We start from the raw sequence: 56,479 nt of genomic DNA on the forward strand, positions 1-56,479 counted from the left end.
CGGCTGCCACATTGCCATTTTCGTCGCGGCTGCCGCTCTTCCAGACGGAATCCCAGCTGCCGAGATCGGACCACTTGAAGGGCGAGGGGACGACGGCGGCGTTGCTCGTCTTTTCCATGATGGCATAATCGATCGAGATGTTCGGGCTGGTTGCGAACGCTGCCTTGTCGAGGCGGATGAAGTCGAGATCTCTGACACCTTTTGCAATGGCGTCGGCCGCAGCTTTGAGGACCGGCGCGGCATAGCTTCGCATCTCGGCAAGCACGCCTGAGACCGAGAACATGAACATCCCGGAGTTCCAGTAAAAACCTCCAGTCGCGACCATGTCTTCGGCCTTGGCAAGCGGCGGTTTCTCAATGAAGCGCGCGACCGTTCGTGCGCCCGTCGGGAGTGTCTTCCCACCTTCGATGTAGCCGTAGCCGGTTGCTGGCTCGGTAGGCTGGATGCCGAAGGTTACCAGCTTACCCTGGGCGGCGGTGGCGGCAGCGATGCGAACGCACTCAAAATAGGTGTCGTCAGCGACGATCTCGTAGTCGGAGCCGAGCACATGCATGACCGTGTCTTCATCAAAGCGATCACGCACGAGCGTTGCGGCCGCCGCAACTGCCGCCGCGGTGTTTCGAGCAACCGGTTCGAGCAGGATTGCCGCAAGGCCGATGTCCAACTCACGCGCCTGCTCGGCAACGAGGAAGCGAAACTCCTCGTTGGTCAGGATGACGGGTGCTTCGTAAAGCGCGGGATCGGACACGCGCAGCAGCGTTTCCTGGAACAATGTCTTGTCGCCGATAAAGCGGATGAACTGCTTAGGCGCTGCGGCGCGTGACAGCGGCCAGAGACGAGTGCCCTTGCCGCCAGCCATTATCACGGGAACGATCTTCTGTGTCATATGGAGTGTCCTCGAATATCTGTCTTGCTTCGCCGATCAACCCACCTGCGCCCACCAGCGGATTCGCTCCAGACCAGTGTGCAGCAACGTCGCGGCGGCTTCTTCGGTTTCCGCCTCGGCGTAGCAGCGCATTTCGGGGGCATTGCCGGACGGGCGGAAATGGATGATGCGGCGATCCGCCAGCGTAACACGAAGGCCGTCAATATCGCTGGCGCTGCCAACCTCGCCGATCGGCTGCAGGAACGCCGCGAGATTGGTGGGTGCGGCGCGAAGATAGGCCATCAACCGGGCACTGGTCTCAACCGGAAAATTCTCAAGCCGGTCGGCCGCGGCAAATGGCAGATTGAAGGACGCGGCGACCACCGAAAGAGGCTGCCGTTTGGAGGCAGCAAGGGAAAGCGCCGCCAGGATGGGGACGAAGCAGTCGCGTGTCGGCAGGGCCTTCAGCGTGTGACCGTTGACCTCGAATTCACTCGCGGTGAGCAGGCCGCCGTTCGCTTCGAAGCCTGCCACGCGAGTCCGGCCAGCCGCGAGTGCTTCTTGCATCCCTGATATGACGAACGGAGAGCCAACACGCGTGCGAATGACGCTGAAGCGACCGGCGGCTTCGATGCCGGAATTCGATGTCACGGGTGTCACAACCGATGTCGCACCGAGAAAGTTCGCGGCGATCAGGCCGAGCAAATCGCCACGCAGCGGCGTCCCGGTTTCGTCCGCCACCAACGGGCGATCGCCATCACCATCCGCAGAGACCATGGCGTCGAGGCCATGCTGTCTTGCGACCTGCTTGAGGTTGGCGATCGTCTCCTCCGAAACCGCCTCGGTGTCGACCGGAACGAATGTTTCCGAGCGGCCAAACGGCACGACCGTTGCGCCGTAATGTTCCAAAAGTTCCACGAGCAGGTCACGGGCGACCGTGCTGTGCTGGTAGACGCCGACTTTCAAGCTTGAGAGCGCTTCCGTGGGAAGAATATTGGCATTCCGTTCGCGGAAGAGCGCCAGGCATTCGACGGATTGGCTTTGCATCCCGGCACTGCGGGGGACAAACGTAAAGCCGGCACGATCGAGTTCTGTCGCGACAGTCGTGATCGCTGCTTCGTCCGTTTTGTCGATTTCTCCGTCCGACCGATAGAACTTGATGCCATTGCGATCGGCGGGGATGTGCGAGCCTGTCACCATGAGACCCGCAGCTTTTTTCTGAAGTCCGTAAAGCGCCAGCGCCGGTGTTGGCACCGTGCCGCAGTCGCGGACCTTGAATCCAAGGCGATCAAGTGCATCGGCACAGTTTGCAACGATCTCCGGGCTGGAATCCCTGAAGTCATGACCGATCAGGATAGTGTCACCGGGGCGGGTCATTCCACGGTCGAGCAGATAGCGGCCAAAGGCTGTGGCATAAAGCGCCGAAGCCCGGCCCTTAAGGTCGACAGACAGGCCGCGAAGCCCACTGGTTCCGAATTTCATTCTGAATAAGCCCCGGATGCGCTTGAATTCGCCAGCGATTCGACCTCAATCTACTAGGTGTTCGTAGATAGTGAACTCCGGTGAACAATAAAATGTTTGCCAATTCCCGGCTCGAGACAAGCCGAAGGCGCCCACGCGCCGATGAGGATCGTCGATGAATGAACAATCAATCGCACTGGAGGAGGGCTGGAGGGACGCTCTCGCCGGCGAATTTTCCAGCCCCTATATGCAGCAGCTCAAGGCGTTCCTCGTCGCACAGAAGCAGGGAGGCAAACGGATATTTCCCAAGGGATCGGAATATTTCCGTGCGCTCGATCTGACGCCGCTGGCAAACGTCAAGGTCGTGATTCTGGGCCAGGATCCCTATCACGGGCTAGGGCAGGCGCACGGCCTGTGTTTCAGTGTTCGACCAGGCGTTCGCATTCCGCCTTCACTCGTCAACATCTACAAGGAGATGCAGAGCGATCTGGGGATTACACCGGCGCGACACGGATTTCTGGAGCATTGGGCACGGCAGGGCGTCCTGTTGCTGAACAGCGTGCTCACTGTGGAGGAGGCCCAGGCCGCGTCGCACCAGGGCAAGGGCTGGGAGCGATTCACCGACGCCGTCATTGGCAAGGTCAACAATGAATGCGATGCCGTCGTCTTCATGCTCTGGGGCTCCTATGCCCAGCGCAAGGCAGCCTTCGTGGATATAAGGCGTCACCTCGTGCTGAAGGCGCCACACCCCTCTCCGCTCTCTGCTCATAACGGCTTTTTCGGTTGCGGCCATTTCTCCAAGGCCAATGCGTTTTTGCAGACGCACGGTCGAGGGCCAATCGACTGGCAATTGCCGACGAACCCCGGCGACGCCCAACTCTTCTGAACGATTGTCTTCTGTCGTTCACTAAAAAGAGACAATGCGTTCCGGTCCTCGGGGCTATTCCAATTGGTCCGGAGCGATCATCTATACCCCATACGAAGCCCGCGAGGCGGGCAAGAAAGGGGTCTTAAATGCTCGATCAAATCAAGGGTCTGCACCACGTCACGTCCATGGCGGAGGATGCCCGCACAAACAACCAATTCTTCACTAACGCCCTCGGTCTGCGTCGCGTCAAGAAGACCGTGAATTTCGACGCGCCCGACGTTTATCACCTCTATTATGGTGACGAAACCGGTGCACCCGGCACGATCATGACGTACTTCCCATTTCCGAAGATGGCGCAAGGTCGTCCGGGAACCGGTGAAGTTGGAACCACCGTTTTCTCGGTCCCGCAGGGCTCGATCGGCTTCTGGAGCGATCGCTTGAACAAGTTGAATGTCACCGGCCTGAAGACTGAGGAGACATTCGGCGAGAAGCGTCTGAATTTTGCCGGTCCCGATGGTGATGGCTTTGCCCTTGTCGAAGTCAAGGATGACAGCCGCCAGCCTTGGACACACGGTGGTATCAGCGAGGATAACGCGATTCGTGGCTTCCATTCGGTGGCCATGCGTTTGCGTGACGATGGCGCCACGTCAGAACTGCTCAAGTTCATGGGCTACGAAGTCCAGGAAGAGCGTGATGGTGTCAAGCGCCTGACTATTCCGGGTGGGAATGGCGCGCATCTCGTCGATCTGGAAACCATGCCGAACGTTTCACGCGCTTTGCCAGGTGCAGGGTCCGTGCATCACGTGGCCTTTGCCGTAGAAAATCGTGCGAAACAGCTTGAGGTCCGCAAGGCGCTGATGGATACCGGCTACCAGGTCACGCCCGTCATCGACCGTGACTATTTCTGGGCGATCTACTTCCGGACCCCGGGCGGCATCCTGTTCGAGATTGCGACCAACGAGCCCGGCTTCAACCGGGACGAAGACACTGCGCATCTTGGCGAGGCACTGAAGCTGCCACAGCAGCACCAGCACTTGCGCGCTCTCATCGAGCAGCACTTGCAGCCGCTTGAGGCTTAAAGGGGACGCACAAATGACCGATAACAGCTATGTGCACCGGCTGCAGGCCGGTGCACCCGGAAAGCCCATTCTGTTCGTGCTGCACGGAACGGGCGGGGATGAAAACCAATTCTTTGATTTCGGGCGGCGCCTGCTGCCGGAGGCGACGATTGTCTCTCCGCGTGGGGACGTCTCGGAGTTTGGTGCCGCACGCTTCTTCAAGCGTACCGGCGAGGGCGTCTACGACATGGCGGACCTCGCCCGTGCAACCGAGAAGCTTGCATCCTTTGTCGCGGCGCTGGCGAAGCAACATGAGGCAAGCGACGTGCTCGGCCTGGGTTTCTCAAATGGGGCAAATATCCTCGCCAATGTGTTGATCGAGAAGGGATTGTTCGATGCATCGGTTCTGATGCATCCGTTGATCCCGTTCCAACCGATGGCAAACCCCGCCTTGAGCGGGCGCGAGATACTGATCACGGCAGGCGAACGCGACCCGATCAGCCCTGCGCCCGTGACGAAGGCCCTGGCGGATTACTTCGAGAGCCAACACGCTTCCGTCAAGACGGAATGGCATGCAGGTGGTCACGATATCAGGCAGAATGAAATCGACGCCATCCACAGGCTCTTCGAGCCGTACCGGTAAGCCACTGCTGTCGGATGGTCATCGGCCATCCGACAGGGCTCCTTCGAATGCAGAGGGTGATAATCCAATAGGCTTATTTTTGGTTGTGAAGCCTTTTTGTTGTGATGATTGTTCGCGCGACGAAACCTTAGCGAGTATTTTGCTGTAACGAGTTGAAGGGTTGCATTCGCATGAACGATGTCGCAGACGTTCGAATGCTGATTGGATTGGCCCACCGACAGGCTCGGACAATATTGCTGGTGGGATTGCCGATCTTCCTGCTGAGCCTCGTCATCGTCTTCTCGTTCACACCTCGCTACACCGCCCAATCGTTGGTTCTTGTCGATACAAGTTCGAAGAATCTGCTCGACCCGGACGCTGCCACGAGTAGCGGCCTTACCGATAATTCCCGGGTGGAAGGCGAGGTTCATATCATTCAATCCGATGCGGTGCTGCTGGAGGCAATCAGGAACGGCAATCTTCTCTCCGATCCAGAGTTTGCTCTCAACCGTTTCAACGGCCGATTACTCTCCGCCGCTGGGCTCGCTGCCGACACGCCCTCAGGCGATGCGGCGCCGGGTGAAGTGCTGTCGGCTTTCAAGGATGCCGTTCGGGTTCGCCGCGAAGGCTTGACCTATCTTATCAGTGTGGGCGTGACATCGGATGATGCGGACAAAGCCGCGCGTCTCGCGAATCTTGGAACGACCGTCTACATCAGGAAGCAGGTCGAAGCCAAAGTGGCGAACACCGTTTCAGCCGGGAAGATCCTTGAACATCAGGTGACGGCCGCCAGAGATGTGCTTGCGCAGAATGAACGCAATCTCTACCTTTTCGTCACATCCCATAGTGATCTCCAGGCAGCCGGTTCTCTCTCGCAACTGCGGCTTGCGGATGCGCAGTTTGGCGAGACGACATCCGATGCGCACCAGAGGGGTACGGGCGCGGTCTATCGGCGGAGGTCCTGACAAAATTCTACGCGCTCCAGCAGTCGGCACAGGTCGCGAGGGTGCAATACCAGAACCTTTTGACGCGATTGCAGGACTTTGAAGCCCAAGCCAGCCTCCAGGTGGCTGACGGTCGCGTGGTTTCCGCAGCCCTTGCCCCGATCGAGCCGTCCTATCCGCGGAAAGGTCTGGTGCTCGGCATCATGGCCATCATGGCCATCGTGGCGTTGGGTGCGGGCGTCGGGGGGTGCCCTGCTACGAGAGTTTTCCATCGGCGGCTTCACGAGCGAAGATCAGGTGAGTGCGGTCCTGAATGTCCCGCTGGCCTCGGTCACGCCCGATCAGGCGGGGAGTGAAGTTGAGAAGCCGCACGGTCGCGGTCTCTCCGACACGATCATCTCCGCCCCGCTCTCGGTCTGACGCGCCCGCGCCTGCTGTCAGGCTGTCCCCGAAGGCGACGATAGAACGCCGCTTTGGTATGGCGCGACGCGCTGCTTGCGTTGGATTGACACTGAGACCGAGAAACATAAAAGGCTCCACAGTAATGAATGGGAATGTGATCCTATTTCGGCTGGAGAAAGCGGGGATAATTCCACTCGGCGACCGACTAGTCTGCGGAAATCGACCGGGCGGTTTGTGGCAATCACTGGCTCAAATGGCTTGTTTGGAAGGGCGAAGGGCAGTCGCTCTTCAAGTGCGGCTGTGACCAGTGGAAGAGATGGTATAAGATCGACCGCGGTGGCGACCCATCGCCTATGCGCTGCGAGACCAGAGACCACAAAGCGGAGTTTTGAAATTGAGTGTAGCCTTCGTCAAAGAAGAAAGTGCCGAAGCTGCTTCGGAAACACTTTTGCCGGACCGTCCAATTTCGCCGCATCCGAACCTCGTTACGGAAGCGGGCTTCAAGGCCCTGGAATTGCAGCTGCAGCAAGCGCGCGAGGCCTACGATGCCGCGAACTCCATTGAAGACGTGAACGAACGGCGGCGACAGGCGGCAAATCCGTTGCGGGATCTGCGCTACTTTGCTGCCCGAGTCCGTACGGCGCAGGTCATCCCTGAGCCGATTTCGCTTGATGTCGTCGCCTTTGGAACCAGCGTGACCTTCAGCCGGGACGACGGACGCGTGCAGACCTACCGTATCGTCGGAGAGGATGAAGCCGATCCGAAAACCGGATCGATTTCCTTCGTATCCCCGGTGGCCAGGGCTCTCACCGGCAAGACGGTTGGAGATGTCGTCAGCGTCGGCGGTCAAGAACTCGAGGTCATCGCCATCGGTTAGGCGCTTTTTCCTTAGCTGATGCGAAAGCGATGGCTGTCCGATTTTCGAACAGCTTATGGCTCTTAACCCGTCTTCATGCTCTATTAAGTAATTATCTTGAGATTGTAATCTCCCTGTTCCATGATGATTGCGATGCAAAGAATTTCGGCTCGTACTTCATGACGATCGCTGCAGATCGCTTCAGCCATGAACATGTTTCTTTGCCGTCGGGTGGCTTTACGGCTGTTAGACTTTGATCTTTATTTATCCCGCAGGCTCTCAACTGCGGTCGATCTGATTAGGGACGTTGCATGAATTCGGAGTTTACCGTTCGTCCGATGCGACCCGGTGAGTTGGAGCTAGTGCTCGAGTGGGCACGTCAGGAGGGATGGAATCCCGGCCTCGACGATTCGGTTGCCTTTCACGATGCGGACCCGTCGGGATTTTTCGTGGGCGTGATCGGGGAGGTGCCCGTCGCCTCGATCTCAGTCGTCAAATATGGCGAGGATTTTGCTTTCCTCGGTCTTTTTATCGTCCATCCGGATTTTCGGGGCAGGGGCTACGGCAAGGCCATTTGGAATGCCGGGATGATGTCGGCTGAGGGCCGTAGCATCGGTCTGGATGGTGTGCCCGCACAACAGGACAATTACCGAAAGGCCGGGTTCGAAGAGGCCTATCGGACGGTTCGCTATGGTGGCGTGATCTCTGCCTTGCCGGAATCAACACTGGTTGCCCACGCTGTCTCGGATAGACTCGACGGATTGCTGCGCTATGACGCGATGATCTTTCCGGCGCCGCGGCCAACCTTCGTGGCGTCATGGTGTGCTACTCGCAAGGACAGGCACTCGGCCGTGGTGCGCAAGCGTGGCAAGATTCGCGGCTACGGAACCATCCGCCGTTGCTACGAGGGCTACAAGATCGGCCCGCTGTTTGCAGGCGACAGGGATAGCGCGGCGGCTCTGATTTCGGTTCTGGCGCAGCATGCCAAGGGAGCGAAGGTCTTCATCGATGTTCCCACCAACAATGGCGAGGCCATTGAACTTGCCGAGAGCCTGGGCTTGGCGCCCGTCTTCGAAACGGCGCGGATGTATCGGGGCACAGCGCCGGTCGTTCCGCTCAGGAGCATTTTCGGCGTGACGACCCTGGAACTCGGCTAGCGCCTTTCGGGGTTAAATCGAAGCGTTCTGTTGGCTCAAACGGAGTCGGTCGGTCGATCAGGCGGCCCGTTTCAGCCAGCCCGTGAGGCCGGGCATCGTTCCGCCAGGAACAGCGGCGACCGGCTCGGACGTACCTTGGGGTATGTCCTTCATCAATCGTTCCTGCCCTGTCGAAAACCTGCTCCGGCAGAACGTTTCAATTTTCTGAAAGCTCTAGTCCATAGGCGAGGCGGGGACGGTCGAGACTGCGCGCTGGGGACGGCCTTTTTCGGCGATGGCAATGCCGCCCAAAGCGAGCGCAAGCGCGATCACATGGAACGGCTGAAGATGCTCGCCAAGCAGCGCCACGGACAACAGCGTTCCGAAGACCGGCACGAGGTTGATGAAGAGCCCGGCGCGATTTGCGCCGATCGCCTCGACGCCCTTGATATAGAGGATCTGGGCAAGCAGGGACGCGAAGATGGCAGTGTAGAAGGCAATCAGCCAGCCCTTGTTGTCTGGCAATTGCACAGCACCTTGCGTGCCCTCCCAGATGAGAAGTGGCACTGCTGTCAGCGTCGCGCCGAGGGCGGGGATCGCCATCAGCGTGCGCCAATCAAGGGGCGGTTTCCAGCGTAGAAAAATCGTGTAGACAGAATAGGCGGCTACGGCGATCAGCATGAGGCCGTCGCCACGGTTGAGACCGAGCTGCAGCAGGGTCGTCAGGTCACCATGCGCGGCGGTCAATGCGACGCCGCCGAGCGTCATGGCGAAGCCGACTATCTGTGCTGTAGAAACGCCTGTGCGGAAGAAGACGAAGTTCAGCAGGAAGATCAGCATCGGGATCCCGGCCTGCTCGATCGCAACATTGATCACGGTTGTGTACTGGACGGCCGAGTAAAGCATCGCGTTGAAAAGCGTATAGCCGATGATGCCGTAGAAGAAGAGCAGCGGCAGGTTCTTGCGGACGATCGGCCAGTCGCGCTTCAATTGCGGTACGGAAACGGCGGCAATGAGTGCCGTCGCAAGGCACCAGCGCAGAAACGTCAGCGTCATCGGGCTGACGTGCCCGAGCGCGAGCTTGCCCGCCACCGCGTTTCCGCCCCAGCATAGTGCCGCGACGACGAGAGAAATATAAGCGGCGACCTGCACAGGCGATTCTTCCAGATGACGGCGATGTGGTTCTCAACCTTGGGACATGATCGGCCAATAGCCCGATGATGGCTGATTTGTCACGTAAAAAGCCGATTTCGGCGGCATAACAGGGTCGATTTCCCGGTGACAAAGCTTTATAGATGCGCGGGTTTGAGAAGGGTGCGGTTAAATCCGCCTTTAACAGGAAGACGTGAATGACGAACGTAGTTGTAGTCGGTTCGCAATGGGGTGACGAAGGCAAAGGCAAGATTGTCGATTGGCTTTCGGAACGCGCCGATGTGATCGTGCGCTATCAGGGCGGACACAATGCGGGCCACACGCTGGTCATCGACGGTGTCAGCTACAAGCTTGCCCTTCTGCCATCCGGCCTCGTGCGCGGCAAACTCAGTGTCATCGGCAATGGCGTCGTCGTCGATCCGCATCATTTCGTCGCCGAAGTCGCGAAGCTGCGCGCGCAGGGTGTCAATGTAACGCCCGAGGTGCTGCGCATCGCGGACAACGCACCGCTGATCCTGTCGCTGCACCGCGACCTCGATGGCTTCCGCGAAGACGCGGCTTCCAACAGCGGAACCAAGATCGGTACCACTCGCCGCGGCATCGGCCCGGCTTATGAAGACAAGGTCGGTCGCCGCGCGATCCGCGCCATCGACCTGGCCGACAAGGAAGCGCTGCCGGCCAAGATCGACCGTCTGCTGACGCACCACAATGCGCTGCGCCGCGGCCTCGGACTGCCGGAGATTTCGGTGGAATCGCTCGAGAAGGAACTGAACGAGGTCGCCGACCAGGTTCTGCCTTATGTCGACCAGGTCTGGCGTATCCTCGACGACCAGCGCAAGGCCGGTGCCCGCATCCTGTTCGAAGGTGCGCAGGGTGCGCTGCTCGACAACGACCACGGCACCTATCCCTTCGTCACCTCGTCGAACACGGTTGCCGGTCAGGCCGCCGCCGGCTCGGGTCTCGGCCCGACGGCAATCGGCTATGTTCTCGGCATCACCAAGGCTTACACGACGCGCGTGGGCGAAGGTCCGTTCCCGTGCGAACTGAACGATGAGATCGGCAAGCATCTTTCGACAGTTGGTCGCGAAGTCGGCGTCAATACCGGTCGTCCGCGCCGCTGCGGCTGGTTCGATTCGGTTCTGGTCCGCCAGACGGTGAAGACATCGGGCATCACGGGCATCGCGCTAACCAAGCTCGACGTTCTCGACGGTCTCGACGAACTGAAGATCTGCGTCGCCTACAAGCTTGACGGCAAAGAGATCGATTATCTTCCGGCTAGCCAGGCTGCCCAGGCCCGCGTAGAGCCGATCTACATCACGCTGGAAGGCTGGAAGGAATCGACTGTCGGTGCACGCAGCTGGGCTGATCTGCCGGCCCAGGCAATCAAGTATGTTCGCCAGGTCGAAGAACTGATCGGGGCGCCCGTCGCTCTCTTGTCTACAAGTCCTGAGCGCGACGACACGATACTTGTGACCGATCCGTTTGAGGACTAAGGTCGCGGGTCATTATTTGTGCGGTTCGCAGGGCGGACCGCACTCTTAGAGAAAGTACGAATGGCGGATTTTATCGCAGTTATCCGGCGGGCGGTTGACGGCCTGTCTGAAAATACTCCCGAGATGCGGGTGAAAGTCTACGAGCGTGCTCGCGGTGCTGTTCAGCGGCAGCTCGAGAATATGAAGCCGCGCCCACCGGAAGCGATGCTGCAACGGCAGCTTGAAAAACTCGAAGCTGCAATCCGCGAAGTCGAAGCCGAACACGCAGAAGCCGTTCTGGTCGACGATGCAGCGCTAGCCGCCGAGCCTGAGGTTGAGGCAAGCGCCGAAGCGGCCAACGAGCCGGAAGCGGCCGTTCCCGAACCGGTTGCCAGCGAAGCTGTGGTCGAGGAGCCGGCGCATGAAACGCCGGTTCACGAAGAGCAGATGGCAGCCGAAGAACCTGCGCCTGCCTACGAAGAGCCGGTCGAAGAGCCTGCGCCCTATCACGAAGAACCTACGCCTCATTATGAGGAGCCTGTCGCTGCCGAACAGGAACACACCGCGCAGCAGGACGCACATTGGGAGCATGAAGAGCCGCGCGCTCCTGTCGGGGAAGCCGAGCCTGTCGAGCATTGGCAGGCCGCTCATGAAGACGACGTCGCTCGCGAGGAGCAGTACGGTCACGAGGAGTATGTTGGCGCAGTCGAGGAGCCTGTTGTCGAGCCGCCCGAGCCGCCCGACGAAGAGCCGGTTCTGCAGCCAATTGCTCGCGACTACGACCTGACCAATCGCCTTGTCGAGCCCGTCTATGGGCTGGATCGTCCGCCGGAAGAATTCGTGGATCGCAGCCAGGAGGAGCCGCTCCAAGCGGATGCCGCTGCGCATTTCGATCCGGTGTGGGCAGAGCCAGTAGAGGAAACGCCTGCACCTCCGGCCAAGGATGCGCAGACGGATTGGGCGCTCGAAGAACTCAGGCAGTTTTCGGAATCTGCGCCGGTTGCTCCGGCCAACGAAGCGGCGCGCGCGTTTGAAGACGTCATCACGGGATTCGACCATACGCCGGGCGGCGTGAAGATGCCCGCCGCGAATGAGGGCTTCTCCTGGGAGGCCGCAGCCTTCGACGATCTGCCACCGATCGAAAACGGCAAGAAAGTTCCGATCAACGCTCATTTCGATGACGGCGATCTCTTCTCCGAAATTCATGGGACGCCGGCAAAAGCTGTACCGGAAACCAATTGGCAGGAGGCAAAGCCGCTTCGCGGATACGACAACCGCGGCGTGGTTGCCGAAGATGATGATGGCATTCCGGCCGCCGATCTCGACAGTGCTGTTGCTGCTAAGTTCCAGGGTAAGAACCTGCGCATGGAGCCGAAGCGCCGTCGCTTCGGCATTGGCTCCATCGTGACGATCCTCATTGCGCTTGGCGTGGTCGGTGGTGGCGGATACGCTGCCTGGATCAATCGGGACGCGCTGTCGTCAATGGTGAAAAACCTCGTCAGCGCTGCTCCCTCGCAGAGCGCGAAGAACGAGCAGACGCCTGCCAAGCCGGATGCGGCGCCCCAGAGGAGCGATGCGAAGCCAGCTGAGGCAAACAAGGAAGTTGCGTCCTTGAATGACGGGGCTTCCGTCAACAACAAGTTCAACCAGCGGCTTCTTGCCGATGGCACCGAAGTCGACAACGGTCCGGCCTCCGTTCCGGGAACGCCTACGGCGGAAGGAAAGTCGGTAGCCGAGCAGAACGTTGCTGCAGCGGATCCGACGCCGCCCGCGACCTCGACGACACCTGCCGTCCCGGCTGCCACCGCACCCGCGACGACGCCGCCGGCGGCTGGAGCCACGCAAGCTGCGCCGGTCGGCTCCTCCGAGAAGATGTTCCTGTACGAAGAGCGGATCGGTCAGAGTTCACCGACCGCCATCCAGGGCTCGGTCGTCTGGAGTCTTCAGCACGAGACAGGCCCGGATGGCAGGCAGGAAGCGACCGTACAGGGGACCGTGACTGTTCCAGAACGCAATCTGTCGGCGCAGCTTACCTTCAAGCGCAATTCCGATGCGTCGCTGCCGGCCAGCCACATCGTCGAGGTGGTTTTCTCGCTGCCGCCGAACTTTGAAGGTGGCGCTATCGAGAGCGTTCAGCGTATCTCGATGAAGCGAACCGAACAGGATCGGGGCGACGCCCTGATTGCCGTTCCGGCAAAGATCACCGACGATTTCCACATGATCGCGCTGAACGACTATCCGGATGCGCGCAAGGCGAACCTCGATCTCCTTTCAAGCCGCGACTGGATCGATATGCCGATCACCTACCGCAATGGTCGCCGCGCGCTTCTGACGATGCAGAAGGGTACTACGGGCGGCGAGGCGTTCAACGCCGCGATCAAGGAATGGGCTGCTTTTGGCGATGTATCGACCAGCCAATAAGCGCCTGTCGAATGGATAAAAGAAAGGGCGGGACCATCGGTCCCGCCCTTTTTGATTTGAAATTGCAATGGCGTTACGCGGTCGCTTCGACCACGCGAACGGCCTTGGCGCGTTCGAGAGCGTCCTTGCGGACGGCATCCTGGACCTTTTCGAAGGCGCGGACCTCGATCTGACGAACGCGTTCGCGGCTAATGTCGAATTCGGACGAGAGGTCTTCCAGGGTCACCGGATCTTCCGCGAGGCGACGTGCCTCGAAGATACGGCGCTCGCGGTCGTTCAGAACGCTCATCGCCTTCGCCAGCATGCGGCGGCGCGTGTCGAGCTCATCCTGTTCGATAAGAACCTCTTCCTGGCTGTCATGGTCGTCGACGAGCCAATCCTGCCATTGACCGGATTCGCCTTCCGAGGCCTTGATCGGTGCGTTCAACGAGGCATCGCCGGAAAGGCGACGGTTCATCGAAACGACCTCCTCCTCGGAGACGTTCAGCTTGGTGGCGATCTCAGCAACGTGTTCCGGCTTCAGGTCGCCATCGTCAATGGCCTGGATACGGCCCTTGAGGCGACGCAGATTGAAGAACAGCCGCTTCTGGTTGGCGGTCGTACCCATCTTCACCAGAGACCACGAACGCAGGATGTATTCCTGGATTGAGGCCTTGATCCACCACATGGCATAGGTGGCAAGACGGAAGCCGCGCTCCGGATCGAACTTCTTGACGGCCTGCATCAGGCCGACATTGCCTTCAGAGACGACTTCGCCGATTGGTAGGCCATAGCCGCGGTAGCCCATTGCGATCTTCGCAACGAGGCGCAGGTGGCTGGTGACGAGTTTGTGTGCCGCTTCGCGATCGCCGTGTTCCGCATAGCGCTTCGCCAGCATGTATTCCTGCTGCGGCTCCAGCATCGGAAATTTGCGGATTTCGTCGAGATAGCGATTGAGACCGTTTTCGCCGGCGGTAATGGACGGCAAGTTATTTCGGGCCATAAAGCACCCTCCTATCTGAATTCCGGTTCCCAATGGAACGCGCCCCTGCGTCGAAAGGCAAACCGGGACATGCGGCTTTATCCAAGCCCGCACTAAGTCAATATACAGATAAGTATGGCGGAACAGGGGTTCAAGACCATACACCGCTTCACGAAGGCGTTACTCTCGCTCCGCACGCAGGGCGTCTGCCAACTCTTCCATGTCCTCGGGCAGAGGCACCTCGAAGTGCATGACCTCGCCGGTGCGAGGGTGCTCGAATTGCAGCATGTAGGCGTGGAGCGCCTGTCTTCCGAAGGCATTCACGGTCTTCCTGGCGGCAACCGGAAGCAGGTTTGCCTTTGTTTTGAAACCTGCTCCGTAGACGGTGTCGCCGAGTAGCGGATGGCCGATATGTGCCATGTGGACGCGGATCTGATGGGTGCGGCCGGTTTCGAGATGGCACTCGACCAGCGAGGCTAGCGACGTGGCATCAGGATTCTCATGGAAGCGTTCGAGCACTTCGTAGTGGGTGATCGCCTCGTCGGCATCCTGCGTCTCGGATCGCTTGACGGCGCGACGCGTGCGGTCGCCGACGGCGCGGCCGAGCGGTGCATCGATCGTTCCAGTCAGCGTGCGAGGGCGGCCCCAGACAATCGCTTGGTAAGCCCGCTCCAGCGGCATGGTCCGCCCATGGTCGGCGAATTGCAGCGACAGATGGCGATGGGAGATGTCGTTCTTGGCGACGACCATGACACCTGTGGTGTCCTTGTCCAGCCTGTGGACGATGCCCGGACGGCGCACACCGCCGATACCGGAAAGACTGTCGCCGCAATGATAGATCAACGCGTTGACGAGCGTGCCCGTCCAATTGCCAGCCGCGGGGTGCACCACGAGACCGGCCGGCTTGGAAATGACGATGAGGTCATCGTCTTCATAAAGAATATCGAGCGGGATATTCTCGCCCTTGGGCGTCGGATCCTCCGGCTCGGGCAGCAGGATCTCGAAGGTGTCGCCTGGACGAACCTTTTTCTGCGGATCGGCGAGGATCTTGCCGCCCACGGAGACCTGGCCCTCCTTGATTAGCGCCTTCACGCGGCTGCGCGAAAACTCCTCGCCGAGCTGTCCGGTCATCCACGCGTCAAGACGGCCTTCGGCGTTCTCGTCGGCGGTGAGGACTTTTCTAATGCCGGCAGCTTGTTTAAAGGGGTCGCTCAAGACGCTTCTTCTCCGAATTACTTAAAGAACGGAACGCCACATATGACGAATATCCAGCCAGAAGACGATCAGGACGAAAAGCCCCTGGATCCGGCGATGGAACGTGTCCGGCGCAAGATGATCCGCCTGCAGATCGTCTCAGGCGTCATCATGTTCGTGAGCCTTATGGCTGTCTTCGGCGCGGTTGTCTACAAAGCGATGCGCGCGCCCGCGAAGGAACCGACAGCCGTAACTTCTGCCGGTGTACCATCCGATGCGCCGGTATCGGTCACGGCAACTTTGCCGTCGGGCTTCGTCATCCAGTCGTCGTCGCTCTCGGGAGGCCAGATCATGTTCTTTGGCGCGACAGCCGATGGAATCAAGAAGTCGCTCATCTTCGATATCAAGTCGGGGCGCATTGTTGCCGATGTGACGGTCAGCGGCGGCTAGGACAATGGCCTCTCGCCTCGTTGCCATCGAGAGCGCGGACGATCCTCGTATCGCTGACTTTCGCGACATCCGCGAGCGCGATCTGACCGGCCGGCAGAACCGCTTCATCGCGGAGGGCACGGTAGTCCTTCGCGTGCTTGTGGAAGCGAGCCACGGCGGTCGCTTTGCGACCGAAAAAGTGCTGCTTCTCAGGAACCGTGTCGACGGCGTCGCTCCAATCCTCGAGAGACTGCCTGATGACGTGCCGGTCTATGTCGCAGAGGCGGACGTCCTAGATCGGATCGTCGGGTTTCATCTCCATCGAGGCGTGTTGGCCCTTGGCAGGCGAGAGGTGGTCGGAACCGAGCTTGTCGACCGATTGCCCGATCGTTCGCTTGTCCTTGTCGGCTGCGGTATTTCCAACCATGACAATGCCGGGTCGATGTTCCGCAATGCGGCCGCCTTCAAGGCGGATGCCATCTTTCTCGATGAGACTTCGTGTGACCCGCTTTATCGCAAGGCGCTACGTGTTTCTGTCGGCTCCGTACTCAGTGTTCCCTATGAGCGGAAGGGCACGGCGCTCGACGTTCTAACACGGCTTGCTGCGAGTGGCTTTGCAATCTGGACGCTCTCGCCGCGCGGGGAGACCGACATTCGAGCCATACCGCCAACCGATCGCATGGCGCTGGTCGTGGGTACGGAAGGCGAGGGGCTGCCGCCTGCACTCCTGGAACGTTTTCAAAGCGCGCGGATCCCGCAGTCGGAGGGACTGGACAGCCTCAATGTGGCGACGGCGACCGGCATCGCCCTCTTTGCCATGTCATCGGCAGCGAAGCTGATCTGAGTTCAGCCCGGTTCGGACAGGATTGTCGCGGCGCGTTGCGCGAGGTTGATACGCTCTCCGTCCTGATTGTCGGTGCCATCCGGCAGAAGGTCGCGGATCGGTGAGGAGGGTCCTTCGTTGATAGCGGTCAATGCAACCATGCTTGCAGCAATGCCGGCGATCTCTTCACGTATCGCACCGTCGTGGCTGGTGTCGGATTTCGCTTTCAGAAGTTGTTCCGAGACCGCGGCGCTGCGCTTGCGCACTTCGTCGCTCAGGCGCGCTGCAATCGCTGCTGTGTCGAGCTCAGTCGGCATTGTTTCCTCGGTTGCCCGCTCCTCTGAAACCGCATCTGCGACCACGGGCTGAAGTCCAGCGTTGCGCAATGCACGGTTTGCCTTGCGCAGCTCGGCATTCGCCGCCTTGATCTGTTCCTTCAGCTTGGTAATTTCCTGCTGGCGGCGTCCGAGAAGCGTATCCTTGTCGGCCGTTGACGCCGCATCGCGCCCCGCTTTGTCCTCGAGCCGGATGACTGCGTGCTCATGCTGGGCGAGCGCCTGCTCCGCATCCTTGGCGCGCTTCTGCAGCAGGTTCACGTCCTGGCGAAGATTGTCGCGCTCGATGCGGACTGCGTTCGCCTTGAACGTCAGGCTCTCGATTTCGGTATCGCGCGCTGCGAGATCGATCTTGAGATTGTCGGTCTGCTCCGCAAGCTTGTTAAGGCGCGTGCGAAGAGCGTCGAGCTCGCCTTCCTTGGCGGCGCTTGCTTGCTCGGCGATGTGGAGGCTCGTCTTAAGCTGGCTGATGTAGTTCTCGTCCTTGCGCAGGTGCGAGCGCTGTTCCGCGGCCTCGACACTCATGTCGCTGATTTGCGCCTGTAGCCCCTCGATCTCGGCGGCAAACCGTCCTGCGTCGAGCGCCAGCGAGTCATGCTTCAGTTGCAGCGCCAGCGACTTTTCGCGCTCGCGCACGAGGTCCTGTGTCGTCTTGGCGTTCTCGGCAGCATAGAGGGCCCGGACCATATCCTTCTGCGCGCGCACTTCCTGCGGGCTGAGTGGCATGGTCGCGCGCATACGGTTTTCCGTATACCAGACGATGCGGCGGTGGACGGCAGGCGACACGAGAAAGACGAGAAACGCTGCCGCCAGGAAGCCCAATCCGAACAAGAGAGCATATTCGATCACGGCGCGGCCACGGCTTCCAGAAGTTGAGTTGCGTCAGGACCAATGATTAAGCGGACCTGACGCGTAGAGCAAGTGGCGGATAGGTCACGGCGAGCGAGAGTTCGCTGCGCCGATGGGAATCAGAAGGGATTCCAGGTCGGATTAGGGGTGACCTTGAGGTAGCCGACATTCAATCCGAGGCGAGCACCGACGCCTGTGCGGATCGGCACCACCAGTACGTTGTCGTTCTTGAGAAGCGTCATGCCGAAGCCGGCGATAACGAAGGCTTGACCACTGACGCCACCGAAGCGCGCGTAGATGGCGTCGGTCGAGGGCAGGTCGTAGACGAGCATCATGACGCGCGTGCCCTGACCGCCATAGTCGATCCCGAGCGACGGACCCTGCCAGTAGAGCGGATGCTCACCGGCATTCTTTGTATTCAACTGGCCTTCGCCGTAGGTGAGACCGGCGATGAAAGCTCCGGAACCTTCCTGGCCGAGGACATAGCCGTTGGGAAGGCCGTATTTCTGAAAGGCGGCTTCGATCACCTTGGCCAGCCCGCCGCTGGTCGAGCCGAAGAACGAGTGCCCAGCGTCGACGATTTCCTGCATCGAATACTGGCCGCCGTTAGACTGCTGCGCCGATGCCTGCATTGGGACAAGCGCGAGGGGCGAAAATGTCAGCGCAACGAGAAGCCGCCAGATGGCGGAGAGTCTTCCGAAAAAATGGGCGCGCATGGTGTTATCCGTTCATCATGGTCGGTACGATGAGCCGTTTCCGGCGTTTCGTTCATTTTGCGCGTATGGTCTTAACAATCGGTTTACCAAATATGGTGTCATTATGGCGCTGAGTACGGCCGCAAACTTCGCGCAATTTAAATGACGCAAAAGAGGCGGCGGAATGACCCTGCCGCCCTCCTGGAGACTATGATGTCGAAGAATCCAAACCTCACCCTTGCTGGCCCCGACCTGGCCGCGCTTCTGTGCAGCCGCGTCTGCCATGACGTCATCTCGCCGGTTGGCGCAATCAACAATGGTCTGGAGCTTCTGGACGAGGGCGGCGCCGATGCCGACGCGATGGATCTTATCAGGACAAGCGCGCTCAACGCCTCTGTCCGTCTGAAGTTCGCCCGGCTTGCCTTCGGGGCCTCGGGATCGGTCGGGGCTTCGATCGATACCGGCGAAGCCGAACGTGCGGCGAAGGATTTTGCTGCCGCGGAGAAGAAGACCGAGGTTGTCTGGACTGGTCCGCGCGCGATTATCGCCAAGAACCGCGTCAAGTTGCTGCTCAATCTCTTCCTGGTAGCCTATTCGTCAATTCCACGTGGCGGTGTCATCGAAGTCACGCTTGAGAACCCCGAACTGGACGCAAAATTCAAGATCGTTGCGAAGGGCAAGCTGATGCGCCTGCCGCCGAAATTCGTGGAGATCTCTACGGGGGAAATCGAGGAAGCCATCGACGCCCACTCGATCCAGCCCTACTACACCGTGCTGCTTGCCGATGAATGCGGTATGGCGCTCGGGCATAGCGCGACCGCCGAAGAACTTACGTTTACCGCTGACGTCATCGCAGCTTGATGCAGGGACCTCGACGGCGATCCGACCGTCGAGGTAATAAATCCTTAGCCTAATGTTTCTATTCTTGGCCGATAACACGCCAGCCGCATTAGAAGCTGGGGCAAGGAGCAGCCATGCAGAGGTTTATGATCGCCGACTCATCTGACGTCGTTCGGAAGGTGGGGAAGCGCATCCTTTCCGAACTCGACTTCATGGTCATCGAAGCCTCCAACGTTGTCGAAGCTCTCTCCAGTTGCCAGGTGGAACTTCCAGAATACCTGATCGTCGATTCTGGCATGGACCGCGCGCTCGAGTTGATTTCGGCGATCCGCGGCATGGAAGGCGGCAAGGACGTCAAAATCTACTATTGCGTGGTTGAGGCCGACCTCAAGAAGCTGATGATGGGCAAGCGGGCAGGGGCGACTGATTTCCTCCTCAAACCCTTCGATCGCAAGATTCTGACGGCCGTATTCGGCCACCGCGCTATCGCAGCATAATTGCGACTACCCGCCAACGATCGAAGCCGCCACGGGCGGCTTTTTCTATGTCACAACGAAAAAATCCCGCCACAGAGGACGGGATTTTCTCAGTCTTGGCAAAGGGGCTGACGTATCAGGCGGTCTCGGCGTACTCGGCGCCGTCCGGCTCGCGCAGAACATAGCCGCGGCCCCAGACGGTTTCGATGTAGTTTGCGCCACCGGCAGCATTTGCGAGCTTCTTGCGCAGTTTGCAGATGAAGACGTCGATGATCTTCAGTTCCGGCTCGTCCATGCCGCCATAGAGATGGTTCAGGAACATTTCCTTGGTGAGCGTGGTGCCCTTGCGGAGCGAAAGAAGCTCCAGCATCTGGTATTCCTTGCCCGTCAGGTGCACGCGCTGGCCACCAACTTCGACCGTCTTGGCGTCGAGGTTGACGATCAGTTCGCCGGTCATGATGACCGACTGGGCATGACCCTTGGAACGACGAACGATTGCATGTATGCGCGCAACCAGTTCGTCCTTGTGGAACGGCTTGGTCATGTAGTCGTCGGCGCCAAAGCCGAGACCGCGAACCTTGTCCTCGATACCGGCCATGCCCGAGAGAATCAGGATGGGTGTCTTGACCTTGGACAGGCGGAGAGTGCGGAGCACTTCATATCCGGACATGTCGGGAAGGTTCAAATCGAGAAGGATGATGTCGTAATCATACAACTTCCCTAGGTCCACGCCTTCTTCACCCAGATCGGTGGTGTAGACGTTAAAACTTTCTGATTTGAGCATCAATTCGATGCTCTGCGCTGTCGCGCTGTCGTCTTCAATGAGTAGTACCCGCATTATTATCCCCTTTACCGCCGCCGAAAGGTGGTCTGGCCCCTACGCGATACCGAATACATCATTGCGTGATTTGGAAGCTGCCACGAAATGGTTAACAAATTCTGATTCACTCTGGCAAGAGGTAACGAATTTATTAAATATTTTGTCCATTCCGCTGTTTTCCAACGAGAATTCGCAAAGCCAGATCTTAACTTTTACATTAAGAACGGCCGGTAAGCGATTCATTCGACTCACCAATGAAACAGTATCGGAAATCGCGTAGTTGTGTTTACCGACCCTTAAATCATCGGCACTATCATTAACGATGCCCGTAAACGAAAGGTTACCAGCGGTAGGTTTTTGTTAATACCGACGGAAATTTTTTAGCAGGCCGCGTCAAAGCGGCCGGCAAGGGCGATTTAAAGTGGAGCAGGGGTCTCGCATCACTGGAGTAATGCGTATGAAGTCGCGTGAGAGCCTAGTTCGCCTGAAGGAGTTTCAGGTGAACGAAAAACGTCGCCAACTGCAGCAATTGCAGATGATGATGTCCGAATTTGATAGGATGACGAAGGATCTGGAGAGCCAGATCGTCGTCGAGGAAAAGAAGTCCGGCATTTCCGACCCGAATCACTTCGCCTATCCGACCTTCGCAAAGGCAGCTCGCCAGCGCGCGGACAATCTTCAGGTCTCGATCAAGGAACTGAAGATGCAGGAAGAGGCGCTTGAACAGGCGCTGGAAGAGATACAGGCGGAATATGCACGTGCAGCCGCGCTCGAAGAGCGCGACGGCGCAGTCCGGGCAAGAGCCTAAGGCGGGAAACGGGTGCTGTCGGCACCTTGGGATCGCCTCGAAAAAAGCCATGCATGATGGGCCGTCACGTCCGTCATACATGGCTTTTGGCGTTATTGGGCTAACCGTTAATGACGTCGCGCCACTCCTCGTGGCGTTGCGCTTGCGCTTTGAAGAAGGGACATAACGGGAAGATCTTCCATCCCCCTTTGCGTGCCTCCTCGACGGCATGAAGAGCAAGTGCCTGGCCAACGCCCTTGCCGCGCAGCGCATCGGGTACGCCGGTGTGGTCAATAATGACAAGCGCCGGCGATGCGCGGGAATAGGTCATTTCGGCCTGATGGCCCTCGACCTCTGCAACGTAGCGGCCGCCGGAGGGATTCTCTTCATTCCTGATGTTCATTGCCATTCCTCGTCAACATTCAGCTGTCGGTCGGAAATTGGCATGTCATCCCGGCCGCGCCAAGGCGGGCGATGTGGACACAGTGTTCGATGAGAAGAGGCGGGGACAATTGCTGCCGGTACGAGGCCGGCAGCAATTCCGGCTCACCGACCGATTTTCCTGCCGAGTGGTCTATGGAGCAGGGAACTCGTGGTGAGGCTTGTCGCAGCATAAAAGCAGGGCGTCTGCAGGCTGCGTTAATGATTGCGGGCCGTCTGTATATCCCCCTCAGGACATGCAAGCGGCCCGAATCTGAAAATCGTTGCCCAGGATGGGCGTGTCAGTGGCGATACTGCTGAATACGCGTGGTGCGCAAACCGGCAAGGCCATGGCTGTTAATGGAAGACTGCCAGGACAAGAACTCTTCGACAGTCAGCGTGTAACGCTCGCACGCTTCTTCCAAGCTCAACAGGCCACCGCGAACCGCCGCTACAACCTCTGCTTTGCGACGGATAACCCAGCGCCTGGTATTCGGCGGTGGCAAATCCGCAATCGTCAGCGGGCTGCCATCGGGGCCGATGACATATTTTACTCGGGGACGTATCATTTCGGTCATTGGACTCTCTACACAACTCAAGACCACGGCCGTCACTCTAGCTTGTCACATTTAAGAATTGCCTAAGCGCATAGTAACACTTTGATAAGAAGTTTAGGCGTCGACTTCCTGGAAGCAATTTGCGCGCCCTCGTAGCCTTCCCCTGCGTAAATTTGTGATGAGCGCATAGGAGCCATGCGCAATGGCTAGTGGGCAATTGACGAACGTCAATTTATAAGCGCCGCAACGTAGTTGTTAGTGCAAGACCGCGTCTCCGTTCTTTTCGTGGTGCCCGGAATAACTAAGGTTTGCTTCGTGTCCTTTTGATACGTGCCTTTGCTTTTCCTCTGCGGCGCGTGGCCATTCTGGTCGACGAAATGAAGAAGCTGAGGCGAAGCTAGCCGCCGAGGGACAGGAAAATGAAGAAGCAAGAACGCGCCGTCCGCGACGGCGTGGGGGATGCTGTTTTTTCGCGGATCGCGTCCGCGCAGAAAATGTCCTCGGAACGATTCAACGATTGCGTGGCTGAGATGGCAGTCGAGGCGGGATTCAACCACTACTTGTTTGCGGAGTTTCCGCGCGGGGACCGCAGTGGCTTCGCCAGCAACTATCTCGCTAGCAACTGGCCGCAAGAGCTCATTGATCTCTATGAGGAGGTTGACCTCTTCTATTGCAGCAAGCTGGTCTCGGCTCTCAAGACGACAGCGATGCCTGTCTTCTGTGACAAGGCGCCATTCGAAAGCGCGGCTGCAAACCAGGGAAACGACCGGCTGACGGCGCACTTCAGGGGCCATGGCCTCAAGGACACATTTGCCTTTGCCTTGCATGACATGTATTTGCGGCACTTCATATTCGCATTCTCGGGTGAGCGCGTGCGTCTCGCTCGCGAAGAGGCAATGCAGCAGGTTTTCCGGGCGATGGAGTTTCTGGAGCTGTTTGCGCAGCAGAACCCTGTTGAGCAACCGATGGAGAACCTCAGCAGCCGGGAAATCGAGTGCCTGCGTTGGTCGGCCGCCGGAAAGAGCAGTGAAGAGATCGCGATTATTCTCGATCTCTCCGCACATACGGTCATCGGCTACCTGAAGAGCGCGATGCGAAAGCTCGACTCTGTTAACCGCATGCAGGCAATCGCTCGCGCACTTCGCTATCGGCTGCTCTAGGCGTTTATCGAACCGATCTAGAGCATTATTGCCGAAAGCCCGGTCTCTGCGGCTCCAAACTCATATTGTGCGCTTCCGTGATGCAGGAGCGCCAGCCAGTCTCCCTCGTTCAATGCGGCCACGGTGCAGGCAATATCGCGTGCTGCGCTGGTCGACGCGGAACCGACGAGAGAGGCGAGTTCCGTCGTACCATTTACCTCGATCGCAGTTTCGTGCCCGGAGGAGGAGAGGGTGCTTGCCGTCAATTGCAGGAGATAAAAGCCGGTCTCCGGGATAAGCAAGCGATTGCCAGCGCCTGTGGGCAGAGCCGAGCCAAGAGAAAAGCCGCCCTATGAGACGTGGACAGCGAAAGCCGCATCCCGCTGATTTTGCGTGTTTTTCCGACGAGGTTATGCCCGCTCCAAAGCGGATCTGGCGCCGCCCCAGGAAATGAAGTTCGGGTTGGCGAAGTCGCTGTCATGCATTTGAGACGTCTTGCCGTAGGTCAGCGGCAACCCGTCCAGCGTTACGGTGGAGCCGCCCGCAGCGCGCAGCACGGCATCCCCCGCGGCTGTATCCCACTCCATTGTCCGCGTGAAGCGCGGATAAACGTCGGCCAGGCCTTCAGCCAGCATGCAGAATTTCAGCGAGGAGCCGATGTTGGTGCAGTGGGAGATCGCGTTTGCGGCGAGAAAAACATCTGTCTGGGGGCTGTTGTGGGATCGGCTTGCCAAAGCCGTCCGGTCGGCCGGTTGCGGACGCACCTGGATGGGCGTCCGCCGTGTCACCTGAAAACGGTCGTCGACAAGGAGTTTCTCGGCCTTGCTGTCCTCGCCAGCGAAGGCGACGCCGAGGGCGGGGGCATAAACGATCCCTGCGAGAGGGCGTCCCCCGCTGATATAGGCAATGTTCACGGTGAACTCGCGTCGTCGCTCGACGAATTCCCGTGTGCCGTCGAGCGGATCCACAAGGAAGAAGGATCTGCCGATCGCAGGCACGTTTCCTGCTGCCACTGATTCTTCCGCGATAATCGGCGTATCGGGGAACGCGGCTTTAAGCTGTGCAATGATAATGCGCTCGGCGCGCTCGTCGGCGATGGTGACCGGGCTGTTGTCTGCTTTCCTGGCGGTCGGGCATCCCTCCCGATAGACCTTCATAATCGCTTTGCCCGCTTCGAGAGCGGCGCGCTCAAATGTTTCGAGCATTGCTCGCCTTCCGGATCTTTTTGTTGCGCTCACCTGAAGCGTTTCACCTTTATATAAGCAATTCCCTCGGCCAAGTGAAACTTGCCAAATTCAAGCGACAGTTTCTGGGACAGAATCCAGCCTGCCCCGTGCCGCGGCATTGTCCGAAAGCGGGATGGTGTTGCAGTTTGCACCATTCTAAAGTCAAAAAGCGCTTTCTGGGGCTTCACATGTTAAAAAAAGCGAATTGTTAGTCGCAAAAAAGTCATTTTCACCAAAACGGCAAAGAACTTTGGAGCTTTGCGATTTTGCGCTTCCCTTTTGGTTTGAAAGCGGTATGAAATCCTTAATCAAGGGCGCATCAAAAGCTCTAATAACAAGAGATGTTGGCTAAACCGGCTTGCATCCAGGGGAAATGGTATATGGAATATTTTGTCCAGCAGCTCGTTAATGGGCTGACTCTTGGATCCATCTATGGCCTTGTGGCTATTGGCTATACGATGGTTTACGGCATTATCGGCATGATCAACTTCGCCCATGGCGATATTTTCATGCTTGGCGGTTTCGCCGGCCTCATCGTTTTTCTCGTCCTCACCTCCATGTTTGCGGGTCTTCCGGTTGCAGTTTTGCTGCTGGTTATGCTCCTTATCGCAATGTTGATGACGAGCTTGTGGAACTGGACGATCGAGCGTGTTGCTTATCGTCCGCTACGCGGATCGTTCCGCCTGGCGCCGCTGATCACTGCGATCGGCATGTCGATCACGCTGTCGAACTTCATCCAGGTGACCCAGGGGCCGCGCAACAAGCCGATCCCGCCGCTGGTCAGCACTGTATACAACGTCGCCGGCATCTCCATCTCGCTGAAGCAGATCGTCATCATCCTTATCACGGTGGTGCTGCTGACGGTGTTCTGGTACCTCGTCAATCATACGTCGCTTGGGCGCGCTCAGCGTGCAACTGAGCAGGACCGCAAGATGGCGGCGCTGCTGGGCGTCAATGTCGATCAGACGATTTCCATCACCTTCATCATGGGCGCGGCGCTGGCTGCTGTCGCAGGTACCATGTATCTGATGTATTATGGTGTCGTGAACTTCAACGACGGCTTCGTACCGGGTGTGAAGGCGTTCACCGCGGCCGTTCTCGGCGGCATCGGTTCGCTTCCAGGCGCTGTCCTGGGTGGGCTGATGATCGGTTTGATCGAGTCGTTGTGGTCGGCTTACTTCACCATCGCGTACAAGGATGTGGCGACATTCGCCATCCTCGCTTTCGTGCTGATCTTCAAGCCGACAGGCATCCTGGGCCGGCCGGAAGTCGAGAAGGTTTAACGTCATGGAAAATGTTGTACGTTCCGCTGACAAGCCCGCCAAAGCCGGACTTGTTCAGACGGGTATTAAAGAAGCTCTGTTTGCTGCCCTGATCGCGTTCGGCATGTTCGTGCTGTACGTTGGCCTGAAGACCGATCAGAATATCAGCAACGAACTCATCATTGTTCAGCGCTGGGGCCTCCTGGCTATATTCGTAGCGATTGCAGCCGTCGGTCGCTTCCTGACCGTCGTCTTCCTGCGGCCGCACCTTGATGCACGCAAGTTGGCGAAGGCGCGTAGTGGCGAGCTGGATATCTCGGCCGAAAAGGGCTTTTTCCACACACATTTCTTGAAGATCGCGCTCGTCGCACTGCTGCTCTATCCGGTGTTCATCTACGCCGTCGCGGGTCCGCAGGGTTCGCTGAAGTGGGTGGATAACTTCGGTATCCAGATTCTGATCTACGTGATGCTGGCCTGGGGGCTGAACATCGTCGTTGGCCTCGCTGGCTTGCTCGATCTTGGCTACGTGGCGTTCTACGCGATCGGCGCCTACTCTTACGCGCTCCTGTCCAGCTATTTCGGCCTGTCGTTCTGGGTGCTCCTGCCTCTGTCCGGTATTCTGGCAGCGCTGTGGGGTGTGATTCTGGGCTTCCCGGTCCTGCGACTGCGCGGCGACTACCTCGCGATTGTCACGCTGGCCTTCGGTGAAATCATTCGCCTGGTCATCATCAACTGGACGGATCTCACCAAAGGCACGTTCGGTATCTCGGGCATTCCGAAGGCGACGCTTTTCGGCATCCCGTTCGATGCGAGCGCCGGTGGCTTTGCGAAGCTGTTCCACCTGCCGATGTCGTCGGCGTACTACAAGATCTTCCTTTTCTACCTGATCCTTGCCCTCTGCATGTTGACCGCCTATGTGACGATCCGCCTGCGCCGGATGCCGATCGGCCGTGCATGGGAGGCCATGCGCGAAGACGAAATTGCCTGCCGCTCGCTCGGGATCAATACGGTGACGACGAAACTCACGGCCTTTGCGACGGGCGCTATGTTCGGTGGTTTCGCAGGCTCCTTCTTTGCCGCTCGTCAGGGCTTCGTTTCCCCGGAATCGTTCGTCTTCCTGGAATCGGCTGTTATCCTCGCCATCGTCGTTCTCGGCGGCATGGGCTCGCTGACCGGTATCGCGATCGCTGCGATCGTCATGGTTGGCGGCACGGAAATGCTGCGTGAGATGGCCTTCCTGAAGATGATTTTCGGACCGGACTTCACGCCTGAGCTTTACCGCATGCTGCTGTTCGGCCTGGCGATGGTCGTCGTGATGCTGATCAAGCCGCGCGGCTTCGTGGGGTCGCGTGAACCGACAGCCTTCCTCAAGGAGCGCAAGGCAGTTTCCGGCAGCTTTACCAAGGAGGGCCACGGTTGATGAGCCCTCAGGAAACAAACATGACCAGCGATACTTTGCTGAAGGTCGAGCATCTGTCGATGAAGTTCGGTGGCCTGATGGCGATCAACGACTTCTCATTTGAAGCCAAGCGTGGCGACATTACCGCACTCATCGGCCCGAACGGCGCCGGCAAGACGACGGTCTTCAACTGCATCACCGGCTTCTATAAGCCGACGATGGGCATGATCACGCTGAAGCAGAAGGACGGCAAGGAGTTCTTGCTGGAGCGCCTTCCGGACTTCCGGATCACCAAGGAAGCCAAGGTTGCCCGCACGTTCCAGAACATCCGGCTGTTTTCCGGCCTGACGGTTCTCGAAAACCTGCTCGTCGCCCAGCACAACAAGCTGATGAAGGCGTCCGGGTTCACCGTGATGGGTCTCGTGGGCATCGGGCCGTATCGGGCAGAGGCGAAGAATGCCGTTGAACTGGCACGCCACTGGCTAGAGAAGGCTGATCTGATTGATCGCGCCGATGACCCGGCTGGTGATCTGCCTTATGGCGCACAGCGCCGGCTTGAGATCGCGCGCGCCATGTGTACGGAGCCGGAACTTCTGTGCCTGGACGAGCCTGCTGCTGGCCTCAATCCCCGCGAGTCGGCCGCGCTGAACGCGCTGCTGCGCAGCATTCGCAGCGAAAGCGGCACGTCGATCCTGCTGATTGAGCACGATATGTCGGTGGTCATGGAAATTTCCGACCATGTCGTCGTGCTGGAATATGGTCAGAAGATTTCCGATGGCACGCCTGATGAAGTGAAGCAGGACCCGCGGGTTATCGCGGCCTATCTCGGTGTCGAGGACGAGGAAGTGGAAGAAGTGATTGCAGCCGTAGAGAACCTCGAAGGAGGCTCGCACTAATGACTGGCCAGCCACTTCTGAACGTTCAGGGCGTTGAAACCTACTATGGCAACATCCGGGCCCTGGCCGGAATCGATATCGAGGTCCATCGCGGCGAGATCGTCAGCCTGATCGGTGCCAACGGCGCCGGCAAGTCGACGCTGATGATGACGATTTGCGGAAGTCCGCAGGCGCGCAAGGGCTCGGTGGTTTTCGATGGCCAAGATATCACGCGTCTGCCGACGCATGAGATCGCCCGCCTCCGCATCGCGCAGTCGCCTGAAGGACGCCGTATCTTCCCGCGCATGACCGTCATGGAAAATCTCCAGATGGGCGCGGGCCTCGACAACCTGAAATATTTCAACGAGGACGTCGAGAAGGTCTTTGCGATGTTCCCGCGCCTCAAGGAGCGCCAGGGTCAACGCGGCGGTACGCTCTCGGGCGGCGAACAGCAGATGCTGTCGATCGGTCGCGCGCTTATGGCGCGTCCGAAGCTGCTGCTACTCGACGAGCCCTCGCTTGGTCTGGCACCGCTGATCGTTAAGGGCATTTTCGAGGCGATCAAGAAACTCAACAAGGAAGAAGGGCTGACCGTCTTCCTCGTAGAGCAGAACGCCTTCGCAGCTCTGCGCTTGTCGGACCGTGCCTATGTCATGGTCAACGGCAAGGTCACCATGAGCGGTTCCGGTATGGAACTTCTCGCGAATCCGGAAGTGCGTGCCGCTTATCTTGAAGGCGGACGTCATTGAGCATGACGAAGGGGAGACTTTGATATGCAGGGACTTTTCTTTGAGAGCGATACGGGCGTGCGCAGCGCCATTCGCTTGGTTGTCGTGCTGATTGGATTCTGGACGGCATGGAGGGCCGGCAGAGCCGCGGCCGAGAGCTGGAGCAACTATCCTCTGGTAATCGCCTATACGGTTCTGCTTGCTGGTGCGATGCAATTCCTGCATCACGCACTGTTCGATGGACCGGTTCTCAGCCTCTTTTACTATGTAATCGACCTGGTCTTGCTTCTGATCTTCTCGACGGCCGGCTATCGCTATCGCCGGACCAATCAGATGGTCAACAACTACTACTGGCTATACGAAAAGACGTCCCCCTTCTCTTGGAAGGCAAAACATTGACAGCCGGTTGAATCTAGGGACAGATGCCCCTCGGAGTGGAACAAGTTTCCTGGCGCAGTAAAGTGGGTAATGCGCTGGGTAGTGGAACGGAACCCGCTAAAAAATTGGGAGTAACAGAATGAAAAAGTCTCTCCTGTCGGCTGTGGCACTGACGGCGATGGTCGCCTTCAGCGGCAACGCATGGGCCGACATCATCGTTGGCGTTGCTGGTCCGCTGACTGGCCCGAACGCTGCGTTCGGCGCTCAGCTCCAGAAGGGCGCAGAGCAGGCGGCCGCTGACATCAACGCCGCTGGTGGCATCAACGGCGAGCAGGTCAAGATCGTGCTCGGCGACGACGTTTCCGACCCGAAGCAGGGCATCTCGGTTGCGAATAAGTTCGCTGCTGACGGCGTCAAGTTCGTAATCGGCCACTTCAACTCGGGCGTTTCGATCCCGGCTTCCGAAGTCTACGCTGAAAACGGCATGCTCGAAATCACCCCGGCCGCTACGAACCCGAAGTTCACCGAGCGCGGCCTCTGGAACACATTCCGTACTTGCGGCCGTGACGACCAGCAGGGTGCAATCGCCGGCAAGTATCTTGCTGACCACTTCAAGGACGCCAAGATCGCTGTCGTTCACGACAAGACGCCTTACGGCCAGGGTCTCGCTGACGAAACCAAGAAGGCTCTGAACGCTGCTGGCACGACGGAAGCCCTCTACGAAGGCATCAACGTTGGCGACAAGGACTTCTCGGCTCTCATCGCCAAGATGAAGGAAGCCGGCGTCACGATCATCTACTGGGGTGGCCTCCACACCGAAGCTGGTCTGATCATCCGTCAGGCTGCCGACCAGGGCCTCAAAGCTACGCTGGTTTCCGGTGACGGTATCGTTTCGAACGAACTGGCATCGATCGCTGGCGACGCAGTTGCCGGTACGCTGAACACCTTCGGCCCCGATCCGACGCTGAACCCGGCCAACAAGGACCTCGTTGCGAAGTTCAAGGCTGCCGGCTTCAACCCGGAGGCTTACACGCTCTACTCCTACGCTGCGCTGCAGTCGATCGCTGGCGGTGCAAAGGCTGCCGGTTCCAACGACGCTGAAGCCGTTGCTGCTGCAATGAAGGCAAAGGGCCCGTTCCCGACCGTTCTCGGCGACATGTCATTCGACGAAAAGGGCGACCCGAAGCTTCCCGGCTACATCATGTACGAGTGGAAGAAGGGTCCAGACGGCAAGTACAGCTACTTCCCGCAGGAAGCCAAGTAAGGGTTCATCCCCCGCTTGTGCGAAATTTGGAAGCCCGGTCGCAAGACCGGGCTTCTTCTGTTTGGCCCATCGGGCTTTTTGGGCTACTGGCTAGAAAGCCAACCAGCATTCGGAACAGGTCACCATGTCCAAACCACGCATTCTCGTTACGCGCCGCTGGCCGTCAGCCGTCGAACGCATCCTTTCGGAACGGTTCGATGTAACATTGAACCTGCGCGATGAAGCGATGAGCGTGGAGGCATTGCGCCAAGCGATGGATGAGTACGATGCCATCTTGCCGACGGTCTCCGACAAGTTGCCCGCAGCCGTTTTCGATGTCGTGACGCCGCGCACGCGCATACTCGGCAATTTCGGGGTCGGCTACAATCATATCGACACCAATGCCGCCAAGGGCCGCGGGATCGTCGTGACGAATACGCCCGACGTGCTGACCGATTGCACGGCTGACATCGCCATGCTGCTGCTACTGACAGTGGCCCGGCGCGGCGGCGAGGGCGAGCGTCAGGTCCGCTCCGGCGAGTGGGCCGGGTGGTGCCCGACGCACATGATCGGGACGAAGGTCACCGGCAAAACCGTCGGCATCATCGGCTTCGGGCGCATCGGCAGGGCGTTCGCACAACGTTGCCATTTCGGTTTTGGCATGGACGTGGTTTTCTACAACAGATCACCGGTCGATCCGTCGGAAGCGGCGCGCTACGGGGCACGGCAATTGCCGACGATTGAGGAGGTATTGGCGCTATCCGACTTCGTGTCCCTGCATTGCCCAGGTGGTGCGGTAAACCGACACCTGATGAATGTGGGTCGACTTGCGGCAATGAAGCCCGGCGCCTTCCTGATCAATACTGCACGCGGCGATGTCGTTGACGAGGTGGCTTTGATCGCCGCCCTGAAGGACGGCGTCATTCGTGGTGCCGGGCTCGACGTATATGCGGCCGAGCCGCACGTACCGGATGCGCTGAAAGTCATGGAGAATGTTGTTCTGCTGCCGCATCTCGGCAGCGCGACCGAGGAAACCCGCACGGCCATGGGGATAAAGGTGGTGGACAACGTCACTGCCTTCTTCGAGGGGCGGTCGCCGCCCGACCGCGTTGTTTGATCTGCCTCTTCCTCCGCGAGAGTTTTGCTAGAGGCTGAGTTCGAAGAGTAGCTCGCCGTCTCGATGGCCGATCAGGCGCCAGCCGGCGCGTCGGTAAAGCCTTTCGGCTCTCGTCGCGGGATCCGTCGTCAAGCGAATCCGCTCGAAGCCGGCGGATTTCAACGTTTGACACGCGCGTTCAAGCAGGGCACGCCCGATCCCGCGACCGCTGTACTGCTCGTCCACGAACAATGCCCAGATGAAGCCGTCGCGGGTGTCCGCCGCCGAGAAGCCGGCGACTTTGCCATTTTCTTCCCCGACAAAGATGCCGGGATTGGCAATGAACCAATTGATATCGTCCAGGGTAACCTTGGAGGGATCGGACAGGATGTTCTCCGATACCCCGGCGCGGATTTCGACGATCCGGGCAATATTCTGATTTGTCGCCCTACGGATCAATGCTGCGCTCTCCGACTCTAGATCGTTCACGTCTCATGCAAGACATGAGCGGCCTTGACCGCCGCCGAGGCACGGTTTTCGACGCCGAGCTTCACATAGATCTGTTCGAGATGCTTGTTCACGGTGCGCGCCGACAGGCCGAGAATCTCGCCGATATCGCGGTTGGCCTTGCCTTTGGCAATCCATAACAACACTTCGGATTCCCTCTGTGTCAGCGAGAAATGCCGGCGCAGCACCTCGTCGTCGGCCCGCGCGTTGTTTGCCGTCAGGCGAAACAGATATTCATCCGGACCGATCGCGCCCAGGAAGGCCAGCTGAAGCACGTCCTTGCCGGCATGCGAAAGCGAGATCGCGCCCTCGCGCGCCGAGGCCGGGCGGGTCTTCATCCACTCTGCAATCCTGCCGACCACCGTGTCCATGGCATCATCTCGGTTCATCGCAGCGTTGGCGAGGCGTGTTGCCTGTGGCGTCGACCAATGAATATCGCCGTCGCCCTTGACGGCGAGCAAATGTCGGCCGGCAGCGTCCAGCGCAACGCGCGCGCTCTGTGTGGAACGGGCGTTGCGCAGATGGACGCCGATCCGCGCTCGCAGCTCGTCGATATTGATCGGTTTCGTCAGGTAGTCGACGCCTCCGGATTCGAGTGCACGAACGACATGCTCGGTTTCTGTCAGGCCGGTCATGAAGATGACCGGTATCTGGCTGATTGCCGGGTTGGCTTTGAGTCTCCTACAAGTCTCAAAGCCGTCCATGGAGGGCATGACCGCATCCAGCAGAATGAGATCGGGCGTAATGCGCTCCACAATATTCAGGGCAGCCGAGCCTGACGTGGCGATCAGGACCGAGAATCCGGACTGCTCCAGAGCATCGGTCAGGAACCCCAAAGCCTCCGGCGAGTCATCCACCAGCAGAACAATGTCGCGCGGGAGCTCAGCCAAGGGTTTCTACCTTCTCGTCAAAACGGTGCAGGAAATTCATGAGGCCGTTCAGATCGAAGGAGGCCGCATAGGAGCGAAGTTCTTCTGTAAATGGCTGATTTGCTTCTACCTTGGCAAGGTCGCCGAGCTTTGCCTCGATGCCTCTGATGTAGCCGATTTCGGCGAGCCGCAACAATTCCTGAACATGGGAGTGTCCTGGACTGACCAGCGGCCGGTCGTGCTTGGCGGGGGCGGGCGGGATCGCCTCCGCATAGATCCACCTCAAACCCAGATGGAGCGCAAGCTTGTCACGCAGTTGCTTGATGTCGACAGGCTTGCCGATGGCATCATTGTGGCTGTCATCGCTATCGCGGTGTGCGGCGGCGTCGCCGATATTGGCGGACAGCATGACGATCGGGGCAGTCTGGCCGTTCGCGCGCAGGCGCGAAACGAGTTGCCAGCCATTCATGCCCGGCATCGAGATATCGACCAGGAAGAGATCGGGCTGGATGCCTTCGATCAAAGTCAGGCAATCGGCTCCGCTTGCCGCCGTCAGCACGACGAAATCAAGTGGGGCGAGCACCTCGCGCATCATCTCGCGGTGGTCCTCATTGTCGTCCACGACGACGATCGTGCGCCGAGGACCGTCGTAGCTGACGATCTTCTTCTCCTGTGGCGGGACCGTCATTTCGCGAGGCACGGCGGAAAGCATGAGGCGAACGCGGAAGACCGTTCCGCGATCCTTCTCGCTGCTCACCGAGATTTCGCCGCCCAGCGTGTTGGTCAAAAGCTGCGTGATCGTCAGACCGAGGCCAAGGCCCGGCATCGGCCGGACGCTGTCGGCTTCGCCACGCTGGAACGGCTCGTAGATACGGCTCAAGTCCTTCTCGGCAATGCCGCGACCGGTGTCGCTGACCGTGAAGGTGGCGACCTGGCTGCGATAGCCAACGTCGAAGGTGACCCTGCCTTCGTCAGTGAACTTGATGGCGTTGGAGAGCAGATTGACGAGGATCTGGCGCAACCGCTTCTCGTCGGTGCGTACGAAGTGGGGCAGGGCGGGTGAGCGGTCGTGATGGAACGTCAATCCCTTGGCCTGGGCCTGAGGGCGGAACATGTCGACGATTTGATCCAGGAAATCCTGAATGTTGATCTCGTTGGAATAGACCTGCAGGCGCCCGGCTTCGATCTTGGAGATATCGAGGAGACCGTCGATAAGACCGGAGAGATGCTCGGCGCTGCGGCGGATGACCTTGATCGACGACTGTCGTGGAGTGGGAATGGTTTCGTCGCGTTCGAGAATCTGCGCGTAGCCGAGCACGGCGTTCAGCGGCGTGCGCAATTCGTGACTAAGGCCGACGACATAACGGCTCTTCGCACGGTTGGCGGCTTCAGCTGTTTCCTTGGCGGTCTGAAGGGCGGCGTCGGTCTTCTTGTGCGCGGCGATTTCCTTCAGCAGCAGCGTATTCTGGCGAGAGGATTCTTCCTCGGCAACGACCCGGCTGTCATGCGCGAGCACGTAAAACCAGCAGACGACTCCCGCAATCACCGCGAAGACGAAGAAGACTACCAGGATCGTTCCGTTGACGACGTCGGCGGTTTCGGGTGACGCCGAGGAAACCTGATGGGCGATCATCGCGAGGATGGTTCCGACGGCCGTCAGGGCGAGCACGACGGCGATGCCATAGCGACCGAGGCGTGTGGTCAGCTTCTCAACGACGCTCCCCGGCAGTACTGCCTTGGCGACCGTGCCAACCTGTGCGTTGAAGCGCGCCTTCGGCTTGCACATGTCGTGGCAGCGGCTGTCGAGCGAACAGCAGAGCGAGCAGATCGGTGCCGCATAGGCCGGGCACCAGGCCATATCTTCAGGCTCGAATGGATGCTCGCAGACGGAACAGGTGATGTTGGTAAGGTTCTTCCAGCTGTGGCGCGGCTTGCGAGCGAGATAGAACCTGCCCTTCGTACTCCAGGCGATCAGCGGCGAGGCGATCAGCGCGACAACAAGCGTGATGTAAGGCGCGAGGGAGGCTGCGATGGAGCCGAAGACGCCGAAATGCGCGACCAGCGCGATGCCGGCCGATAGCGTCATGGCGCCGAGGCCGACGGGGTTGATGTCGTAGAGGTGAGCGCGCTTGAACTCAATGCCGGGAGGCGCAAGGCCGAGCGGCTTGTTGATGAAGAGGTCCGCCGAGATCGTGCAGAGCCAGGCCATGGCGATGATCGAGAAGATGCCGAGCGTTTCCTCGAGCAGCCTATAGATGCCAAGTTCCATCAGCAGAAGGGCGATCGCCACGTTGAAGACGAGCCAGATGACGCGGCCGGGATGGCTATGAGTGAGGCGGGAGAAGAAGTTCGACCAGGCGAGCGAGCCTGCATAGGCGTTCATCACATTGATCTTCAACTGCGATACGACCACGAAGGCAGCCATCAGCAGCAGGGCGGCGTTGTGCCAGGGGATCATGTATCCAAAGGCGGTCAGATACATCTGGGCGGGATCGGCGGCACGATCAACCGGCACGCCGGACGCGAACGTCAGCACGACGAGGAAGGAGCCGGCTAGCAGCTTCGGCGCCCCGATGATCACCCAGCCTGGGCCGGCGAGGAAGACCGCGAGGCGGTGGCGCCATTTCGTCTGCTTCTCCGGGGGTAGAAAGCGCAGAAAGTCGGCCTGTTCGCCGATCTGCGACATCAGCGCCAATATGACGGCTGAGGCGGCGCCGAATTCGACGAGATCGAAAGGTGCGACCGTGCCCGGCGGCCCCGAAGCATGGCGAATGCCGGCAAAGGCGCGCCACAGATCGAATTTCTCCCAGTCCATCACGGCGATGAAGAGGAAGGGCAGGACATTGAGGACGATCCAGAAAGGCTGGGTCAGCAACTGGAATCGGCTGATCAGCCGGACGCCGTGCGTCACCAGCGGAATGACCATGACGGCGCTGATGATGTAGCCGATCCACAGAGGGATGCCGAGCGTCAGCTCCAGCGCGCCGGACATGATCGAGGCTTCGATCGCAAACAGCATGAAGGTGAAACTGGCATAGATCAGGGACGTGACCGTGGAGCCGATATAGCCGAAGCTCGCACCGCGGGTCAGCAGGTCGATATCGACGCCGTGGCGGATCGCGTAGCGGCTGATCGGCAGGCCGATGGCGAGCATGGCGATCGAGGCGACGATGATGGCGTAGAAGGCGTTGGTCGTGCCGTAGGAGAGCGTGATGGCGCCACCGATCGCTTCCAGCGCCAGGAAGGAGATGGCACCGATTGCCGTCTGCGAGATGCGCTGCGAGGAGAACTGCCGGGCGCTCTTGGCGGTGAACCGCAGCGCATAGTCCTCCAGCGTCTGGTTCGCCACCCAGCGATTGTATTCGCGCCTGACCGGAATGATGCGTTGCCGCGCTGCCATGCGTTAGTGCCAGCCCCTTTGTTCCCCTTGTCATGCGTTCGTAACATGGAACCACGCGAGGCTTAAGAGTGCGGCGCAGCACAGAACTGCACATTTCGCCCCGTCACCTACGTCATATCACGTATACGCTTTCGCAGTGCAGCACCGGATAGTCCTTTAAGCAACAGTTAACTTCCGTTTTCGGCCTGTTGTCTAACAAGAAGAGGGGATCAACCAGATGAATCTCAAGTCCTATATCACGGGCGCCGCACTCGGCGCCGTCATGTCGGCCACGGCCGCATTCCACGGAGCCGTTGCGGCTGACGACACCATCAAGGTCGGCGTTCTGCACTCGCTGTCCGGCACGATGGCGATCTCCGAAACGACGCTGAAAGACGCCATGCTGATGCTCATCGACGAGCAGAACAAGAAGGGCGGCCTTCTCGGCAAGAAGCTCGAAGCTGTCGTCGTCGACCCGGCCTCCGACTGGCCGCTGTTTGCCGAAAAGGCACGCGAGCTGATCGAAAAGGACAAGGTCGCCGCCGTCTTCGGTTGCTGGACGTCCTCGTCGCGCAAGTCGGTCCTGCCGGTCTTCGAAGAGCTCAACTCGATCCTCTTCTACCCGGTTCAGTATGAAGGCGAAGAGTCCTCGCGCAACATCTTCTACACGGGTGCCGCTCCGAACCAGCAGGCGATTCCGGCCGTCGACTACCTGATGGAAAAGGAAGGCGTTAAGCGCTTCGTTCTCGAAGGCACCGACTACGTCTATCCGCGCACCACCAACAAGATCCTGGAAGCCTATCTCGTCTCGAAGGGCATTCCGAAGGAAGACATCATCATCAACTACACGCCGTTCGGCTTCTCCGACTGGCAGACGGAAGTGAAGAAGATCAAGGAATTCGGCGCGGCCGGCAAGAAGACGGCGGTGGTCTCGACCATCAACGGTGACGCCAACGTTCCGTTCTACAAGGAACTCGGCAACCAGGGCGTCAAGGCAACCGACATTCCCGTCGTCGCCTTCTCGGTCGGTGAAGAAGAGCTTGCCGGTCTCGACACCAAGCCGCTCGTCGGTCACCTCGCTGCCTGGAACTACTTCGAGTCGGTCGAAAGCCCGGCGAACAAGAAGTTCATCAAGCAGTGGCACGAGTTCACCAAGAACGACAAGCGCGTGACCAACGACCCGATGGAAGCTGCCTATATCGGCTTCAACGCATGGGTTAAGGCTGTTCAGGCTGCCGGCACGACCGACACGGACAAGGTTCTCGACACGATCATCGGCACCACGGTTCCGAACCTGTCGGGCGGCTATGCGACCGTCATGCCGAACCACCACATCACCAAGCCGGTTCTGATCGGTGAAATCCAGGCGAACGGCCAGTTCGAAATCGTTCAGCAGACCCCGGCGGTCGTTGGCGACGAATGGTCCGACTTCCTGCCGGACTCCAAGGACCTGATCTCCGATTGGCGCAAGCCCATGAACTGCGGCAACTTCAACGTTGCCTCGGGCAAGTGCGGCGGCAAGGGCTCCTGAGTGCGAACCACCCCGTCACTCTGACGCCTGAAGACTTCCGCCCGGTCTCTCCTGTCCGGGCGGAAGGTCCATCTCCGGAGCGCAGCCTTGATGCTTCGGACGGCGGCGGTTCCATGGTGGATCGATGCCGATTTAAGGGCTTATTTTTCCCGATTGCGCCGGAAGGCCAACGATAACCGAGGCAAGAGAGCCGATGTATCGCGCCATCAAGATTTTGCTTTTGACCCTATGCCTGGCCATGCCGGCTTTTGCGACCGCGCTCAAGGCACAGCAAGACATTCACCCCCTTATCGATGCGCTTGGCGTCGGCGATTTCCCTGAGCGCGAAGCCGCGATCAAGGCACTGGTCGCCTCCAAGGACCCGCGTGTCGGCGAGATCCTGCAGTTGCTGAGCGATGGTCAGCTTTACGTGAATTCCGAGACCGGCGGTCCTGTGCTGGTGCAGGGCGGCACCGAGGATGAGCCGACCTATGCCGACCCGATATCAGGCGCGGTCGTTTCCGACGTCGATCCGGACTATATGTCCAAGGTCAAGATCAACAACTCGCTGCGTACGGTGATTGCCACCGCCACCAGCCAGCTGACGCTCCTGAGCGCGGATCGGGGCGCGCGGCTTGCGGCAGCCCAAGGACTGCTCAAGGACGCCGATCCGGCAAATCTTGACCTCCTCACGTCGGCGCTGGCTGAAGAAAACGACGCCGAGGTCAAAAATGCGATGGAAGCGGCGCGCGCTGTCATGGTGCTGAAGAGCGATGTCAGCGCCGAAGAGAAGAAGGCCGCGATCGATACGGTCGCTGCGCGCGGCGGGCGCGATGCGCTGACCATCCTGAATTCCGCGATGGCGACCGCGCCTGAGGAACTGAAGGGTGCTATCCAGACCCATGTCAACGCGATCAACCGCAGCCTGGCGCTTTGGGATGTCGGGCAGAACATCTGGTACGGGCTGTCGCTTGGCTCGGTGCTGCTGCTGGCCGCGATCGGCCTTGCCATTACCTTCGGCGTCATGGGCGTCATCAACATGGCGCATGGCGAAATGGTGATGATCGGCGCTTACACGACGTACGTCGTGCAGGAGTACATCAGCTCCGCATTTCCCGAACTCGGAAACTATTCGCTGGCCTTCTCCGTGCCGGTGGCTTTCGTCTTCACCGGCTTTGTCGGTCTTGTCATCGAGCGGGTCGTCATCCGTTATCTCTATGGCCGGCCGCTCGAAACGCTGCTCGCCACCTGGGGCGCGTCGCTGATCCTGCAGCAGGCGGTTCGCACGATCTTCGGCCCGACGAATCGCGAGGTGCGCAATCCAAGCTGGATGTCCGGCGCATTTGAACTGGGCGGGCTCTCGATCACCTGGAACCGCCTCTGGATCATCGTTTTCTCGATGGCTGTGTTCTTCGCGCTGCTCGTTCTCCTGAAGCGCTCGGCCTTCGGCCTGCAGATGCGCGCGGTTACGCAGAACCGCCGCATGGCCTCGTCGATGGGCATCCGCACCGGCTGGGTCGATGCATTCACCTTCGCGCTCGGCTCCGGCATTGCCGGCATAGCGGGCGTCGCGCTCAGCCAGATCGACAACGTGTCGCCTAACCTCGGGCAGAGCTACATCATCGACAGCTTCATGGTCGTGGTCTTCGGTGGCGTGGGCAATCTCTGGGGCACGCTCGTCGGTGCGCTGTCGCTCGGTGTCCTCAACAAGTTCCTCGAGCCCTTCGCCGGCGCCGTGCTCGGCAAGATCCTGGTGCTCGTCCTCATCATTCTGTTCATCCAGAAGCGTCCGCGTGGGCTCTTCGCACTCAAAGGAAGGGCGGTGGAAGCATGATTACGGCCTTCCTGCTTCGGTCTCTCGACCATAAGATCGTCGCTGCGATCGTCATTCTGCTTGCAGTCGCCGTGCTGGTGCCGGTTCTCAACCTGATGACCGCGCCGACCAATCCGCTGCATATCCCGACCTATATCATGGCGCTATTCGGCAAGTATCTCACCTACGCCCTGCTGGCGCTGGCGCTCGACCTTGTCTGGGGCTTCTGCGGCATTCTCTCACTTGGCCACGGCGCCTTTTTCGCGCTCGGCGGCTATGCGATGGGCATGTATCTGATGCGACAGATCGGCTCGCGCGGCGTCTATGGAGACCCGATCCTTCCGGATTTCATGGTGTTCCTGAACTGGAAGGAACTGCCGTGGTTCTGGTACGGCTTTGACAAGTTCTGGTTCGCGGCGCTGATGGTTCTGCTGGTGCCGGGACTGCTGGCCTTCGTGTTCGGCTGGTTCGCCTTCCGCTCACGCGTCAACGGCGTCTACCTGTCGATCATCACGCAGGCGATGACCTACGCGCTGCTGCTAGCCTTCTTCAGAAACGACATGGGCTTCGGCGGCAACAACGGCATGACCGACTTCAAGGAAATTCTCGGCTTCAACGTTCAGGCTGATGGCACGCGTGCTGCGCTGTTTGCAGCGACCGCCATCTTCCTTGCACTGTCGCTCATGATTGCCTCGGCCATCGTCCGCTCGAAGTTCGGCAAGGTGCTGGTCGGCGTGCGTGATGCGGAAAGCCGCACGCGCTTCCTCGGCTACCGCGTCGAGCACTTCAAGCTCTTCACCTTTGTCGTCTCCGCGATGATGGCGGGCATTGCCGGTGCGCTTTACGTGCCGCAGGTCGGCATCATCAACCCCGGCGAATTCGCGCCGGCCAACTCGATCGAAGTGGTCATCTGGACGGCAGTCGGCGGACGCTCGACGCTGATCGGGCCGATCATCGGCGCCATTCTGGTCAACGGCGGCAAGACGATCTTCACGGGCCTTTTCCCCGAGTTCTGGCTGTTCGCGCTTGGCGGTCTCTTCGTGCTCGTCACGCTGTTCCTGCCAAAGGGGATCGTCGGGACCATCGGCCAGTACTTCACGCGCCGCAAGCCGAAGACGGAGGCGATCCCGCCCGCGCTTCAGGAAGAGGGTGTCGATGCAAAAATCCAGCCGGCGGAGTAAGCGATCATGATCCCTGACGTCAAACCAAACAGCGTTCTCTATCTCAACAACGTCTCGGTTTCCTTCGACGGCTTCAAGGCACTGAACTCGCTCTCGATCGTCATCGAGCCCGGCGAACTTCGGGCCATCATCGGCCCGAATGGTGCCGGCAAGACAACGATGATGGACATCATCACCGGCAAGACGCGACCGGATGAAGGCGAGGTGTTCTTCAACGGGCAGACCGATCTCACCAAACTCGACGAGGCAGACATCGCGCAGCTCGGGATTGGTCGCAAGTTCCAGAAACCGACGGTCTTCGAAAGTCACACGGTGTGGGACAACCTCGAACTCGCCTTGAACCGCAAGCGCGATGTCTTCTCGACGCTGTTCTACCGGCTCTCCGCGGAAGACAGGGCGCGCATCGAGGAGATCCTTGAGACCGTGCGGCTGACGCATCGGCGCGACGAACTCGCCGCCAACCTCTCGCACGGCCAGAAGCAGTGGCTGGAGATCGGCATGCTTCTGGCGCAGGAACCGAAGCTTTTGTTGATCGATGAGCCGGTCGCCGGCATGACGGACGCCGAAACCGCGGAAACGGCGATCCTCCTCAAGGAGATCGCCAAGACCCGCTCGGTCGTCGTCGTGGAGCATGACATGGGCTTCATCCGCGATCTCGGCGTCAAGGTGACCTGCCTTGCCGAAGGTTCGGTGCTGGCCGAAGGATCGATCGATTTTGTGAGCTCCGATCCGAAGGTGATCGAGAATTATCTGGGGCGCTGAGATGCTGACAGTCGAAAATGCAAACCTTCACTATGGCGCCGCTCAGGCGCTGCGCGGCATTTCCATCAAGGCGGAAATGGGCAAGATCACTTGCGTGCTGGGGCGTAACGGCGTGGGCAAGAGTTCTCTTCTCCGCGCCGTTACCGGCCAGCATCCGCTGTCGGCGGGAACGGTGACGTTCAACGACACCAGGCTCAACGGCCTGCCGCCCTATGCGCGCGCCAAGCAGGGCATCGGCTATGTGCCGCAGGGGCGTGAGATCTTTCCGTTGCTGACGGTAAAAGAAAATCTCGAGACCGGCTTTGCGCCGCTTTCACGGGGCAGCAAGAATATTCCCGACGATATCTTCAGCCTGTTTCCTGTGCTGCAGACCATGCTTGGACGTCGCGGCGGCGACCTTTCCGGCGGACAGCAGCAGCAGCTGGCGATCGGCCGGGCGATGGTAACGCGGCCGAAGATCCTCGTGCTCGACGAGCCGACCGAGGGCATCCAGCCGTCGATCATCAAGGATATCGGCCGGGCAATCCGGTATCTGCGCGACAGTGCCGGGATGGCGATCCTGCTGGTGGAACAGTATCTCGATTTCTGCCGCGAACTTGCCGACTACGTCTACATCATGGATCGCGGCGAGATCGTTCACGAGGGGCTTGCGGAAACGCTCGATACGCCGGAAGCGCGTCGTCATTTGACTGTATGATCCAGTGGTAATCTGTTGGGCAGATGCTGTTTTCCTCGGCAGTTTCTGAGGGATCTCGTTGCCGCCGGTCCGATCGTGGTGAGTGTGTCGGAGCGGCACGGGAATTGCTTGCTTTCTGCAAGTTAGTGACTTCAATGAAAACGGCCGGGGTCAACCGGCGGTCCATTGGGAAGGGACGGAATGACGAACGCGGGGGCAGCTACGAGACCGCAGAGAGCCGAGGGGCGCGGGCATCTGGCTGCGAGGATGCTCGACGGGCGTACGCGCCTGCAGGAACTCTACCAGGAAGGAGCGGGCAAGATCCGGCTTCCGGATACGTTCGATTCCTCCATGGAAGCCGTCATCATCAATACCGCGGGCGGCCTCACCGGCGGCGACCGAATGAACTGGAGCGTTGCGGCTGGTCCCGGCGCCCGCATCGACGTCACCACGCAGGCCTGCGAGAAGATCTACAAGGCATCGGCAGGAACGGCTGAGGTCAACACCAGCATTACCGTGGGCGCAAACGCCCGGGTGGACTGGTTGCCGCAGGAAACCATCCTGTTCGATCGTTCATCGCTGTTTCGAAAGCTCGACGTTGATCTCGATGATGATGCCGAATTCCTGGCCGTCGAGGCCATCCTGCTTGGCCGGAAGGCGATGGGGGAGGCGGTGGAGAGCGGCCTCTTTCGCGACCGCTGGCGTATTCGCAAGGCAGGCCGGCTCTGCCACGCCGAGGACCTGGCGCTGCAGGGAAATGTTGCAATGTTCGCCGGTGCCGATGCCGTGCTGTCAGGCAAGGTCGCGTTTGCAACGCTGCTGTATGTCGGGCCGCGCGCCGAAGCCTACCTCGGTGCAGTGCGCCCGCTGCTTGAGGGCCATATGGGCGGCGCCAGCAGCTGGGCCGGCAAGCTTGTCGTGCGCCTTTCAGCGCCCGATGGTTTTGCCTTGAGAAAAATTCTCATCCCGATCATTTCGGCCTTGCGCGATGGAGCGCCGGTGCCGAAAGTCTGGAATCTCTAGTTGAAGCAGATGGATGCATGATGAACCTCACACCGAGAGAAAAAGACAAGCTGTTGATTTCGATGGCGGCGATGGTCGCGCGGCGGCGGCTGGAACGGGGCGTCAAGCTCAACCATCCCGAAGCGATCGCGTTGATCACCGATTTCGTCGTCGAAGGCGCGCGTGACGGGCGTCCGGTCGCCGAACTGATGGAGGCGGGGGCTCATGTCGTCGGCCGTGACCAAGTGATGGAAGGCATCGCGGAGATGATCCATGACGTCCAGGTCGAGGCAACCTTTCCTGATGGCACCAAGCTCGTCACCGTCCACGAACCGATCCGCTGAGGTTCCCATGCTGGAGCTGCGCCCCAATTGCGAATGCTGCGACAAGGATCTTCCGCCCGACAGTTCTGAGGCAATGATCTGCACATTCGAATGCACGTTCTGCGCCGATTGCGTTGCCGATGTTCTCGGCGGCATCTGCCCGAATTGCGGCGGCGAACTTGTGCGCCGCCCGGCGCGCCCCGCTGCCAAGCTTGCCAAGTACCCGGCGTCGACAAAGCGCGTTCTGAAAGCCGAGGGCTGCGGGCCCATCAAGGCTGCGTGAGGAGAAGATCATGATCCCAGGAGAAATCATTGCCGCAAGCGGCGACATCGAGCTGAACGTCGGCGCGCCGACAGTGACGCTTGAGGTCTCGAACACCGGCGATCGCCCCGTGCAGGTCGGCAGCCACTATCATTTCGCGGAAACGAATGCCGGTCTCTCTTTCGATCGGGAGAAGGCACACGGCATGCGGCTCGATATCCCGGCCGGCACGGCCGTACGTTTCGAGCCCGGTCAGACGCGCTCGGTGACGCTCATCCCTCTCTCCGGCAAGCGCGAAGTCTACGGTTTCCGCCAGCTGGTCATGGGCAAGCTCTAGAGTGGGCCGGGAGCAGATGATGCGTGCGAGCCTGCACCTTCTGGCCGCCGGTGCTGCGACGGTCTTTGCCTTCGGCGCCAACGCCGAGGATCTTGATTGCAAAAATCCGGTCACGCAAGCTGACATGACGGCTTGTGAACAGGCGCGCCAGCAGACCGCCGACAAGGCACTGAACGCACAATACAAGATCACGCGCGCGGCTCTCGCAGCACTCGACAAGGATCTCGATGCGGATATGCGGGGTGCCGAAGAGGCACTGGTGAAGGCGCAGCGCGCATGGGTGAATTTCCGTGATGCGGAGTGTGAGGCGGCAGGCTTTCAGGCGCGTGGCGGCACGATGGAGCCGATGCTCGTAGCAGGCTGCATTGCAGAGTTGACGGACGCGCGCACCAAGCAGCTCAAGGAATTCGCCGAGACGATGGGCAACTGACATGGTTGGCAGGATCATGGTCGTCGGCAACGGAGAGATCGGCGCACAGGCGGCGGCCGCAGTGGCGGATGCTGCGTTCGTTATCCGCTTTAACGAATGCCGCTCCTACGAAGCGAGCCCGGGGCGCACCGACGTCGTCGCCGTCTGCAATACCGGGCGGCCGGGCAAGGCAATGCTTGCTTCCGAGGCGTGGCGGGAGCATCCAGCCGTGCGTGAGGCGGCGGCGATCTGGAGCGTGCGCGATCCGCAAAAGTTCGCGGAACTGCGAGCGCCGCTGGCCGTATCGCATCCCGAGCTCGACGATTTCTGCGACGACTACACGAGTCAATTCAATGCGTTCTGTGCTGATGTTGGCAAGATGCATGTGGTCGTTGACAAAGTGATTCATGAAGCGGTGGACGAGGCGCTGGCTGCCTACCACCCGGCGCCCTACGTCGTGCCGAGCAGCGGCATGATCGTGATATCAGAAGTGATGAACAGATTTCCCGAGGCGACCATCGATCTCGCAGGCTTCGGCCACGCGGGATGGGAATGGCATCCTTTTGCTGCCGAGCGGCAGCTTGTCGATAGTTATGTCGCCGCTGGCCGCGTCACGCGGCTGCCGGCAAGCGCATCCCTTTCTTCCTCCCAAGGAGCCTGACATATGCCCTACAAGATTTCCCGCGCCGCCTATGCCGGCATGTTCGGCCCGACCACCGGCGACAAGGTGCGCCTTGCCGATACCGAGCTCTTCATCGAGATCGAGAAGGATTTCACCACATATGGCGAAGAGGTGAAATTTGGCGGCGGCAAGGTCATTCGCGACGGCATGGGCCAGAGCCAGGCGACGCGGGCGCAGGGTGCTGTCGATACCGTCATCACCAATGTCGTCATCATCGACCATACGGGCGTCGTCAAGGCCGATATAGGCCTAAAGAACGGCCGCATCGCGGCGATCGGCAAAGCCGGCAATCCGGACACGCAACCCGGCGTCAACATCATCGTCGGCCCCTCGACCGAGGCGATCGCTGGCGAAGGCAAGATCATCACTGCCGGCGGTATGGATGCGCATATTCACTACATCTGCCCGCAGCAGATCGAGGAAGCGCTGATGTCGGGCGTAACCTGCATGCTGGGCGGCGGCACCGGCCCGGCGCATGGCACGCTCGCCACGACCTGCACCGGTGCCTGGCACATCGAGCGGATGATCGAGAGCTTCGACGGCTTCCCGATGAACCTTGCGCTTGCCGGCAAGGGAAACGCCTCGCTGCCCGCCGCACTCGAAGAGATGGTGCTTGCGGGCGCATCGTCGCTGAAGCTCCACGAGGACTGGGGCACGACGCCGGCTGCGGTCGACTGCTGCCTTTCGGTCGCCGACGACTATGACATCCAGGTGATGATCCACACCGACACGCTGAATGAAAGCGGCTTTGTCGAGGATACGATCGGCGCCATTAAGGGCCGCACCATCCACGCCTTCCACACGGAAGGAGCGGGCGGTGGCCACGCTCCTGACATTATCAAGATCTGCGGTCAGTCGAACGTCATCCCGTCGTCGACCAACCCGACGCGGCCCTACACGGTCAATACCGTCGCCGAGCATCTCGACATGCTGATGGTCTGCCACCATCTGTCACCGTCTATCCCCGAGGACATCGCATTTGCCGAAAGCCGCATCCGCAAGGAGACGATCGCGGCGGAAGACATCCTGCATGACATCGGCGCCTTCTCGATCATTTCGTCCGACAGCCAGGCCATGGGTCGTGTCGGGGAGGTAGCAATCCGTACTTGGCAGACTGCCGACAAGATGAAGCGTCAGCGCGGCCGCCTGAAGGAAGAGAAGGGCGAGAACGACAACTTCCGCGTCCGCCGCTATATTGCGAAATACACGATCAACCCGGCGATCGCGCAAGGTCTTTCACACGAAATCGGCTCGATCGAAGTCGGCAAGCGCGCCGATCTGGTTCTGTGGAACCCTGCCTTCTTCGGCGTCAAGCCTGAGATGGTATTGCTCGGCGGTTCGATTGCTGCGGCTCCCATGGGAGATCCGAATGCTTCGATCCCGACGCCGCAGCCGATGCATTACCGGCCGATGTTTGCCGCCCACGGCAAGCTGCGAACCAGTTCGTCTGTCACCTTCGTCTCGCAAGCGTCGCTCGATGCGGGTCTGAAGAGCCGTCTCGGCGTCGCTAAAAATCTTGTCGCTGTGAAGAACACCCGCGGCGGCCTTTCCAAGGCGTCGATGATTCACAACAGCCTGACGCCGCACATCGAGGTCGATCCGGAGACCTATGAGGTGCGGGCTGATGGCGAGTTGCTGACCTGCGAGCCGGCCACCGTCCTGCCGATGGCGCAACGCTATTTCTTGTTTTGAGTGTTTGGGGCGGCCGCATGCGAGGTGGCGGCTCCTAAAGCCGCGCGTTAAGACTGAGTCTCCTGTGGGTTGTTTTTTATTTTTGTATGTTCCACCTTGAGGCGTTCCTTCCGTAATAGGACATTCTCCTTGTTGGTGGTTATAAAACACAAGTAAAAACAAATTGTTACGCTTCAAACCTCGCTGGATGATTGATCGCGGAAAGCGTCACGTTTTTGGGCAGCTTTCAACCGCCGCTCAATTCACCAAACTCGTTCGAACTTTAACAGTTCACTTAAGAACTCAGCAGGAGGTGACCTCTAAGCAATGTGCCTAGCGGCGGGCAAGAAGGTCGATTCGCATGAGAATTTCACTCCAGGCGGAGCTTGGCGATTTTCGTGATCGCCGCGCAATTTATGTGTTTGCTCTCAAGATGAGCTTCCTTGCGGTGACGCTCTCGTCGATCGTCATTGTCCTGCTATTGCCGCCGCTCGACTGGGCGGGACTGATGCCTGTTCCGCTCGCTCATGGTGTTGTCTACGGCGTGTTACTGTCGTGGCTTATTGGCGGGGCGGTCTCAAGCGTGCTGTCGCTGATAGCCGGTCACGCGATGCACCAGCTCAGCGTCTCGCGCGCGGAGTTCGAGCAGTTGAGCCGCACCGATGTGCTTTCAGGTCTTCTCAACCGACGTGCCTTTACAGAGGCATTGGAGCAGGTCGATGGAAATGCCTGTCTCGCGATCTTCGACGTCGACCGGTTCAAGGCCATAAACGATCGCTTCGGCCATGCCTGCGGCGATTCCGTCATCGTGGCGGTCTCCGCCATCCTCGCGGCTGCCTTCGGCGGGCACTCCGTCGCGGCGAGGCTGGGCGGTGAAGAGTTCGGCGCGATCGTTGTCGGTGGCTCACAAGAGCAGCGGATCGAGAGAGTGCAGTCGGTCTGCGCCCGCCTGGCCGGGCATCCGGTCGTTGCCGACGATTGCGTGGTCGCACTGACTGTGTCGGCCGGTATTGCGGAGTTCGAGCCCGCACGGAGCAACGAGGCTGTTTATTCGGCGGCCGACAAGGCGCTCTACCTGGCAAAGGCGCTCGGTCGAAATCGCGTGGTGCATGAGAATGACGGGCTGCATCCTGGTTGGCGCAGACGTTTGCCGGAGGAGGCCGTGGCCGCGCACGCAATGAACATGGATTGCGATGAGGCGCGGCTGGCCTGACGAATTCGCGGAATTACACAGCGAATGCCTGCAACGACAAGTTGGAGCCGGCGGATAAGCGCCACGCGGCCTCGTTGATCCCACGCGACGGCGGAAATCATGCTTCGCCGCGTAGTTCTGTGTTACGCTTGTCATTGTCACTCATGCGATCGCTGGTTACTTGGAGAGCTTATGGCAAGGACGCCCCTCAAGCGACGGCTGGCAGCAATCATGGCCACCGACGTAGTCGGCTATTCTCGTCTCATGGAGGCTGACGAGGAGGCGACGCTAGCTTCAGTCAAAGCGATGCAGGAAGAGCTGATAAGGCCGAATGTCGAGCGCGAAGGCGGCAGGGTTTTCAAACTCATGGGCGACGGCACCTTGGCCGTATTTGATTCCGTGAACGGTGCAGTGGAGTGCGCGATTGCAATCCAGGGCGAACTTATGCGCCAGCCGGAAGGGTCGCGCCTAATTCTTCGCATTGGAATCAATCTGGCCGATGTTTTGGTCGATGGTACCGACTTATTCGGCGACGGAGTGAACGTTGCCTCTCGCATTGAAGCAAGCGCATTCCCCGGCGGCATAAGCATCACCGATGGCGTCTATCACCAGATCGCCAAGAGGACTGGGACGGATTTTGTGGATGGCGGCGAAAGGGTTCTAAAGAATATCGATCGACCCGTGCGCGTTTGGCACTGGCAGCCACGTTACAACGGTTTCGTGGAAGAGGAGCGACCGCGCCCTGCTGACGGAGCAATCGCAAAGACCGCAGTTAGAATCACCGCCGCGCCGTCAACGGCCCCGCAGCAGCTGGACTTGGCGGAACTGGTTGTATCCTCCCTTGAAGACCTTCTTACCGAGCAGCGTTGGCTCGATGTCTCGCGTGTTGGATCCGCTTCCGCCGCACTGGATGGACATGCCACTCGCCCGTATGACTACACGGTCAAGATTGGTATTCATGGCGCAGGCCCGTTCCGGGTAAACGCCAAATTCCTGCATACGAACGTCACGCCTGTGATGTGGTCGCGAGCTTTCGATCTTCCGGAAAGTTACCATTTCGATGTCGTTGAACTGGTGGCGGCGGAGATAGGCTCGCTGGTTCAGGACAAGGTGCTGCTTGCAGCATCCGAGATGATCGCCAAGAAACCACAGTCGTCCTGGTCGGCCGACGAAAACTTCCTCTATGGCAGGATGCTTGATAGCAAGCATATGCTTCCCGAGGCAGAGGTTTTCTTCTTGAGGGCAACGGAACTGGATCCGGGGATGATTTATGCCCAGGCCAGCTATGCCATTGCCCGACTTACAGTTTTGCCCAAACAGGCGACTTCGAGCACCTGCGCCGCGCCGACGAGATCGTACGGATCGCCTTGCGTATCGACAACAATGACGCCCTTTCCCACTATGCGGCAGCGCTGGTCCATCTGCTTTCACGCGACTACGACGGGGCCAGATCGCATTATGGCAAGGCGCGCGACCTTGCGCCCAGCGATCTGCAGATTCGCGCCGATCACGCGGAAATGCTCCACTACCTCGGCGACCTGGAACAAGCGGACGCCGAAATCGGTGAATGCTTCAGGTTGGCAAAATATCCCCCGGTGTGGTTCTGGGTGATCAGGGGAATTATCCGACTCCACCAGGGCCGCTTTGGTTCTGCAATTGAGGATTTTGAGAACATTCCATGGAGGTCGTGGCGAACGCTTATCTTGCTTGCTGCGGCCTATGCCCTGCACGGTGACGAAGTTCGACGTCGGCAGTACCAGACTGAGGCCTTGAGCCTTCAGCCCGCACTCGGACCTGAGCTTGTGCGAAACACTTTTCCCTATCGCGACCAGGACGCGCTTTCAAAACTTCTCTGTGCCTTTGTAGGAACTGCATAGGAATTCCGGGCGCAAACATCTGCTGCATATGCCTTTCCGGCAGGTTCCTTCTTGCATCGCATCAGGCTATTTTGCATGGTCGCAGTCTCAAGCGAATTGGACACGTCATGCAACGCGTTACTTCCTACCTGCCTGCGGGCACGCCTTCCTCGAACCCCATCGGAAAAGTGGTTTTGCCGCACGACCTGAGGCATTTGCGGCGAAAGCTGCTTCACCTCGACAACGGCGAGATGGTCATGCTCGACCTCAAGGAGCCGGTGCTTTTTGCCAGTGGTGATATGTTGGTTCTCGAGGATGGCGAGCTCATCGAAATTGTAGCCGCAGACGAGAAGCTCTTCGAGGTGAGGGGCAGGGATCGCGTGCACCTGATCGAGCTCGCGTGGCATCTCGGCAATCGGCATCTCGGCGCCCAGATCGAGGAAGACCGCATCCTTATCCTTCGTGATCATGTGATCCGCTCCATGCTCGAAGGGCTCGGTGCGACGATCCGCGAAGTTGCAGAGCCGTTCCAGCCGGCACGCGGTGCGTATCATTCACATGGCCATGCGCACGGTCATGACCAAGCGCATCATCATCACTCGCACGACTGATCCGATATGACTGATGATGCCGACCTGCAGGCGTTGTTGAGGATGATGACCTGGCTGTCGCCAGCTTTCCCCGTCGGGTCCTTCGCCTATTCAGGCGGTCTGGAGCGCGCCGTTCATGATCGGCTGGTCCCCGATGCTCATTCGCTTACTGCGTGGGCGTCGAACCTGATGGAGCGTGGGCCTGTATGGAACGACGTGGTTCTCCTTGCCGAGAGCCACCGCTGTCACCGACAGTCGGAGCGGCTCGGCGAACTGGCGGAGCTCGCCGAAGCGCTTGCCGGCTCGCGCGAGCGTCATCAGGAGACGATGCTGCTCGGCGATGCGTTCCTGTCCGCCGCCGGTGCGTGGCCAGACGAGGTTTTCGATCGATTGCCGCGACATGTGGCCTACCCGGTGGCGATCGGTGCCGTGGCGGGTGCCCATGGGGTGGCGTTGGAGAAGGCGATTGCGGCATTCCTGCATGCCTATCTCTCGCAGGCAGTTTCCGCAGGTATCCGTCTCGGCGTGGCCGGGCAGAAGGATGGCGTTGCCATTCTGTCGCGGCTTGAAGGCGACATAACCTCGGTTGTGAAACGGGCGGCAGCTTCAACACTCGACGATCTCGGATCGGCGACCATCCAGGCCGACATCATGTCGCTGCGCCATGAAACGCAGTCGACCAGGCTCTTTCGATCGTGACTTGTCCGCAGACGCGCGGCCAGCCGTCGCGACCTGCGTCATTTGCCGGTGGTCGCCCTTCAGGCGGCACGCTATCATCGGCCGTTATTGGAGTTCAGAATATGAAATCAGGAAACGGACCCTTGCGCGTGGGCATCGGTGGGCCGGTCGGCTCCGGCAAGACGGCGCTGACCGAGAAGCTCTGCAAGGCCATGCGCGACGACTATTCGGTGGCTGTCGTCACGAACGACATCTACACGACCGAGGATGCCGAGGCGCTCATGCGCATGCAAGCTTTGCCATCGGATCGGATCGTTGGCGTGGAGACCGGCGGTTGCCCGCACACGGCGATCCGTGAGGACGCGACGATCAATCTGCAGGCCATCGCGGGCCTGAATGAGCGGATTCCCGATCTCGATGTAGTTTTCATCGAGTCGGGCGGTGACAATCTGGCCGCCACCTTCTCCCCTGATCTGGCTGATATCACGATCTACGTCATCTCGGTTTGCCAGGGCGAAGAAATCCCGCGCAAGGGGGGCCCAGGCATTACCAAATCGGACCTTCTCGTCATCAACAAGAAGGATCTGGCTCCCTATGTCGGCGCGGACCTCGAGGTCATGGACCGCGACGCGACGCGGATGCGCCAGGCACGCCCCTTCGTATTCTCCGACATGAAGCGTGGCGACGGCGTTAGCTCCATCGTCAGCTTCCTGAAGGAACATGGCGGCCTGTAGTCAAACCTGCCTCAGCGCGTTGACATCCTCGATCGCGATGGCGCGGCCGCTGACGCGTACGCCTGATGTGCGCAAGGCGGAGAAGGCACGTGACAGCGCTTCCGGCGCAAGGCCGAGCTTTCGTGCCAGCAGGCGCTTTTGGAACGGCAGGCGCAGGGAAGCCCGCGCACCCTCACTCGTACAATGCGTCAGCAGATAGTGGGCGACGCGCTGCTGGCTGGTCTGCATGCGATCGCGCGCCAGACACTCCATGGTCGACAGCAAATGCCGCGAGAGGCTGCGCGCGATCGCGCTGCCAATCCGCGGGTGTTGAGCGAGCAACGCCTTGACCTCAGCGAGATCAAAGCGGGCGAGGATGACGTGCTCCATCGCCTGTGCGCTATAATTGTATGCGTCGCCGGCAAGCACCAGGCATTCACCGAAGCTGTCGCCCGGCTCGCAGATGCTGACATCCGCTTCGCGTTCCTCAGAGCCGCGATAGAGCCTGACGTAGCCACTTAGCACGCAATAGAAGTAGTGCGCCTTCTCGTGTTCACGGAAGAGAACATCCTGTGGACCGTAGCGCACCGCCACCGCGCAGGACAGCAGAGCGTCTCGCTCGTGTCGGTCAAGATTGGAGGTGATCAACGCACCGCCAAGCATCGCCTGCTGCGCGCTGCTCAGTTTAAAAGCTCCGGACATCTGTTTCTCCCTGTGGCGCGGCGGGTGCCGTTCCCTACCTGATATTTGGAAGGATAACCGGGAGATGCGGTTCAGAACTTGAGCTTGATCAAATGTCAGCTAATAAAAAAGCCGGGGTGTTGCCCCGGCTCTTGGCTCGAGCGGCTACTCTGCCGCGAACGGCGGCAGGCGTACGACATTGCCAGATTTGCCGCGCTTGCTTTCCGGGGTCTCGATTGCCGTTACCCGGCCCTCGAGCGCACCCAGCGCTTGTGTGAGTTCTTCGCGGGACATGGCCAGATCTTCCTTGTCCTTCTTGCCCACGAGACGACCGAACATCCAGGCAAGCAAGCGGGACAGATCGTCCATGATCAGGAAGAACGAAGGCACGACGACCAGCGAAAGCACGGTCGACACGATAATGCCGCCGATCACCGCAATCGCCATCGGCGCACGGAACGAACCGCCTTCGCCGACGCCGAGCGCTGATGGCAGCATACCTGCTGACATGGCGATAGACGTCATGATGATCGGCCGGGCGCGCTTGCGACCTGCTTCGACCATGGCTTCGACACGCTCCATGCCGCGATGACGCATCTCGATGGCGAAGTCGACGAGCAGGATCGCGTTCTTCGTCACGATGCCCATCAGCATCAGGATGCCGATCATCACGGGCATCGAGAGCGGATTCTGGGTGACCAGCAGCCCGACTGCCACGCCGCCGATCGCAAGCGGCAGCGAGAACAGGATGGTGAAGGGCTGGATCACGTCCTTGAAGAGGAGGATCAGCACCGTCAGCACCAGCATCAGGCCCATCAACATGGCGTTGACGAAGCTCTGCTGCATTTCGGTCTGCACCTTCGTGTCGCCACTTTCGGCAAGCTGTACCGTCGGCGGAATGTTGGCTTCCTTGACGATCTGGCGGAACCGTGCCGAGGCAGTGTCGAGTGCCACGCCCTGCGGCAGGTCCGAGCCGATCGATACGACGCGGTAGCGGTTGTTGCGCTTGATCGAGCTGACGCCTTCCGAATAGTCGATATCGGCGACAGTGGAGAGCGGTACGGTGCTGCCGCTTGCCGTCTGGATCTTCATTGCCCGCAAGGCGGCAAGATCGCGACGCATGTCGAGCGAGGCCTGCACGCGGATCGGGATCTGGCGATCGTCCAGGTTGATCTTGGCGAGCGCCGCATCAATATCGCCGATGGTGGCAACGCGGATGGTTTCGGAGATCTGCTGCGGCGTGATGCCGAGGCGAGCCGCCTGATCCTTGCGCGGACGGATCTGGAGTTCCGGACGGGGCAGGGCGCCTTCGGCGCTGACGTTCGCCAGCAGCGGATCGGCTCGCAGTTTGGCTTCCAGGATACCGACAGCATCGTTCAGATCCTTCTCGTTCTTGGAGAGGAAGTTGAACGACAGGTCACGTTCGCCGCGATCGTTGAGCTTCAGGATGCGAACGTCTGGGATATCATGGAGTTTGGCAAAGACCTCCTTTTCTATATCCCACTGCGGACGAACGCGTCCCTTTGGTTCCACCTTGGGCAGATAGGATCCAATGACCGGGACCTTAACGAGCATGTCGTCCAGCTTCTTTAAAAGCCTCTGGTCAAGCTTGTGGAGCGTGAGCGTTACCGTCGCACGGCGCAGTTCGAGGTCGCCCTTCGGAGACGCGCCACCAAGCACGAAGACGCTTTCGACGCCGTCGATATCCTTCACGTCCTTGTAGATCGCGTTCGTGGTCGCTTCCGTGTCGTCGAGCGTCGCATTCGGCGGTAGCTCGACGGACAGGACGATGCGCGATGCGTCCTCCGGCGGCAGGAAGCTGCCGGGCACCTGCGCAAGCAACATCACGGAGCCGACAAGGAAGGCGATCGCCGCAATCAGTGTCGCATAGCGGGTCCACCACCGGCGGGTCGTAGCGCGCACGAGGCGCGTATATCCGCGGAAGAAGAGGCCGTCGTTGTCGTGATGGTCTTCGATGCCGTCTTCCGCGCGCATCAGATATGCGGCCATCATCGGCGTGATGAGGCGCGCCACCATGAGCGAGAAGAAGACCGAGAAGGCAACTGTCAGGCCGAACTGAATGAAGTACTGACCGGGGATGCCAGGCATGAACGACACCGGCACGAACACAGCGATGATCGTGAAGGTCGTCGCGATAACCGCGAGGCCGATTTCGTCTGCCGCCTCGATCGCCGCGCGGTAGGGCGTCTTGCCCATCTTGATATGTCGGGCGATGTTCTCGATCTCGACGATCGCGTCATCGACGAGAATACCGGTCGCGAGCGTCAGGGCGAGGAAGCTGACAAGGTTCAGCGAGAAACCCATCAGGTCCATGATCCAGAAAGTCGGGATCGCCGACAACGGCAGCGCGATGGCCGAGATAAGCGTTGCACGCCAGTTCCGGAGGAAGAGGAAGACAACGATGATCGCAAGCAGCGCGCCCTCGATCAGCGTATCGATGGCCGCTTCATAGTTGCCATAGGTGAAATAAACGGAGTCGCTGATCAGCTCGATGCCGACGTTCGGGTTTTCCGCACGCACCTTGTCGAGGCTCTTTGCCACGGTTTCGGCGACGCTGACCTCACTGGCGCCCTTCGAGCGGAAGACGCCGAAGGTCACGACAGGGGTATCATCGAAGCGCGAGAAGGATTTCGGCTCCTGATAGGTGTCCTTGATGACGCCGAGATCGGAAACCTTGACGAAGCGGCCGTTCGGCAATGCGATCGTGGTGTTGGCAAGTTCGGCGACGTTGCGGGCGTCGCCGAGCACACGGATCGCCTGTTCGCTGCCTGCCACCTGGCCACGGCCGGAGCCGAGGTCGACGTTGGTGCCGCGCAGTTGTTGGTTCACGCTTGCCGCGGTAATGCCGTGGGCGTTCAGCTTGTCGGGATTGAGCTCGATACGCACTTCGCGGTCTGCACCGCCGTAACGGTCGACACGGCCGATGCCGGCCTGCCCCTGCAAGGCGCGCTTGACCGTATCATCGACGAACCAGGAGAGCTCTTCGAGCGTCATGTCGGGGGAGGAGACGGCAAAGGTCTGGATCGCCTGACCCTCGACGTCGATCTTCGAGACGATCGGTTCTTCGACGTTGGCAGGCAGGTCGCTGCGGATGCGGTCGATCGCGTCCTTGGTGTCCTGAACGGCCTGCTCGGTCGGCACTTCCATGCGGAACATGACGACCGTCTGCGACTGGCCGTCCGTCACCGTCGATTGGATTTCATCGATGCCGTTGATACTGGCGACGGCATCCTCGATCTCCTTCGTCACCTGCATCTCGAGCTCGGCCGGCGAAGCGCCGCTCTGCGTTACGACGATGGAGACGAGCGGAACGTCAATGTTCGGAAACCGCGTGATCGGCAGCCTATTGAAGGACTGGATGCCGACGAAAAGCAGAAGTGCGAACGCCAGAAGCGAGGCGACGGGATTTCGGATAGACCAGGCTGAAAAGTTCATCGGCCGTCTCTCAGTTGGAAACCGGTGGCTGTTCACGAACCGGCGTGATGCGGTCGCCGTCACGGACATAGGCGCCCGCTTTGGCTACGACCTCATCGCCAGCTTTCAATCCATTGACGATCTCGACATAGGCTCCGTCCT

57 protein-coding genes and 1 pseudogene (1 of these 58 cut by a window edge) are annotated in these 56,479 nt (G+C 59.7%); 40 read left to right on the forward strand and 18 right to left on the reverse strand.

Going from position 1 to position 56,479, the window contains the following annotated elements; all coding sequences use genetic code 11:
* Window positions 1–886 (reverse strand): mannose-1-phosphate guanylyltransferase/mannose-6-phosphate isomerase (locus IB248_RS21680; RefSeq protein WP_192241673.1); only part of this gene is annotated, 886 nt, incomplete at its 3' end.
* A gap of 36 nt (window positions 887–922) precedes the next feature.
* Window positions 923–2,347 carry a phosphomannomutase gene (locus tag IB248_RS21685; RefSeq protein WP_192241674.1) on the reverse strand — a complete coding sequence of 475 codons (1,425 nt, stop codon included), beginning with the start codon at window positions 2,345–2,347 and terminating at the stop codon, window positions 923–925.
* A 154-nt stretch (window positions 2,348–2,501) separates the two neighbouring features.
* On the opposite strand from IB248_RS21685, the gene ung reads away from it, so the two are divergent.
* The 8 genes from ung (at window position 2,502) to IB248_RS21720 (ending at window position 8,233) form a co-directional block, all read left to right on the forward strand.
* Window positions 2,502–3,212: a uracil-DNA glycosylase gene (gene ung / locus IB248_RS21690; protein ID WP_192241675.1), complete on the forward strand. Its 711-nt coding sequence runs from the start codon at window positions 2,502–2,504 to the stop codon at window positions 3,210–3,212.
* A gap of 128 nt (window positions 3,213–3,340) precedes the next feature.
* On the forward strand, window positions 3,341–4,273 hold the full coding sequence (locus IB248_RS21695) for a VOC family protein (protein WP_192241676.1): 933 nt from the start codon (window positions 3,341–3,343) through the stop codon (window positions 4,271–4,273).
* A 13-nt stretch (window positions 4,274–4,286) separates the two neighbouring features.
* Window positions 4,287–4,895, forward strand: a complete 609-nt coding sequence (locus tag IB248_RS21700) for an alpha/beta hydrolase (RefSeq protein WP_192241677.1) — start codon at window positions 4,287–4,289, stop codon at window positions 4,893–4,895.
* Between the two features lie 170 nt (window positions 4,896–5,065).
* Window positions 5,066–5,839, forward strand: a complete 774-nt coding sequence (locus IB248_RS21705) for a Wzz/FepE/Etk N-terminal domain-containing protein (protein WP_192241678.1) — start codon at window positions 5,066–5,068, stop codon at window positions 5,837–5,839.
* Window positions 5,840–5,880: 41 nt separating this feature from the next.
* Window positions 5,881–6,174: a hypothetical protein gene (locus IB248_RS21710; protein ID WP_169684512.1), complete on the forward strand. Its 294-nt coding sequence runs from the start codon at window positions 5,881–5,883 to the stop codon at window positions 6,172–6,174.
* Window positions 6,116–6,238, forward strand: coding sequence for a hypothetical protein (locus tag IB248_RS32210; protein WP_281412479.1), 123 nt, complete (start codon window positions 6,116–6,118; stop codon window positions 6,236–6,238). The genes IB248_RS21710 and IB248_RS32210 overlap by 59 nt, the downstream gene beginning before the upstream one ends.
* A 376-nt stretch (window positions 6,239–6,614) precedes the next feature.
* A complete protein-coding gene (greA, locus tag IB248_RS21715; protein ID WP_018858200.1) occupies window positions 6,615–7,097 on the forward strand; it encodes a transcription elongation factor GreA in 483 nt (160 codons plus the stop codon).
* Window positions 7,098–7,387: 290 nt separating this feature from the next.
* On the forward strand, window positions 7,388–8,233 hold the full coding sequence (locus tag IB248_RS21720) for a GNAT family N-acetyltransferase (protein ID WP_192241679.1): 846 nt from the start codon (window positions 7,388–7,390) through the stop codon (window positions 8,231–8,233).
* A gap of 213 nt (window positions 8,234–8,446) precedes the next feature.
* Here IB248_RS21720 and IB248_RS21725 read toward each other — a convergent pair whose 3' ends face one another.
* Window positions 8,447–9,364, reverse strand: a complete 918-nt coding sequence (locus IB248_RS21725) for a DMT family transporter (protein WP_192241680.1) — start codon at window positions 9,362–9,364, stop codon at window positions 8,447–8,449.
* 197 nt (window positions 9,365–9,561) lie between these two features.
* On the opposite strand from IB248_RS21725, the gene IB248_RS21730 reads away from it, so the two are divergent.
* Complete coding sequence (locus IB248_RS21730; RefSeq protein ID WP_018117286.1) at window positions 9,562–10,857, forward strand: adenylosuccinate synthase; 1,296 nt, start codon at window positions 9,562–9,564, stop codon at window positions 10,855–10,857.
* 60 nt (window positions 10,858–10,917) lie between these two features.
* The gene (locus tag IB248_RS21735; RefSeq protein WP_192241681.1) at window positions 10,918–13,257 is read left to right on the forward strand and encodes a hypothetical protein; all 2,340 of its coding nucleotides are present in this window, start codon (window positions 10,918–10,920) and stop codon (window positions 13,255–13,257) included.
* A 73-nt stretch (window positions 13,258–13,330) separates the two neighbouring features.
* Here IB248_RS21735 and rpoH read toward each other — a convergent pair whose 3' ends face one another.
* Complete coding sequence (rpoH, locus tag IB248_RS21740; protein ID WP_018117284.1) at window positions 13,331–14,239, reverse strand: RNA polymerase sigma factor RpoH; 909 nt, start codon at window positions 14,237–14,239, stop codon at window positions 13,331–13,333.
* Window positions 14,240–14,398: 159 nt separating this feature from the next.
* Window positions 14,399–15,433, reverse strand: a complete 1,035-nt coding sequence (locus IB248_RS21745) for an RluA family pseudouridine synthase (protein ID WP_169683571.1) — start codon at window positions 15,431–15,433, stop codon at window positions 14,399–14,401.
* A gap of 42 nt (window positions 15,434–15,475) precedes the next feature.
* Between IB248_RS21745 and IB248_RS21750 the strand changes: the two genes are divergently transcribed.
* Together IB248_RS21750 and IB248_RS21755 are read left to right on the forward strand one after the other, a co-directional pair.
* Entirely contained in the window at window positions 15,476–15,862 is a 387-nt protein-coding gene (locus tag IB248_RS21750; protein ID WP_018117282.1) for a hypothetical protein, read from the forward strand.
* Between the two features lie 4 nt (window positions 15,863–15,866).
* Window positions 15,867–16,685, forward strand: a complete 819-nt coding sequence (locus tag IB248_RS21755) for an RNA methyltransferase (RefSeq protein WP_018858206.1) — start codon at window positions 15,867–15,869, stop codon at window positions 16,683–16,685.
* Window positions 16,686–16,687: 2 nt separating this feature from the next.
* Here the strand turns inward: IB248_RS21755 and IB248_RS21760 are convergent, their stop codons facing one another.
* Window positions 16,688–17,848, reverse strand: a complete 1,161-nt coding sequence (locus IB248_RS21760; protein WP_113470937.1) for a hypothetical protein — start codon at window positions 17,846–17,848, stop codon at window positions 16,688–16,690.
* Window positions 17,849–17,967: 119 nt separating this feature from the next.
* A complete protein-coding gene (locus IB248_RS21765; protein ID WP_245267975.1) occupies window positions 17,968–18,480 on the reverse strand; it encodes an EipA family protein in 513 nt (170 codons plus the stop codon).
* Window positions 18,481–18,756: 276 nt separating this feature from the next.
* Between IB248_RS21765 and IB248_RS21770 the strand changes: the two genes are divergently transcribed.
* The gene (locus tag IB248_RS21770) at window positions 18,757–19,404 is read left to right on the forward strand and encodes a histidine phosphotransferase family protein (protein WP_018858208.1); all 648 of its coding nucleotides are present in this window, start codon (window positions 18,757–18,759) and stop codon (window positions 19,402–19,404) included.
* A gap of 113 nt (window positions 19,405–19,517) precedes the next feature.
* A complete protein-coding gene (locus IB248_RS21775; protein WP_018858209.1) occupies window positions 19,518–19,880 on the forward strand; it encodes a response regulator in 363 nt (120 codons plus the stop codon).
* Between the two features lie 115 nt (window positions 19,881–19,995).
* Here IB248_RS21775 and ctrA read toward each other — a convergent pair whose 3' ends face one another.
* Window positions 19,996–20,697, reverse strand: a complete 702-nt coding sequence (gene ctrA / locus IB248_RS21780) for a cell cycle two-component system response regulator CtrA (RefSeq protein WP_003542362.1) — start codon at window positions 20,695–20,697, stop codon at window positions 19,996–19,998.
* A gap of 439 nt (window positions 20,698–21,136) precedes the next feature.
* Here ctrA and IB248_RS21785 point away from each other — a divergent pair, with 439 nt between their 5' ends.
* On the forward strand, window positions 21,137–21,487 hold the full coding sequence (locus IB248_RS21785; RefSeq protein WP_018117276.1) for a hypothetical protein: 351 nt from the start codon (window positions 21,137–21,139) through the stop codon (window positions 21,485–21,487).
* Between the two features lie 100 nt (window positions 21,488–21,587).
* On the opposite strand, the gene IB248_RS21790 is transcribed toward IB248_RS21785, so the two are convergent.
* Both IB248_RS21790 and IB248_RS21795 read right to left on the reverse strand, forming a co-directional pair.
* Entirely contained in the window at window positions 21,588–21,869 is a 282-nt protein-coding gene (locus IB248_RS21790; protein ID WP_018117275.1) for a GNAT family N-acetyltransferase, read from the reverse strand.
* Between the two features lie 319 nt (window positions 21,870–22,188).
* Window positions 22,189–22,464 carry a DUF1153 domain-containing protein gene (locus tag IB248_RS21795; protein WP_007533628.1) on the reverse strand — a complete coding sequence of 92 codons (276 nt, stop codon included), beginning with the start codon at window positions 22,462–22,464 and terminating at the stop codon, window positions 22,189–22,191.
* Between the two features lie 398 nt (window positions 22,465–22,862).
* Here IB248_RS21795 and IB248_RS21800 point away from each other — a divergent pair, with 398 nt between their 5' ends.
* Entirely contained in the window at window positions 22,863–23,603 is a 741-nt protein-coding gene (locus IB248_RS21800; RefSeq protein WP_113470936.1) for a LuxR C-terminal-related transcriptional regulator, read from the forward strand.
* Window positions 23,604–23,620: 17 nt separating this feature from the next.
* Here IB248_RS21800 and IB248_RS21805 read toward each other — a convergent pair whose 3' ends face one another.
* Window positions 23,621–23,884, reverse strand: a complete 264-nt coding sequence (locus tag IB248_RS21805) for a hypothetical protein (protein ID WP_018858213.1) — start codon at window positions 23,882–23,884, stop codon at window positions 23,621–23,623.
* A gap of 108 nt (window positions 23,885–23,992) precedes the next feature.
* Window positions 23,993–24,787, reverse strand: a complete 795-nt coding sequence (cysQ, locus tag IB248_RS21810) for a 3'(2'),5'-bisphosphate nucleotidase CysQ (protein WP_169683570.1) — start codon at window positions 24,785–24,787, stop codon at window positions 23,993–23,995.
* A gap of 401 nt (window positions 24,788–25,188) precedes the next feature.
* On the opposite strand from cysQ, the gene IB248_RS21815 reads away from it, so the two are divergent.
* The 7 genes from IB248_RS21815 (at window position 25,189) to IB248_RS21845 (ending at window position 31,810) form a co-directional block, all read left to right on the forward strand.
* Window positions 25,189–26,091 carry a branched-chain amino acid ABC transporter permease gene (locus IB248_RS21815; protein WP_018858215.1) on the forward strand — a complete coding sequence of 301 codons (903 nt, stop codon included), beginning with the start codon at window positions 25,189–25,191 and terminating at the stop codon, window positions 26,089–26,091.
* 4 nt (window positions 26,092–26,095) lie between these two features.
* Window positions 26,096–27,490, forward strand: a complete 1,395-nt coding sequence (livM, locus tag IB248_RS21820; protein WP_018858216.1) for a high-affinity branched-chain amino acid ABC transporter permease LivM — start codon at window positions 26,096–26,098, stop codon at window positions 27,488–27,490.
* Window positions 27,490–28,365 carry an ABC transporter ATP-binding protein gene (locus IB248_RS21825; RefSeq protein ID WP_026371924.1) on the forward strand — a complete coding sequence of 292 codons (876 nt, stop codon included), beginning with the start codon at window positions 27,490–27,492 and terminating at the stop codon, window positions 28,363–28,365. Before livM ends, IB248_RS21825 begins: the two co-directional genes overlap by 1 nt.
* On the forward strand, window positions 28,365–29,093 hold the full coding sequence (locus IB248_RS21830; protein WP_018858218.1) for an ATP-binding cassette domain-containing protein: 729 nt from the start codon (window positions 28,365–28,367) through the stop codon (window positions 29,091–29,093). Before IB248_RS21825 ends, IB248_RS21830 begins: the two co-directional genes overlap by 1 nt.
* Window positions 29,094–29,117: 24 nt before the next feature.
* Window positions 29,118–29,471 carry a DUF6867 family protein gene (locus IB248_RS21835; RefSeq protein WP_018858219.1) on the forward strand — a complete coding sequence of 118 codons (354 nt, stop codon included), beginning with the start codon at window positions 29,118–29,120 and terminating at the stop codon, window positions 29,469–29,471.
* Window positions 29,472–29,589: 118 nt separating this feature from the next.
* Window positions 29,590–30,714 (forward strand): branched-chain amino acid ABC transporter substrate-binding protein, encoded by a 1,125-nt coding sequence (locus IB248_RS21840; protein ID WP_018858220.1) that lies wholly within the window; start codon window positions 29,590–29,592, stop codon window positions 30,712–30,714.
* Between the two features lie 124 nt (window positions 30,715–30,838).
* A complete protein-coding gene (locus IB248_RS21845; protein WP_018858221.1) occupies window positions 30,839–31,810 on the forward strand; it encodes a D-glycerate dehydrogenase in 972 nt (323 codons plus the stop codon).
* A gap of 27 nt (window positions 31,811–31,837) precedes the next feature.
* Here the strand turns inward: IB248_RS21845 and IB248_RS21850 are convergent, their stop codons facing one another.
* Genes IB248_RS21850 through IB248_RS21860 form a run of 3 tightly spaced genes read right to left on the reverse strand, consistent with a single transcriptional unit; the run spans window position 31,838 to window position 36,565 of the window.
* Window positions 31,838–32,278, reverse strand: coding sequence for a GNAT family N-acetyltransferase (locus IB248_RS21850; RefSeq protein ID WP_348648614.1), 441 nt, complete (start codon window positions 32,276–32,278; stop codon window positions 31,838–31,840).
* Window positions 32,275–33,186 (reverse strand): response regulator, encoded by a 912-nt coding sequence (locus IB248_RS21855; protein ID WP_018858223.1) that lies wholly within the window; start codon window positions 33,184–33,186, stop codon window positions 32,275–32,277. The genes IB248_RS21850 and IB248_RS21855 overlap by 4 nt, the downstream gene beginning before the upstream one ends.
* Window positions 33,179–36,565, reverse strand: a complete 3,387-nt coding sequence (locus tag IB248_RS21860) for an ATP-binding protein (protein WP_169683566.1) — start codon at window positions 36,563–36,565, stop codon at window positions 33,179–33,181. The genes IB248_RS21855 and IB248_RS21860 overlap by 8 nt, the downstream gene beginning before the upstream one ends.
* 217 nt (window positions 36,566–36,782) lie before the next feature.
* Here IB248_RS21860 and urtA point away from each other — a divergent pair, with 217 nt between their 5' ends.
* From urtA to ureG, 17 genes and pseudogenes are all read left to right on the forward strand, one after another.
* A complete protein-coding gene (gene urtA, locus IB248_RS21865) occupies window positions 36,783–38,075 on the forward strand; it encodes an urea ABC transporter substrate-binding protein (protein WP_018858225.1) in 1,293 nt (430 codons plus the stop codon).
* Between the two features lie 193 nt (window positions 38,076–38,268).
* Window positions 38,269–39,888, forward strand: coding sequence for an urea ABC transporter permease subunit UrtB (urtB, locus tag IB248_RS21870; protein ID WP_169683564.1), 1,620 nt, complete (start codon window positions 38,269–38,271; stop codon window positions 39,886–39,888).
* Window positions 39,885–40,949, forward strand: a pseudogene (gene urtC, locus IB248_RS21875) (urea ABC transporter permease subunit UrtC); the annotation flags it as partial. The gene urtB and the pseudogene urtC, both read left to right, overlap by 4 nt.
* Window positions 40,950–41,054: 105 nt before the next feature.
* Complete coding sequence (urtD, locus tag IB248_RS21880) at window positions 41,055–41,810, forward strand: urea ABC transporter ATP-binding protein UrtD (RefSeq protein ID WP_169683562.1); 756 nt, start codon at window positions 41,055–41,057, stop codon at window positions 41,808–41,810.
* A 1-nt stretch (window position 41,811) separates the two neighbouring features.
* Complete coding sequence (gene urtE / locus IB248_RS21885) at window positions 41,812–42,507, forward strand: urea ABC transporter ATP-binding subunit UrtE (RefSeq protein ID WP_018858229.1); 696 nt, start codon at window positions 41,812–41,814, stop codon at window positions 42,505–42,507.
* A gap of 180 nt (window positions 42,508–42,687) precedes the next feature.
* Window positions 42,688–43,509 (forward strand): urease accessory protein UreD, encoded by an 822-nt coding sequence (locus IB248_RS21890; RefSeq protein WP_169683560.1) that lies wholly within the window; start codon window positions 42,688–42,690, stop codon window positions 43,507–43,509.
* A 20-nt stretch (window positions 43,510–43,529) separates the two neighbouring features.
* Window positions 43,530–43,832 (forward strand): urease subunit gamma, encoded by a 303-nt coding sequence (locus tag IB248_RS21895; RefSeq protein WP_018858231.1) that lies wholly within the window; start codon window positions 43,530–43,532, stop codon window positions 43,830–43,832.
* A gap of 7 nt (window positions 43,833–43,839) precedes the next feature.
* The gene (locus IB248_RS21900) at window positions 43,840–44,094 is read left to right on the forward strand and encodes a DUF1272 domain-containing protein (RefSeq protein WP_018858232.1); all 255 of its coding nucleotides are present in this window, start codon (window positions 43,840–43,842) and stop codon (window positions 44,092–44,094) included.
* 10 nt (window positions 44,095–44,104) lie between these two features.
* Window positions 44,105–44,410, forward strand: a complete 306-nt coding sequence (locus tag IB248_RS21905) for an urease subunit beta (RefSeq protein WP_018858233.1) — start codon at window positions 44,105–44,107, stop codon at window positions 44,408–44,410.
* A gap of 19 nt (window positions 44,411–44,429) precedes the next feature.
* Window positions 44,430–44,840, forward strand: a complete 411-nt coding sequence (locus IB248_RS21910) for a lysozyme inhibitor LprI family protein (RefSeq protein WP_169683558.1) — start codon at window positions 44,430–44,432, stop codon at window positions 44,838–44,840.
* A gap of 16 nt (window positions 44,841–44,856) precedes the next feature.
* On the forward strand, window positions 44,857–45,480 hold the full coding sequence (locus tag IB248_RS21915; protein WP_026371926.1) for a hypothetical protein: 624 nt from the start codon (window positions 44,857–44,859) through the stop codon (window positions 45,478–45,480).
* 3 nt (window positions 45,481–45,483) lie between these two features.
* On the forward strand, window positions 45,484–47,193 hold the full coding sequence (gene ureC, locus IB248_RS21920; RefSeq protein WP_169683556.1) for an urease subunit alpha: 1,710 nt from the start codon (window positions 45,484–45,486) through the stop codon (window positions 47,191–47,193).
* A 340-nt stretch (window positions 47,194–47,533) separates the two neighbouring features.
* Window positions 47,534–48,385 carry a GGDEF domain-containing protein gene (locus IB248_RS21925; RefSeq protein WP_037216195.1) on the forward strand — a complete coding sequence of 284 codons (852 nt, stop codon included), beginning with the start codon at window positions 47,534–47,536 and terminating at the stop codon, window positions 48,383–48,385.
* A 210-nt stretch (window positions 48,386–48,595) separates the two neighbouring features.
* A complete protein-coding gene (locus IB248_RS21930; RefSeq protein ID WP_246733788.1) occupies window positions 48,596–49,975 on the forward strand; it encodes an adenylate/guanylate cyclase domain-containing protein in 1,380 nt (459 codons plus the stop codon).
* Window positions 49,976–50,348: 373 nt separating this feature from the next.
* Window positions 50,349–50,831: an urease accessory protein UreE gene (ureE, locus tag IB248_RS21935; RefSeq protein WP_018858239.1), complete on the forward strand. Its 483-nt coding sequence runs from the start codon at window positions 50,349–50,351 to the stop codon at window positions 50,829–50,831.
* Window positions 50,832–50,837: 6 nt separating this feature from the next.
* Window positions 50,838–51,509 carry an urease accessory protein UreF gene (locus IB248_RS21940; RefSeq protein ID WP_018858240.1) on the forward strand — a complete coding sequence of 224 codons (672 nt, stop codon included), beginning with the start codon at window positions 50,838–50,840 and terminating at the stop codon, window positions 51,507–51,509.
* A 101-nt stretch (window positions 51,510–51,610) separates the two neighbouring features.
* A complete protein-coding gene (gene ureG, locus IB248_RS21945) occupies window positions 51,611–52,222 on the forward strand; it encodes an urease accessory protein UreG (protein ID WP_025660122.1) in 612 nt (203 codons plus the stop codon).
* On the opposite strand, the gene IB248_RS21950 is transcribed toward ureG, so the two are convergent.
* The 3 genes from IB248_RS21950 to IB248_RS21960 form a co-directional block, all read right to left on the reverse strand.
* Window positions 52,223–52,903 carry a Crp/Fnr family transcriptional regulator gene (locus tag IB248_RS21950; protein ID WP_018116916.1) on the reverse strand — a complete coding sequence of 227 codons (681 nt, stop codon included), beginning with the start codon at window positions 52,901–52,903 and terminating at the stop codon, window positions 52,223–52,225.
* 144 nt (window positions 52,904–53,047) lie between these two features.
* Window positions 53,048–56,338 (reverse strand): efflux RND transporter permease subunit, encoded by a 3,291-nt coding sequence (locus IB248_RS21955; protein WP_018116917.1) that lies wholly within the window; start codon window positions 56,336–56,338, stop codon window positions 53,048–53,050.
* A 10-nt stretch (window positions 56,339–56,348) separates the two neighbouring features.
* On the reverse strand, window positions 56,349–56,479 hold the final stretch of the coding sequence (locus IB248_RS21960) for an efflux RND transporter periplasmic adaptor subunit (protein WP_018116918.1). The gene runs 1,060 nt beyond the window's last position; the window shows 131 of its 1,191 coding nt (coding positions 1,061–1,191); its start codon lies off the right edge, out of view; its stop codon occupies window positions 56,349–56,351.

This window comes from Rhizobium sp. RHZ01, from assembly GCF_014851595.1.
GTDB classification, from domain to species: domain Bacteria; phylum Pseudomonadota; class Alphaproteobacteria; order Rhizobiales; family Rhizobiaceae; genus Rhizobium; species Rhizobium altiplani.

Excerpts from the sequence above, each read along its gene's own strand:
- IB248_RS21685 (WP_192241674.1), bottom strand. The coding sequence starts at position 2,347 with ATGAAATTCGGAACCAGTGGGCTTCGCGGCCTGTCTGTCGACCTTAAG.
- ung (WP_192241675.1), top strand. The coding sequence starts at position 2,502 with ATGAATGAACAATCAATCGCACTGGAGGAGGGCTGGAGGGACGCTCTC.
- IB248_RS21695 (WP_192241676.1), top strand. The coding sequence starts at position 3,341 with ATGCTCGATCAAATCAAGGGTCTGCACCACGTCACGTCCATGGCGGAG.
- IB248_RS21700 (WP_192241677.1), top strand. The coding sequence starts at position 4,287 with ATGACCGATAACAGCTATGTGCACCGGCTGCAGGCCGGTGCACCCGGA.
- IB248_RS21705 (WP_192241678.1), top strand. The coding sequence starts at position 5,066 with ATGAACGATGTCGCAGACGTTCGAATGCTGATTGGATTGGCCCACCGA.
- IB248_RS21720 (WP_192241679.1), top strand. The coding sequence starts at position 7,388 with ATGAATTCGGAGTTTACCGTTCGTCCGATGCGACCCGGTGAGTTGGAG.
- IB248_RS21730 (WP_018117286.1), top strand. The coding sequence starts at position 9,562 with ATGACGAACGTAGTTGTAGTCGGTTCGCAATGGGGTGACGAAGGCAAA.
- IB248_RS21735 (WP_192241681.1), top strand. The coding sequence starts at position 10,918 with ATGGCGGATTTTATCGCAGTTATCCGGCGGGCGGTTGACGGCCTGTCT.
- rpoH (WP_018117284.1), bottom strand. The coding sequence starts at position 14,239 with ATGGCCCGAAATAACTTGCCGTCCATTACCGCCGGCGAAAACGGTCTC.
- IB248_RS21750 (WP_018117282.1), top strand. The coding sequence starts at position 15,476 with ATGACGAATATCCAGCCAGAAGACGATCAGGACGAAAAGCCCCTGGAT.
- IB248_RS21755 (WP_018858206.1), top strand. The coding sequence starts at position 15,867 with ATGGCCTCTCGCCTCGTTGCCATCGAGAGCGCGGACGATCCTCGTATC.
- IB248_RS21765 (WP_245267975.1), bottom strand. The coding sequence starts at position 18,480 with ATGCAGGCATCGGCGCAGCAGTCTAACGGCGGCCAGTATTCGATGCAG.
- IB248_RS21770 (WP_018858208.1), top strand. The coding sequence starts at position 18,757 with ATGTCGAAGAATCCAAACCTCACCCTTGCTGGCCCCGACCTGGCCGCG.
- IB248_RS21775 (WP_018858209.1), top strand. The coding sequence starts at position 19,518 with ATGCAGAGGTTTATGATCGCCGACTCATCTGACGTCGTTCGGAAGGTG.
- ctrA (WP_003542362.1), bottom strand. The coding sequence starts at position 20,697 with ATGCGGGTACTACTCATTGAAGACGACAGCGCGACAGCGCAGAGCATC.
- IB248_RS21785 (WP_018117276.1), top strand. The coding sequence starts at position 21,137 with ATGAAGTCGCGTGAGAGCCTAGTTCGCCTGAAGGAGTTTCAGGTGAAC.
- IB248_RS21790 (WP_018117275.1), bottom strand. The coding sequence starts at position 21,869 with ATGAACATCAGGAATGAAGAGAATCCCTCCGGCGGCCGCTACGTTGCA.
- IB248_RS21795 (WP_007533628.1), bottom strand. The coding sequence starts at position 22,464 with ATGACCGAAATGATACGTCCCCGAGTAAAATATGTCATCGGCCCCGAT.
- IB248_RS21800 (WP_113470936.1), top strand. The coding sequence starts at position 22,863 with ATGAAGAAGCAAGAACGCGCCGTCCGCGACGGCGTGGGGGATGCTGTT.
- cysQ (WP_169683570.1), bottom strand. The coding sequence starts at position 24,787 with ATGCTCGAAACATTTGAGCGCGCCGCTCTCGAAGCGGGCAAAGCGATT.
- IB248_RS21815 (WP_018858215.1), top strand. The coding sequence starts at position 25,189 with ATGGAATATTTTGTCCAGCAGCTCGTTAATGGGCTGACTCTTGGATCC.
- livM (WP_018858216.1), top strand. The coding sequence starts at position 26,096 with ATGGAAAATGTTGTACGTTCCGCTGACAAGCCCGCCAAAGCCGGACTT.
- IB248_RS21825 (WP_026371924.1), top strand. The coding sequence starts at position 27,490 with ATGAGCCCTCAGGAAACAAACATGACCAGCGATACTTTGCTGAAGGTC.
- IB248_RS21830 (WP_018858218.1), top strand. The coding sequence starts at position 28,365 with ATGACTGGCCAGCCACTTCTGAACGTTCAGGGCGTTGAAACCTACTAT.
- IB248_RS21835 (WP_018858219.1), top strand. The coding sequence starts at position 29,118 with ATGCAGGGACTTTTCTTTGAGAGCGATACGGGCGTGCGCAGCGCCATT.
- IB248_RS21840 (WP_018858220.1), top strand. The coding sequence starts at position 29,590 with ATGAAAAAGTCTCTCCTGTCGGCTGTGGCACTGACGGCGATGGTCGCC.
- IB248_RS21845 (WP_018858221.1), top strand. The coding sequence starts at position 30,839 with ATGTCCAAACCACGCATTCTCGTTACGCGCCGCTGGCCGTCAGCCGTC.
- IB248_RS21860 (WP_169683566.1), bottom strand. The coding sequence starts at position 36,565 with ATGGCAGCGCGGCAACGCATCATTCCGGTCAGGCGCGAATACAATCGC.
- urtA (WP_018858225.1), top strand. The coding sequence starts at position 36,783 with ATGAATCTCAAGTCCTATATCACGGGCGCCGCACTCGGCGCCGTCATG.
- urtB (WP_169683564.1), top strand. The coding sequence starts at position 38,269 with ATGTATCGCGCCATCAAGATTTTGCTTTTGACCCTATGCCTGGCCATG.
- urtD (WP_169683562.1), top strand. The coding sequence starts at position 41,055 with ATGATCCCTGACGTCAAACCAAACAGCGTTCTCTATCTCAACAACGTC.
- urtE (WP_018858229.1), top strand. The coding sequence starts at position 41,812 with ATGCTGACAGTCGAAAATGCAAACCTTCACTATGGCGCCGCTCAGGCG.
- IB248_RS21890 (WP_169683560.1), top strand. The coding sequence starts at position 42,688 with ATGACGAACGCGGGGGCAGCTACGAGACCGCAGAGAGCCGAGGGGCGC.
- IB248_RS21895 (WP_018858231.1), top strand. The coding sequence starts at position 43,530 with ATGAACCTCACACCGAGAGAAAAAGACAAGCTGTTGATTTCGATGGCG.
- IB248_RS21900 (WP_018858232.1), top strand. The coding sequence starts at position 43,840 with ATGCTGGAGCTGCGCCCCAATTGCGAATGCTGCGACAAGGATCTTCCG.
- IB248_RS21905 (WP_018858233.1), top strand. The coding sequence starts at position 44,105 with ATGATCCCAGGAGAAATCATTGCCGCAAGCGGCGACATCGAGCTGAAC.
- IB248_RS21910 (WP_169683558.1), top strand. The coding sequence starts at position 44,430 with ATGCGTGCGAGCCTGCACCTTCTGGCCGCCGGTGCTGCGACGGTCTTT.
- IB248_RS21915 (WP_026371926.1), top strand. The coding sequence starts at position 44,857 with ATGGTCGTCGGCAACGGAGAGATCGGCGCACAGGCGGCGGCCGCAGTG.
- ureC (WP_169683556.1), top strand. The coding sequence starts at position 45,484 with ATGCCCTACAAGATTTCCCGCGCCGCCTATGCCGGCATGTTCGGCCCG.
- IB248_RS21925 (WP_037216195.1), top strand. The coding sequence starts at position 47,534 with ATGAGAATTTCACTCCAGGCGGAGCTTGGCGATTTTCGTGATCGCCGC.
- IB248_RS21930 (WP_246733788.1), top strand. The coding sequence starts at position 48,596 with ATGGCCACCGACGTAGTCGGCTATTCTCGTCTCATGGAGGCTGACGAG.
- ureE (WP_018858239.1), top strand. The coding sequence starts at position 50,349 with ATGCAACGCGTTACTTCCTACCTGCCTGCGGGCACGCCTTCCTCGAAC.
- IB248_RS21940 (WP_018858240.1), top strand. The coding sequence starts at position 50,838 with ATGACTGATGATGCCGACCTGCAGGCGTTGTTGAGGATGATGACCTGG.
- ureG (WP_025660122.1), top strand. The coding sequence starts at position 51,611 with ATGAAATCAGGAAACGGACCCTTGCGCGTGGGCATCGGTGGGCCGGTC.
- IB248_RS21950 (WP_018116916.1), bottom strand. The coding sequence starts at position 52,903 with ATGTCCGGAGCTTTTAAACTGAGCAGCGCGCAGCAGGCGATGCTTGGC.
- IB248_RS21955 (WP_018116917.1), bottom strand. The coding sequence starts at position 56,338 with ATGAACTTTTCAGCCTGGTCTATCCGAAATCCCGTCGCCTCGCTTCTG.